We start from the raw sequence: 57,671 nt of genomic DNA, 5'->3' as shown, positions 1-57,671 counted from the left end.
CGAGCGCTGGATCATATCTGGAAAAACTTCTACTACATGTTGGTCAAAGCTAAAGTCTTTAACCGCTTGCTCAGTGGCATAAATACTGTCTTTTTGCGTCACGTGAACAGTCTCTTTAAAAAATAATACCGCTATTTTAGCATTTTTAACTGGATAGTCAGTGATAAATTCAGTAGCTTGGCTAGAATTATCAATAACAAGTACAAAAAAGAGAAGTTTAATGACAAAAAGCAAAGTTATTAGTACAGAAGATATCTTATCAACTCTGTGTCATTCAGTGACTGGAGTTCTGTCTTCAGCAAGCGGTAATAGTATTAGTTATTCTGCCATGGTACAAAAAATAACCCGCACCTGTATGCGCCCAGATATTGGCTGTTTTGTATTATTCGATGGTGGTTTTACTGGCCTTGTGGTAACAAACTTCACAGCCCAAGCAGCCATGGAAATTTACCATGACTATATGCGCAACATGGGTATGCCAGAAGACGAAATTGCACAAAGCCATTTATCAGATGATGTGGCAAACGTACTCGGCGAGCTGATGAACCAAATCGTTGGTGACTTTACGTCAAAAGTACGCGACCAGCTGCATACTTCTATTACGCAAAACCAACCAAAAATGATGGCGATTAATAAACAGGTGCAAATTTCTGTTGATACCACCATGGATAGACCACAAGCACGCCGTGTGACATTCACTACAGCGAAGCAAAATATCTTCTATCTAGAGCTTGCAATGGATAAAACTGAATTTATCAAGCTTCATGACTTTGATATTTCAGAAGCCGTTGACCCAGATGACATCATCGAAAACGAAGCCAAACAAAAAGCTGAAAAGCAAAAAGCATCATCACAAGCAGACGATGCCGATGATGATTTCATGGCAGAACTTGGTTTGTAACAGCTTACGTAGGTTGGGTAGAGCGTAGCGAAACCCAACGGCATGAGCTGTAAGGCATGAGCTTTCAGACGTCAGATAAAAATAGAGGCGCGGTTTAGACCGCGCTTTTTTTGTGCTTTAGAGCAATTGATAACATCTTTGTCTAGGAGGCCAATTAATGAAATTGCACCGTTTGCTAATACTGGTTTCATCTTGCAAGTCCCTTTACCATCTTTAAAACTATAATCTTCAAATGCATTCGCAGTTGTACACTTAGAAATTAATAAAAGTATTATCAAGACTCCATATAACATTCCATTTGTTTCTTTTAGAAAAATACTCGATGCTCGTTCACTTCATTTAAATACCTTACGGCTTAAAGCTTTAAACTCAAAGCTAGTTTTAAAGCCTACATTCATCCAATTTATGCTTTACTCATAGAGCCTTAAATGGATTTGATGATTGCATGAACTACTTAAAAAACTTTATAACTAAATTTGTTTTCATGATGCAGAAGCGGCCGGGATTGATGGCGGTGTTGGCTTTCTGCAGTGGTGTGGCAAGCTTTGTCTTTGTTGAGCGAAAAGAATCGTTTTCGCAGCTTATCTCGATTTTGTTATTAGTCACTTGGTTGTGGTTGTTAATAGATAACTGGCTAAGAGATAAAGTAGAGGAGCGTTTTGGTGTGGCGGTGTCGCCTAACGTGATGCGCTTTGCGCTGCAGGTTGTGCAGCAAGAAAGTTTGTTTTTTGCCTTACCATTTTTCTTGGCGGTGACTACTTGGGACCATGGTCAGGCCGCGTTCACCGCTTTAATTATTCTTTGTGCGTTCGTTTCTGTTGTTGACCCCCTCTATTACAAAAAGCTTGCAAGGCACAGTGTCTGGTTTAGTGTGTTTCATAGCTTTTCTTTGTTTGTCGTGTTGTCGGTTACCTTGCCTATTTTATTAAAGTTAACGACCAGCCAAAGTTTTGAAATTGCACTGATAACAGCTGTTATTTTAACAATTCCAAGTCTTGGTAATTTGATGCCGAATGCAAAATGGTGGCGTTTTCCGTTGTTGGTGTTATTGCTTTGTGTATTAGGTGTTGGGCTTTGGCAATTGCGTAGCTTTGTGCCACCTGCGGCACTGCGTTTAACCGATATGAGCATGTCGTATCAGCTTGATGCACAAGCCCGTAAACCGCTTTCGCCAATAACAGAACTCAGCGAGCAGAGCTTGCATGAAAAAGGTCTATATAGTTTTAGTGCAGTAAAAGCACCGCGAGGTTTAAATGAAAAAATCTTCCATGTTTGGGTGCATAATCGTAAAGAAGTTGACCGCATAGCCTTGGATATTTCTGGTGGTCGTAAAGAGGGTTATCGAGCGTGGAGTCATAAAACGAATTTCCCTGCAAATGCCGCAGGAAAATGGGTCGTTAAAGTGGTTACCGAGTCTGGGCAGCTGATAGGGCAAAGAAGGTTTGAGGTTACTGAAGTTTAGCAGATAGCTTTAATACGGATTTTTCCCTTCACCTACGAGCACACTGAATATTCTTAAATCCAGTTCTAGTTGATGGTATTGCGGCTCCATGTGGCAGCAAAGTTGATAGAAGGCTTTGTTGTGGTCTTTTTCCTTAAAATGAGCCAGCTCGTGTACGACGAGTGCTTTGAGTAGTGGCTCAGGTGCGCGAAGTAGGTCGCTATTAATGGCAAGATCGTGTTTTCGGGTTTTACCTTGCATACGAAAAGTATGGGTCCCTAAGGCATTTGTGACCATATCGCCTTGTTTTTTGAATGCGGCACGGCCAAAAGGCAGGGCATTTTTAAGGTAGCGCTTTTTCAGCTCAGTGGCGTAATTGTATAAAGCTTTATCGCTGGTAATGCTATGCGCATCAGGGTATTTGCCTTTAAGGTATTTTGCGGCTCTGTCACCATTAAATAGCTGTAACACTTGCTCAATGATGTGGGGCGGGTAACCTTGAAAATAACGGCTGTAATCTTTCATGTTTTCTCTGATAAATCGGGCGCTAAAATAAACTGCTTTGGCTTGCTTCGCGTTCACCTATAAACGGCGCAAGCACGGGGTGATTGTAACCTAAATCTTGGTAGAACTGTCTTGCTAAAAGTGGCGACTGGCGATTATCTGCGGTATGAAAAAACAAATAGGGTGATTTTCCTTCATCAAGCCATTGTTTTATTTTTTGTAGCCATGGCTGGTAATACGACTTGTATTCATGTTCAAGACTGGCAATCACAAAGCGCAGCATAGGCTGATTTCCTGTTGCAATGGCATGCACAGGTAAATAAGGCTTTTTCTTTTGCGCATCAATGAGTGCATCGGTATCGGCGGGTACAGCAAATAAAGCGCGGGTATCCATACTGATACGGTCTATATTATTTTCAATTAACAGCTGATTTAAACGAATCTCAGCATCATCCTTATTAAAAAAGCCGGGGTGACGTACTTCTACACCGTAACTAAGTTGTTTAGGTAGTTGTGCAATAAAATTAGCAAGAAGGGGGAGGGCATCAGGGCCAAAGGCACGGGGTAGCTGCAACATGATTTGCCCCGTTTTAGCAAAAATGGGCTCAAATAAGTTTAGCCACGCATTAAGCTCACTATCTATATTCGTCAGTTGTAATTCGTGACTAAAACGCCGGTGAAACTTAAAAGTAAATTTAAAGTCTTCGGGTACCGCATTATGCCAGCACACTAATGACTCATGACTTGGGTCAGCATAAAAACTGGTGTTGCCCTCGACTGAATTAAAGCATTGCGCATACTCACTGAGCATGTCGGCGCTTTTACAGTGACTAGAGAGCAAATTTCCTTTCCATGCGGTGCTAGACCACTGCGGACAACCTAAGTACAGCATTAAATCAACCAATAAATTTAAATTATGTCTAGTGTAACAAAAGAAATGTTTGCTCAGAAGCCGGGGCATATATTTAGCCCCCGACAGGCACTGCTGGCACTCGCATTTTGAGATGGTTTGGGTATAATGCTCTGCCTTAAATGATTACTTTGTATAGTGGCTTTTGCTCTCAAAATAGCGAACTCTTAAGAGCAGGCGGCTATAAGTCTTTAACTGACAGGAATACTATGCGCTCTATATATTGCGGACAGCTAAATAAATCTCACGTAGATCAAGAAGTTGAACTATGTGGTTGGATCAACAAACGCCGTGACCTTGGTGGCCTTATTTTCGTCGATTTACGTGACAGAGAAGGTTTAGTACAAGTTGTTTTTGATCCTGAAGTAGAAGGATTAATGGATACTGCGAATAAACTACGTCAAGAGTTTTGTGTGCAGTTAAAAGGTGTTGTTCGCGCACGCCCTGATAGCCAAGTAAATAAAGACATGGCAACAGGTGAAGTTGAAATTTTAGGCACAAGCTTAACTATCATCAACCGTTCAGAGCCATTACCACTTGATTTTAATCAGCAAAACTCTGAAGAGCGCCGCTTAAAATACCGTTACCTAGATTTACGTCGTCTTGAAATGAGCGACCGTATCAAACTTCGTGCAAAAGCGAGCAGCTTTGTGCGTCGTTTCTTAGATGACAACGGTTTCTTAGATATCGAAACACCGGTACTAACAAAAGCAACACCAGAAGGTGCGCGTGACTACTTAGTACCTAGCCGTGTTCACAAAGGTAGCTTCTATGCTTTACCTCAGTCACCACAGTTATTTAAACAATTATTAATGATGTCGGGTTTTGACCGTTACTATCAAATTGTTAAATGTTTCCGTGACGAAGACTTACGTGCTGACCGTCAGCCAGAATTCACACAAATCGATTTAGAGACGTCATTCATGAGCTCTGATGAAGTGCGTGCAATGACTGAGAAAATGATCCGCGAAATGTGGCAATCATTACTAGACGTTGACTTAGGCGACTTCCCAGTTATGCCTTACAGCGAAGCAATGCGTTTATATGGTTCTGATAAACCAGACCTTCGTAACCCAATGCAGCTTGTTGACGTTGCTGATTTAGTAAAAGACGTTGAGTTTAAAGTATTCTCTGGTCCTGCTAATGACGAAAAAGGCCGTGTTGCGGTATTAACTGTACTAGGCGGTGCTGAGCTTTCTCGTAAACAAATCGACGATTACACTAAATTCATCGGTATCTATGGCGCGAAAGGCCTAGCATGGATGAAAGTGAACGACCGTGCTGCGGGCGTTGAAGGTGTGCAATCACCAATCGCTAAGTTCTTAAACGAAGAAGTGATCAACCAATTACTTGAGCGTACTAACGCACAATCTGGCGATATCATTTTATTCGGTGCTGACAAGCGCAACGTTGTAAACGAAGCGATGGGTGCGTTACGTCTTAAGATTGGTGTTGATTTAGGCATTACTAATCTTGATAGCTGGAAACCTTTATGGGTTGTTGACTTCCCAATGTTCGAAGAAGATGACGAAGGTACATTGCATGCGGTTCACCACCCATTCACTGCACCAAAAGGTATTTCTCCTGAAGAGCTTGAAGCAAACCCAGCTGGTGCATTATCAGATGCATACGACATGGTATTAAACGGCTACGAAGTTGGTGGTGGTTCGGTACGTATTCACAATGCAGAAATGCAAGAAACAGCATTCAGAATCTTAGGCATCAATGCGCAAGAGCAACAAGACAAGTTTGGTTTCTTACTTGATGCACTTAAATACGGTACACCACCACATGCAGGTCTTGCGTTTGGTCTTGACCGTTTAGTTATGCTGTTGTGCGGTACTGATAATATTCGTGACGTTATTGCTTTTCCTAAAACAACTCAAGCATCATGTTTATTAACAGATGCACCAAGCAAAGCAAATGCAGATGCATTAACTGAGCTTGCAATTGATGTTGTAGCGAAAGACGCTGAATAATTGGTAAAAGCCTGATTTACGAAAACCCTAAGGTGTATGCCTTAGGGTTTTTTTGTGTTTAAATAAATACTTAGTATGTACTTCAAGGAAAGAGTGTGAATATCAGTGCAACTTTAATCGGGCAAATAATTTTTATTTTGATCCCTGTTTTTGCCGCGATCAGCTATTACTTAGGTAAGCGTAAAACCTCAACACCAATTGTGGTGGCAATTATTGGTGGCTTACTAGGGCTAATTCCATTGTTCGGTCTTATTTTTATTGCTGTACTTGCGCTTAAAAAAGATATTGAGACCACCGCGTGATCGCAAGCCATTCCCTCTATTTTGAACACACTTTTGAATTAAACCTAGCAGGGCAAACATTTTCACATTGTGAATTTGAGCAATGCGAATTTATCGACTGTGACTTTAGCAATAGCCAGTTTGAAAACTGCCGGTTTATAGAATGTGAGTTTAAAAACTGTAATTTAGCTGCACTTGGGCTTAGGTACACCTCACTTGAAGAAGTGAGCTTTAAAGAGTGTAAATTAACCAGTGTACGCTTTACTGATGTTGATTGGCCGCTACTCGCCAGCCGTGCCCCAGTGAGTTTTGTTGGCTGTGAACTAAGCCATAGTAGCTTTTTTGAGCTTAGTTTAAAGGCTTTAAAAATGCGCAGCTGTTTTGCCAAAGATGTTGATTTTAGACATGCGGATTTATCATCTGCTGATTTTACTGATACTGATTTTCGTGACAGCTTGTTTCAACAAACTAATCTCAGTAAAGCTAATTTTATTGGTGCTAGCCACTTTGCTATTGATATAACTGCTAACAAAGTCAGTAAAGCCAAATTTGAACGCTATGCCGCTTTGGATTTATTAGCAGGGCTCGATATAGAGCTGGTGGATTAAATATTTTTGCTAATTTGGGTTAAGGAAAGTTATGAATTTAAGTCCCATCACCTTGGAAGGTCAATTTGTAAAATTAGTGCCGTTAACGCTTGAGCATCGCGATGCTTTGGTAAGCGCAGCTTCGGATGGAAAGCTTTGGGAATTGTGGTTTACCTCGGTGCCCAATGAAGAACGTGTTGACGATTATTTAAGCATGGCGTTTGAACAACAGTCACTTGGTCGCGCATTACCATTTGCTGTTATCGATAAACACACCGATGAGGTGATAGGCTCAACTCGCTTTTGTAATATCGACAGTAAAAACCGCCGTTTAGAAATTGGCTATACCTGGTATGCCAAGCGTTTTCAGCGTACTGGGGTTAATACTGAATGTAAAAAACTGCTACTGAGTTATGCATTTGAAACGCTTAATGTGATTGCTGTTGAGTTTCGTACCCATTGGCATAATCAGGCTTCGCGCAATGCCATTGCTCGCTTAGGGGCGAAGCAAGATGGGGTGCTTCGTAATCACCAAATAATGGCCGATGGCTGCGTACGCGACACCGTGGTGTTTTCAATTATTGATGGTGAGTGGCCTATGGTTAAACGTAGCTTAGAATTCAAATTAGCGCAGTCATATCATGTTAAATACTAAAAAGGCGGCGCTAATACTCGTTTTCACTCTTAGCGGGCAAACAGCCTTTGCAAACCAAACAGAGACACTGTTTGATACACAGCGCACCCGCCATATTCCGGTGATCATTACAGCAGCCGATAGCGAATGCACGGTAAAGGAAAAGTGCCCCGTGGTATTTATTGGAGCAGGCTATGGTATGGCAAACACAGACTATCAATTTGCCCAGCAGGTCTTTCATCAGCATGGTTATTTAACGGTTGAAGTTGCTCATGAGTTAAAAGGCGATCCGAGTTTAAACCCTGAGCCACCCTACATGACCACACGCATGGAAAACTGGCACCGTGGTGTACAAACCCTCGAGTTCTTAGCTACAGAGCTTGCAAAGCGATATCCTGCGTATGACTTTAATCAGCTTACTTTATTTGGTCACTCAAATGGGGGTGATATTGCAGCATTATATGCCGCTATTTATCCCGCTAAGGTTTCTAAGTTGATCACCCTTGATCATCGTCGTATGCTGATCCCGCGAAACAAAAATATTGCTGTACTTACACTGCGTGGTAGCGATTACCCAGCAGATGACAACGTATTGCTAACGCAGCAAGAACTCTCTGTATACCCTGTAACACAAGTTCAGCTTAAAGATTCGCGTCATAACGATATGTATGATGGTGGCCCAAAAGCGCTTGTAGCACGTATGAGTAAAGAACTTAACGCGTTTTTATCTCGCTTTTGATGCTCAGCTAAAACTGAGCATTAATATCCGTGCGAAAATTAAAATAGCCCATCTCGACAAGGTTGTTATACACACCCTCAATATTCAGTGGTAGCCATTGCTGGTACATTTTTAAATGGCTGTATTGAGGCAAGCTTATTTCTTTTTGTAAGGTCGCAAGATTTTTACCTTTTAACATGCCATCGCGCACTGCAGTGTGTAAGTCTTGAATATAGTGTAAATAAGAGACAACATCACCGCGGTTGCCAGTATCTGCATGGCCACCTATAAATGCAGCAAAAGCAGGCTCATTTAACACCGCGTTGGTTGAATGCAGCATGCCATTGATATCGTAGCCAATCAGGTTTTTATATGGCATGCGGCCAAGCACAATCCAATCAACAACATAAAGTACATTGGCAGGCATAAAACGCATACTGACATTACCTCGGCCATTATTGGGCCCATAGTAATTAAGCAGCACGTAGCTATCACCTAAATCGACTTTGAGTGTATCGGTAAATGTAAGATCAGGCAGGGCAGTAGGCACTTTATTTAATTTAAGGTCCTCAGCTGCAAATTGATGAGCGACGACCTTTGTGTTGTTATCGATTAGCTCATTACCGCCCATTGCATGGTCAACATGGCTGTGGCTGTACAGCATGAATTTGATTTCGGCGTTAAAGGTTTTCTTGATATAGTTTTTTAGGTATTTTGCGGCGTCGCTATTGATAGGATCAGTCACCAAGGCAAGGTTATCAACAATCATAAAAGCGCTGTGGTAATGGCCAGCACTAAAGCGGTATACGTTGTCTTTAATATTTTCGACTTTATAGTTTGCTTGCTCTGCTGAGATAACCTGATTGGTAATGAGTATGAGTGCACTGAAAAGTAACATTTGCAGCCTTTTGAACATTAGCGATCCTTTTGCGTTGAAACGTGTCTAGTTGGTCATACCTAAGTTTAGATGATAGTACATATTATACTACTTAAATACTTAGTTGATCTGTATCAAACTTAAGGAGTTAAGCAAGGTGGGAGCGGACATAAGTCCTTATGTTTTTGCCTGTGTTTCTCTATCCTCGCGAAGCGCTATAATGAAGAAATGCTATGCTTAGCACAGACTTCTAGAACCTTATTCACTGGAAAAGACAATGCAACATTTACCTACCGTTGATTATAAAGCGAGCGATGCGGCCGCTCAATTTGTTGAGTCACTAAGAAACACTGGTTTCGGTGTATTAAAAAATCACCCAATCCCTCAGTCATTAGTTGAGTCTATTTACAAAAATTGGCAAGAATTCTTTAATTCTGAGCAAAAGCACGAGTTTTTATTTTCAAAAGAGACACAAGATGGTTATTTCCCACCATCAGTGTCAGAAGTTGCAAAAGGCTTTACCGTTAAAGATATTAAAGAGTACTACCACGTTTATCCAAAAGGCCGTGTTCCAGCACAGCTAGAAGAAGAAATTCGTGAGTACTACCGTTTAGCTAATGAGTTTGCAGCTACATTATTAAGCTGGGTTCAAGCTGAAGCACCAGAAGAAGTGCGCGCTAAGTTCTCTATCGATCTTAAAGATATGATTGCTAACTCAGAGCAAACACTCCTGCGTATTCTTCATTACCCACCAATGACAGGTGATGAAGAGCCAGGTGCAATCCGTGCGGCAGCGCATGGTGACATCAACCTATTAACTGTATTACCTGCGGCGAATGAGCCTGGTTTACAAGTACAAACAACGGATGGCGGTTGGTTAGACGTACCATGTGATTTTGGTAACCTGATCATCAATATTGGCGACATGCTTCAAGAAGCTTCAGGTGGTTACTTCCCATCTACGATTCACCGCGTGATCAACCCAACGGGTAAAGCGTCAACGAAATCACGTATTTCGTTACCATTATTCTTACACCCGCGTCCTGATGTTGTGCTATCTGAGCGCTACACCGCAGACAGCTACCTACAAGAGCGTTTACGCGAGCTTGGTGTTAAGTAAAGATTAGCTATACCCAAACCACCCTGAGGTGGTTTGGGTATATGAGACAAAGCGGCATTTGAGCCGCTTTTTTTATGCCTTAAATTAATCGACCAAGCTCATTATAAAATATGAGTTTGTAAATAATTCCATGCATTATTGACTATCCTAGGTATAATGCGCGCACTTCGCCGTATCGGCTGAATTTTTTAAAGAGAGATAGTATGAGTTTTGATGGGTTAGGTTTATCACCAGCTTTAGTAAATGCAGTTTTAGAAAAGGGCTATGAAGCACCAACGCCTATTCAATCACAAGCTATCCCTGCGATCATTGAAGGCCGCGATGTTATGGCTGCAGCGCAAACTGGCACAGGTAAAACTGCGGGTTTTACGCTGCCGTTAATTGAGCGCTTGTCAAAAGGCCCTAAAGCGGGTGGTAATAAAGTACGAGCATTGGTACTGGCACCAACCCGTGAGCTTGCTTTACAAGTAAGTGAAAATGTTGAGCAATATGCAAAACATTCAAATGTCAGCTCATTTGTTGTTTATGGTGGCGTTAAAATTAACCCACAAATGCTGCGCCTTCGCAAAGGTGTTGATATTTTAGTGGCAACACCAGGTCGCTTGTTAGACCTACATAATCAAAATGCTGTTAAGTTTGATGATTTAGAAGTGCTGATCCTTGATGAAGCCGACCGTATGCTCGATATGGGCTTTATTCATGACATCAAACGTATCATTGCTAAATTGCCTGCTAAACGTCAAAACCTGATGTTTTCAGCGACTTTCTCTGATGAAATTCGTGAACTTGCAAAAGGGCTAATTAACGACCCAGTTGAAATTTCAGTCGCAGCAAAAAACACCACAGCTAAAACGGTTTCGCAGTCTGTTTATGCGGTTGATAAAACACGCAAAACAGCACTACTTAGTCATTTGATCCGTAGCAATGATTGGCAGCAAGTATTAGTATTTTGCCGTACCAAACACGGTGCGAACCGCTTAGTTAAGCAGCTTGAACGCGATGAGATTGTGGGAGCTGCTATTCACGGCAATAAATCGCAAGGCGCTCGCGTTAAAGCGCTCGAAGGCTTTAAATCGGGTGAAGTGCGCGTACTAGTGGCAACTGATATCGTTGCCCGAGGCCTTGATATTGTTGAGCTACCTCATGTTGTTAACTACGATTTACCGAATATTTATGAAGATTACGTACACCGTATTGGCCGTACGGGCCGAGCAGGTGCATCGGGTCATGCTATTTCGTTTGTTACAGCTGATGATGCCGACGATTTATATGGTATTGAGCGCTTTATTGGTGAGCTTATTCCGCGTGCAACAGAAGCTGGCTTTGAGCCGAGTAAGCCGGTTGCTGAAAAGCCGCTAGATACGCGTCCAATCAAGCCTAAAAAGCCAAAGAAACCGAAAAAGCTAAAAGCACAAGATGGTCAAGGCGCAGCAAAACCTGCACAAAAGCCAAAACCTAAATCGCAAAAGCGACCTTCACAAGGTAAATGGCAGGGTAAAGGTAAAGAGCAGGGCCAAAACCAAAAAGGCAGTAATAACGCTAATAAATCGAATAACAACAAACCCACAGGTAATAAACCTGCGGGTAATCGTCAGCGTGTGTCTGGGCCATCTCGACCAAGACGTAAACCCGCTGCGGATAGTTGATAACAGTAAAAACAAAAAACGCGCAATTGCGCGTTTTTGTTTTTCTAAGCGATTAAAAGAGTTTAATGCAATACAAGGTGGCGACACCAATAAAGAGTGTCACGGTGACACTTAATAAAGTGCCCAGCATGACATATTCAGTGAGTTGTTTTTCGCTACTTTCTTTTAAATCACCAAAGCGAAAGATAGATTTTGCTGCCAGTAGAAAGCCCACACCGCCGTATTCACCCAGCAAGATAAAGCTCAACATTAATACCCGCTCTAGCAAGCCAATAAAATGACCCGCAGCAGGAATACTGCCTTCATTGTTGATCTGGATATTGATTTTTTCTAGCATCATGCGAATAAACACAGAGCTTGGGTTAAGCACCAATAAATAAGCTGCAATAACAAACAAGGTATCGAGGGCAATCAGCTTTTGCCATGTTAAGCTATAAAATTCATTTTTATCGGTAAGCCAAACCGTTAGCATTACAATCACAACAAGGTGGGCTAGTTGGTCGAGTATAAAGGGCACCACGCCTTTATTTGAGTACGATTTTGCCAAGTCAATGACATAGTGGCTCAGCATAATCGCCACAGTTGCTAACAATACCCGAGAGAACTCTTGCCAGCCGTAGGTGTATTCCCACAGTGTTAGCACAGCTAAAGAGGTCACGCCATGTGTTAATACGTGCAAGTAGAGTTTGCTGGCACGAAAGTGACGGTTGTTTCTATCATGCACCCAGCTCATTGGTTGCCAATAAAAGTCAGCAAGTAAGTGACCTAGTACTAACGCGGTGAGTAATAGAGCAAAACTGGTCATAACAATCCTTTGAGTGTGGTTTGGCTGTAATTTATAAAGCGCTCGATAAGTTGATAATGGGCTAGGTTGAGTAACTTAGTGACATTCTCTCGGCTAGTATTAAGCTCTTTGGCAAGCTCTGCATGGCTGTTATTTTCGACGGTTAAATAATAAAACAGCGCATTGGCCTGCTTTTGACTCATTTTTTCAAGCAGGACTTCGACAAAAGCAATATTGAGCGCAAAGGCTTCTTCAAGGGTGTTATTTTCAATATTTATCACCAAACGTTGCTGGCCGATGTTATCTAAGCCGCGACCTGATAAGGTATAAGCACTGCCTGTGGCTGTTTTTATATCGGCGCGGGGGTTGTCGAGTGAGCCAATAGCCAAACTTTGTCGTAGTTCGTAATTGGCTGCTTTCATCTGCAAATACAACAAGATGGCAGCATGACACACCAGCTCAGGCTCTGATAGCTGTACTTGCAACGCATCACCTCGGTAAATGGTGAAGCTTGCATTAAAACGCTTGGCAACAAAGCGTAAGCTTTGATCAAGCTGATACAGCATGGCATCGTATTCTTGTTGTGGAATTTTTTGTGATTTAATTAAATCACCACTGATCACCGCAATCATTATGATCCCTTAGATTAAGTAACTTAATTTAGTTACATCGCGATAAGTAACCAAATTTGGTTACTTTGTTTTATGTAACCAATTTAGGTTACTTTTTCGTAAATATCAACCTAGATATGCTACAGTGAACACAAATCACTAAAAACAGAATAATTATGTCAGCAGTTGATAAGCCAAGAGTCGGTATCTTTGTAGATGTACAAAACATTTATTACACCTGTAAAGAAAGCTACAAGAAAAACTTTGATTACAATGCCTTTTGGGCACAGATGAGCGAACGCTACCAAATTGATTGTGCTATTGCGTATGCAATATACCGAGGTGACGAAAAGCAATCGCAGTTTCAAAATATCCTGCGCGCAATTGGTTTTGAGGTAAAACTGAAACCTTTTATTCAGCGCAGAGATGGTAGTGCAAAAGGGGACTGGGATGTTGGCATTACCATTGATATGCTAGAGCATGCCAAGCAGCTTGATAGAATGGTATTACTTTCGGGTGATGGTGATTTTGCGTTATTGCTTGGTCACTTAGCGAATAATTATCAGCTACCGTGTGATGTCTATGGAGCAGAGCACCTCACTGCCGATATATTAAAGCAAGCCGCTGCTGAGTTTCACTGTATTGATGATTCACTGTTGTTATCAAGGTAGAAAAAAATATTCCATTTTAAATAAAATGTTTAACTAAAGTATTATTTGCGCTAAGCTAATATTAGATACAATACTGAGTATATAAAAGCACAGTAACATGGAGCTTTGTCGCTAATTTGCACTCAAAAAAGTAGCGAGAATAAGTTGAGAAGTGATTACTGGACGATTTTTTATTTATTACTCACGAATAATGCTCTTTAGTTTCAAAGTGTTGTAGGTAAATTTTAAACTAATGTGCATTTTTATAAAAAAAGTAATGACAACGCTGTCATTTGTTGTGTAACATTAAATCAACAAAGGTTGAGATCATTTCGCATTCTGATAAGAAAAATAATGCGATTTAAATAAAAACTAAACGAAGGCTAGGGGTCGTTAAATGATGGCGAAGAGTGTGAGTGAGGACCAATTGTTTATTGGTATTGATGGTGGCGGAACAAAATGCCGAGCTACTATCTACTCTGTTAAGCAAGGTGTATTAGGAACCGGCCTTGGTGGCCCCGCGAACCCATTACATGGTTTAGAACGCACGCTTGAATCAATAATGGTCTCAACACAGTTAGCTCTTCGAGATGCTGGATTACCACTTGAGACAGTTCATCAACTGTATGCTGGTTTGGGTCTGGCTGGTGTAAACCTACCTAGCTTGTACGACAAGATTATGGAATGGGACCATCCATTTAAACAAATGTTTCTCACTACCGATTTACATACTGCTTGTATTGGGGCACACGAAGGTAGCGATGGTGCGGTAATTATAACCGGTACGGGCTCATGTGGATTCTCTTGTGTTGCGGGTCATACCACAAACTATGGTGGTCATGGTTTTGCTCTTGGTGATAAGGGCAGTGGTGCATGGATGGGGCTTGAAGCTATAAAAAACGCATTACTTGATTTAGATGGTTTGGGTGAAAAAACAGAGTTAACAGATGTGATTTGTCAGCATTTCTCGGTGGATAATGCCATGGGGATTGTCGAGCAAATGTCAGGGCAGCCTTCGAGTAGTTTTGCCAAATTAGCACGTTATGTATTTGAAGCAGCAAAAAATAACGACCAAGTAGCGATTGAAATTGTTAAGGAAGGAGCTAATTACGTCAGTAAATTAGCACACCGATTACTTGAAAATAACCCTCCACGTTTATCTATGATCGGTGGTTTAGCTGAACCATTAAACTGTTGGCTTGATGAAGATATAGCGAAACGAGTTGAAGCGCCGATTCAACCACCCGAAATGGGCGCTGTGTATTTTGCTCAGCAATCTGTGCTTGAACAAAACCAAGAGGTAAGTTTGTAATGACGATTTATCATGCAAGTAAATTGTTTACCGGTGACGAATTTTTATCTGACGTATATTTTAGCGTCGACAATGGCGTGTTTAAGCGTGTTGAAGCACATGCTGATGCCGTTGCATTAACAGGTTTAGTCGCGCCAGGTTTTATTGATGTACAAGTGAATGGCGGTGGTGGGGCGTTTTTTAACGCTGAACAAACACCAGATTGTTTAGATAAAATAGCCAAAGCACATGGTCAGTTTGGTTCAACAGCGATTATGCCAACGCTGATTACCGACAAAGTCGAAGTCATGGCAAAAGCCGCAGATGCCACTGCACAAGCAATTGCTGAAGGGATCCCGGGCGTTATGGGCGTACACTTCGAAGGACCGCACCTTTCATTAGGGAAAAAAGGCACCCATAGCGAGCAGTTTATTCGCCCAATCACAGAGCAAGAATTTGCGATTTATGCACGCCAAGATCTAGGTATTAAAATGGTTACCTTAGCGCCTGAGAATGTTAGTGCTGAAGATATCGCGCGCCTAGTTGAGTGTGGCGTAAAGGTATCTATTGGCCACACTAATGCGGATTTTGCGACTACCAATGCTGCACTTGCAGCAGGAGCTGATGGATTCACCCATTTATTTAATGCGATGTCAGCGTTTACATCACGAGAGCCGGGTGTTGTTGGTGCTGCACTTTGGGATGATAACAGCTGGTGTGGCTTAATTGTTGATGGTCACCATGTGCACCCTTCATCAGCAAAATTAGCAATTCGCAGCAAACAGCGCGGAAAAATTATGTTAGTCACAGATGCAATGCCACCTGTGGGTACTGACGATATGGAGTTTGATTTCTTTGATGGTCGTAAAGTTATTCGTACTGGCGATCGATTAAATTCAACGACCGGTGAATTAGCAGGCAGCGTACTTGATATGGCAAGTGCGGTGCGTAACACAGTGAATACATTGGATGTTAGCCTTGCTGAGAGCTTACGAATGGCATCACTTTATCCTGCACAATATTTAGGTTTACATAAAAAAGGTCGCTTGCTGAGCGGTTTTGATGCTGATTTTGTTGTGCTAGATGATGACCAATATGTAAAAGCGACATATATAGCTGGTAAAGCTTTGTAAGAACTTCCCTGGAAAAATCCCCGCCGAAGTATCGCGGGGCTTTTTGTATTAAAGGTAAACAATGACAACACAACCAACAAGAAAACGATTGGCATCGCTCGATGCATTGCGCGGCATGGATATGTTTTGGATATTAGGTGGACAGTCACTATTTGCAGCGCTATTCGTTTTAACTGGCTGGACTGGCTGGAAAGTTTTTGAAGCGCATACAGTGCATAGTGTTTGGCATGGCTTCACATTTTACGATCTGATTTTCCCATTATTCATATTCTTATCAGGTGTGGCGATGGGGCTAGCCCCCAAACGCATTGACCATTTACCGTTTGATGAACGCAAAGTGTATTACCGCAAGGCGGGTAAGCGTCTTTTGCTATTGTGCTTATTAGGTATTTTGTATAACCATGGCTGGGGCACAGGGATGCCAATGGCGATGGATGAAATTCGTTATGTCAGTGTGCTTGGACGTATCGCTATTGCATGGTTTTTCTGTGCAATGTTGGTTTGGCACACTAGTTTGCGAACACAAATTATTACTGCAGGCGCTATTTTAGTGGCTTATTGGTTACTGCTTTGTTTTGTGCCAGTGCCGGGTGGCAGTGCTGGCGACCTTTCGGCTGCAGGCAGTTGGAATGCATGGTTTGATGCGCACTTACTACCGGGTATTAGTTATCAAAACCGTGTGGTGGACCCTGAAGGTGTATTGTCGAATATACCAGCGATTGTTAATGCTTTGATGGGCGTGTTTGCAGGGCAATTAGTTGCTCGTGCTCAGCAAATTGGCGAGTGGAAAATGACCGCATTACTGTTCGCCGCAGGGGCGGTAAGTGTATGTTTAGGTTGGTTATGGGATTTACAGTTCCCAGTCAATAAAGAACTTTGGACCAGTTCATTTGTGCTTGTAACCGTTGGCTGGAGTGCCATATTGCTCGCCATATTTTATGCACTGGTTGATATTCTGCCGGGGCAACGCGCTGCGTATCCTTTTGTGATCATAGGTGCGAACTCAATTATTATTTATTTAGCGTCAAGTCTAGTGAATTGGGGTTATGTAAGCCAAAGCGTATTTGGTGGGGTGGTTCGAGCTGTGCCAGAGGCATGGCAACCTCTGATGGCGGTGATTGCGTTATTAGCAGTACAAATGCTGGTGTTGCATTGGATGTATCGTCGTAAGATCTTTGTTAGTGTTTGATAATTATTAAACACTAACAAAAAGAGTAATTTTTTATTCACTTTTACTTTACAAAGATAAGACTAAAAGTGATAATGACAGCGTTGTCATAATGGTTTTAACTACTGTAATGTATCCTGGCAGTGGTTAGTCTAAAACCCAACTCGATTGCACGTGGGGTTGGGTTTTAGAGCCATTTTTTTCAATTTAAATAATTAGAGCTAATCGATATGCAAATAGTAATTCTTGATGATGCAGCCCAAGTTGCAGCGTATGGTGCTAACATCTTTGCTAAACAACTATTAAAAAAACCTGCATCAGTACTAGGCCTTGCAACTGGTTCAACGCCGGTTGCTTTATATCAAGAGCTGATTGCTAAAAATAAAGCTGGCGAGATTTCGTTTAGCCAAGCGACAACATTTAATTTAGATGAGTATTTAGGTTTAACTGGCGAACATCCACAAAGTTACCGCTACTTTATGAATGAACAGCTATTTAACCATGTAGATATCGACAAACAGAACACCCATGTACCGCCGGGTGATGCAGTAAATCCGCTTGTTGCTTGCACTAAATATGAACAAAAAATCACAGCAGCTGGTGGTGTTGATATACAGCTACTTGGTATTGGCCGTAATGGTCATATTGGCTTTAACGAACCTTCTTCAGGTTTGACATCACGCACCCGTGTTAAAACACTGACGAAAGAGACGATTGAAGACAATGCGCGATTTTTTGCAGAAGGCGAATATCAACCGCATTTATCAATCACTATGGGTATTGGTACTATTTTAGAAGCCAAAAAAGTAGTGCTTTTAGCAACCGGTGCAAGTAAAGCTGATGCCGTTCACGCCATGGTAGAAGGCCCGTTAATGGCCAAATGCCCAGCTTCGGCTCTGCAACTTCATAAAGATGCTGTGATCATTATTGATAAAGCAGCCGCAAGTAAATTAGAAGATTTAGAGTTCTATCAGCATATTGAAGCTGAGAACCAAAAACTACAAGCGCACCTCGCGACCTTGTAAAATTGTGAGAGAGAATAAAAAAGCCCTGTTTGGGCTTTTTTTATACGTGTAATAAATTGGGTTTATCATCAGCTTATGGTAGTTTTAGCGAGTAAACTATTTTCAAGGAACGCCATGCTGAATTACTCTCAAATGCCATTGGATCGTGCATCAAATCGCCGTAAAGATCCTAAGTGGTTAAAGGCTCAAATGAATTCTCAGAGTCGCTGGTTATTGGTCAATAACAATCAAAGTTTATTTGTTAAAGACAGTCCTGAAGTGTGTTATTTACGCTTATCTCAAGTCGATCACCTCGATTTATCAAAAGGCATTTTATTGGGGTTAGACGACGACAATGTGGCTCACTTTGCTTTAGATGTCAGCCATGAACCAGACTCACTCATTGAGCCTATGCTCAATGGCGCTGAGTTTATTGATATTCGCAAGTTAGGCCCACAAGTTGAGCTTAAACAAGGGTCTATTGCGGCACTGGCAAGGGGCTTGTGTTTTTGGCACGCAACACACCGTTTTTGTGGGCGTTGTGGTCATGAAAATAATATGGTTGAAGCAGGGCATTCGCGTTTATGTGAAAACCAAACTTGCCAGCATCAAACTTTTCCGCGTACCGATCCTGCCGTGATTATGATCGTGACTAAAACCTTTTCAGACGGAGTTGAGCGCTGCTTGCTAGGCCGTCAAGCAAGCTGGCCAGAAGGCGTTTTTTCAACACTTGCGGGCTTTGTTGACCCAGGTGAAACACTAGAGCAAGCTGTGGCTCGCGAAGTTATGGAAGAAGCTGGTGTTGCGGTGACAGATATTCAATATATCGCTTCACAGCCTTGGCCTTTTCCGTCATCAATTATGTTTGGCTTTATGGCCACAGCGGTTTCAGAAGATATTCAGGTAGATAAAGACGAGTTAGATGACGCAAGATGGTTTAGCCGCGCTGAACTTAATGAATTCGGCCAATGGCATGAACAGGGTAGTCATCTTAAACTAACCCGACAAGATTCTATTTCTCGATTTTTGGTTGAGCACTGGCGCAACCTGTAAAGTACAGCTTGGATAAATTATGACAAAGACAAATAAAAATACCCAAATCGTCTCTGCAGGGCGTAAAAAAGCGTACACACAAGGGGTTGTGAACCCTGTGGTACAACGTGCATCAACTGTGGTATTCGATTCAGTGGCTGATTTAAAAGCTGCGGCGAAGAAGCGTGGCGACAAAACGTTATTCTATGGCCGTCGTGGTACGACGACACATTTTGCTTTGCAAGAAGCAATTGCAGAACTAGAAGGCGGTGAAGGCTGTGCGCTTTACCCATCAGGTGCGGCTGCAATAAGCAATGCGCTGTTATCGTTTGTGAAAACGGGCGATCATATTTTAATGGTGGATGCTGCCTACGAACCTACCCGAGATTTTTGTGACAAAATACTGGCTGGATTAGGGATTGAAACAACCTATTACCCGCCGGGAATTGGCGCGGGTATTAGTGAGCTTATTAAAGAGAACACGCGCGTATTGTTTTTAGAATCACCGGGCTCAATCACCATGGAAGTGCAAGATGTGCCTGCGATGGTTGCTAAGGCAAATGAGCGCGGTGTTATGACTATGTTAGATAACACCTGGGGTAATGGCCTGCATTTTAGACCGCTTGAGCATGGTGTTGATATTAGTATTCAAGCTGCTACAAAATACATTGTTGGTCATTCAGATGTGATGATGGGTGTGGCGGTCGCCAATAAAAAGTATTGGCCAACCCTTCGAGAAAATTCATACCTACTTGGTCAATGTACTTCTGCGGATGATGCCTATTTAGCGCTACGTGGTCTACGTACTATGGCTGTGCGTTTAAAACAGCATGAACAAGCAGCCATTGAAGTGGCTAAATGGCTTGAAACACACCCATTGGTTGATCATATTCGCCATCCGGCCTTTGCAACGTGTCCGGGTCATGAGTTCTTTAAACGAGACTTTGATGGCAGTAATGGCTTATTTTCATTTGTAATGAAGCAAGGTAATCAACACGCGATTGATGCGTTTTTAGATAGCCTGCACCATTTTAAAATGGGCTTTTCTTGGGGCGGTTATGAGAGCTTAGTCACGGCAAACCTGAGTATGAAAGGGCTTCGCTCTGAAACAGGTTGGTCGCAAGGCCCGGTAATTAGGCTACACATTGGTCTTGAAGATGTGGCTGATTTACTAGCCGACCTTGATCAAGCACTGGCTGTGTACGAAAGCCACCTTTAGGTAAAAGGTTTATACTTTGTTACATAAGACCCGCTTGTCGGGTCTTTTTTTTCTGGTAATTCAAGCTGTTTCAACTTAGTGTAATTCTAATAATAAAATTCATTAAGGATTATGAGTGACGCAGTTACATCCTAAACGTCTTGCACAAATTGCCCAATTTGAGCTGGTACGACTATTTTTGACCAAACGTGGTTTGCTGGCGGTTGCCGCTTTTGCCATTTGTTGGCTACTTATTTTACGCTATCCCATTGCCCAATCTGTGACCTTGATTAGCTCACCTGATTTTGCTGACTTTGCAAGGCAAGCCTTTGGCGCCATTGGCATCAGTAAATTACTTGATTGGCCTGAATCTGAACTAGCTGTTTATTGGCTGATTGCTTTATTTAGTTTCCCAAGCTTTTGTTTGTTTTTATGCAGCGACCAAACTGTGGGCGACAGACAACGGGGTACGTTACGCTTTTTATCACTTAGAGCCACTCGCTCAGAAATTATCATAGGTCGCTTTTTAGGGCAGCTACTCATTTTAGCGGCACTGTTATTTGTTACCTTGATGGCAACCGTTGCAATGCTTGGCTATCGTGAGCCCAGTTTGCTGCTTTCTGGCTTAACACGAAGCTTTATGTTGTTATTTTATTTGCTTGTTGCGGTTATGCCATTTATTGCTTTGATGAGCTTTTTGAATACCTTTGCGCGTTCATCGCGTCTTGCATTTGTGTTGGCCATTTTGTTCTTTGCTGGCGGTAATATTGTGATTGGCTTACTAACATGGCAATGGCCTGCATTTGAGGTTTTAAATTACATATTTCCGGGCTATCAACTTGATTTAATGGCTGGTCAACGTGCCGGCATCACACTTGCTCTTGGTTTACCACTTCTACAAACGGCAGTGTTATTAACTGCTGGTGAACGAATTTTTGCGAGGAGCTCATTATGACCGTTTTAATTCAAGCACAAGGCTTGTCAAAAAACTATGGGGCTAAACGAGCGCTCGATAACGTCAGCTTTGAAATAAATAAAGGGGCACCAGTGGCGCTGGTTGGTCCAAATGGTGCGGGTAAAACAACCTTATTCAGCTTGTTATGTGGCTATATTTTACCAAGTTCAGGAAAGCTATCGGTAATGGGGCATAACCCAGGTAGTGCGGCGTTATTTGGTAAATTAACTGCTTTACCACAAGATGCCCAGCTTGATCCCCGTTTTAGTATTGCGCATCAACTTAACTTTTATGGTCAATTACAGGGGCTCAGTGGCGCGGTTCGTAAAAAAGAAACGGCTCGGGTTTTAGAGCTAGTTGGTTTGTCAGAAGTGGCTAAGCAGCGACCGGATGACCTTTCTCATGGTATGCGTAAGCGAGTGACTATTGCACAAGCTTTAATTGGTTCACCTGAAATAGTGATGCTTGATGAAGCAACAGCGGGTCTTGACCCAATCCATGCCCGTGAGGTTCGAGAATTGGTAAGCTCTTTAAGTAACGAGGCAACATTTATTTTAAGCTCCCATGACTTAACAGAGCTTGAGCGTTTATGCTCACAAGTTTTACACCTAGATAAAGGGGTATTAAGTGAGCATCAAGCCCGTTCTAGCACCCAAGATAACAAACACTTTATTACGCTACAGTTGAATCAACAATATGATGATGTAGAAGCAAAGCTTGCAGGCCTTGCCCATGTACATCATGTTTATATGAGCCAAGCAAAAGAATATGTGATCGAGTTTGAGAAAACAGCTGAGCCTTTTGATATCAATCTTCTACACTTTTGTTATCAACAAGGTTGGCAGTATCGTCAACTGGTGAATGGTCACACACTCGAAAACCAAATTTTTCATAAGGAGAGCTAGTTATGGGTCTATTAAGTGGATTAATGGGTAACGCAAGTGAAGTCGATAATGATGATTTAGAAGAGCTGCTTGCTAATACTCTGATTGATGGTGAAACAGTTCAAAAAGCCTATAAAGTCATTCGTGATATGTTTATCTTTACCAATAAGAGATTAATTATTATTGATAAACAAGGTGTTACTGGTTCTAAAGTTGAAATGTTGAGCATTGCTTACTCAAAAATTACTAAGTTTAGTAAAGAAAGTGCCGGGCATTTTGACTTAGATGCTGAACTAAAAATTTGGGTTGGTTCAGATCCAACGCCAATCAGTAAAGACTTTAAAGCAGGAGATAACATTAATGAGGTTTACAGAATTATTAGTGAATTCTCTTTATAAGGTACTGAAATTATAGACTTTAATTTATAAGTTGGCTTTGAATAGAATTATTCGGCCAACTTTTTCTTTACATTTACCGACACTTTATTACAATTAATCAAGTAAAAACAAACGCTTAGTTAAGTTTCCGTTCAGTTTTCTCACGTTAGCATGTGCCCAACTTAGCCATCAGGCTAGTTTTCAACAGCAATGAAACAATGTTAATAGGGAAATCTGTTTATGAAAAAGTTAGCAGTTATTATTTCGAGTATGCTTCTGTCAACTGCCGCGACTGCTGCGGATAGTTACCAATCAATCAGCCATTTAGGGTACATGGACACCGATGGCAACGACACAGTAAGTGTTGATTCAACATATTACTTCGCGCCAAAGAAAACGATGGGTCCATACGACCAGTTTGAATACATTAACAAAACAACCAATGTATTTGGTTCTTACTCTGATGACGACTTTGGTGATGTAACTAACATCGGCGGTGAGTACTTCGTACAAGATTTTGTAATCGGTGCGGGTTACAGCAACTACGATTACGGTTCAGACACTGATTTATTCAATGTGTCTGCAGGTTACTTCTTTAATCCTAACCTTCTTCTTAAAGCGACATTTATCGACGTAGAAGACGGTGATAACACAGTAATGTTTGACCTTAAATATAATCACCAGCTTAACAGCACTGATTACTTAGGTTTCACATTCACAGCTGACGATGAGTTTGATTACCGTGCTGTAAATGCAAAATACTTCATGGATCTTCAACAAGGTAACTACTTAACAATTGAAGGTACTATTGCTGATACAGATGATAGCGGTAGCTCTTGGGAACTAGGTTCTAACTACTACTTCTCTAAAGCAACATCAGTATTTGTAACGTTTAACAAAGAAGATGACTACAGCTTTGGTGCACAGCACTTCTTTAACAAAAACGTTGGCTTAAAAGCAGGTTATGCAAACAACTGGGATGACTCAGATTACGATGCATACTTCGCAAACGTAAGCTTACAGTTTTAATCATTAATTTGATGACATAAAAAAGCCCGCATTATGCGGGCTTTTGCGTTTTTATCATTACCAACCGCACTGGCGGCCTTTATTTTGCTCATCAAGGTATTTTTGTAACGGTGCAAAGTAATCTAAGATTGCTGTTGCATCCATTTCTTCTTTACCAGTGATAGTGGCAAGGGCTTCTTGCCATGGGCGGCTTGAGCCCATTTCTAACATTGCATTTAGTTTTTCACCCGCCTCAGCAGAGTTGTAAACTGAACAGCGGTGAATCGCTTCTTTATTACCGGCAATTTCACATAAACTTCTGTGGAAGTCGAATTGTAAAATGTGCGCTAAGAAATAACGTGTGTAAGGCGTGTTACCCGGTACGTGATACTTAGCACCTGGATCGAAGTCTGCTTCGCTACGTGCGATAGGCGCTTGTACACCTTGATATTTTTCGCGTAACTCCCACCACGCTTTGTTGTAGTTCTCTGGCGTTACTTCACCTGAGAAAACTTTCCAGCGCCATTGGTCTACTAATAAACCAAACGGAATAAATGCTACTTTGTCTAATGCCATTTTCATTAACAGGCCGATATCTTTAGATTCATCAGGCACTTCGTCTAATAAACCAATTTCTTTTAAATAACCTGGTGTCACAGAAAGAGCAATGGTGTCACCAATCGCTTCGTGGAAACCATCGTTCGCACTTTCTTGATAATAAATAGGTTGCGTGTTGTACGCGCGTTGGTAGAAATTATGACCTAACTCATGGTGAATAACAGAGAACTCTTCACCTGTACGTTGAATACACATTTTAATACGTAGGTCGTCTTTGCTATCTATGTTCCATGCGGATGCATGACACTGTACGTCACGATCTTGTGGTTTAGTGAATAATGAGCGCTCATAGAAGGTATCTGGCAATGGTGCAAAACCCATTGATGTAAAGAACTTCTCGGCACCACGTACCATTTTAAGTTCGTCGTAATCGTGTTCAGCTAATAGTTCTGTAACGTCATAACCAGGATCCGCATTCTCTGGTGCAACAACATCGTAAATGTTACCCCAAGTTTGTGCCCACATATTACCTAGCAGGTGTGCTGGGATAGGTTGGTCTTGAGGTACTTTATCTTCGCCATATTTTTCACCTAACTTGGCACGAACATGACAATGTAATGAATCATAAAGCGGTTTAACTTGGCCCCAAATACGGTCAAGTTCTTTTGCAAAATCATCGGCTGGCATATCGTATTTACTACGCCACATAGCGCCTGTATCTGCATAGCCTAGCTCTTTTGCACCTTCATTGGTCAGTGCAACTTGTTGCTCATAAAGCGGGCGCATAGGTTTTGAAACTTGACGCCAACCTTGCCATAAATCAAGCAATTCATTGTAATCACGACTCGTTGCCATTTTAGCTGTCATTTCGCCAAGGCTTAAACAGCTACCATCTTCTTTACAGTATTTACCTTTGCCATAAATGCCGCCTAACTCAGCCACTAATTGTGAGAGCTTTGCTGTTTTTTCAGCATCTTGTGGTGCAGGTAAAGTGAGCGCTAGTTTAAGTTTATCTAGTTTACGACGTGCATCATAATCAAGCTCTAAACTATCGAATTTTGCAGCTTCATTTGCTAGGCGGACTACGGCTTCGGTCATTTTGCGATTTACTTCAGCAGATAATTCAGCAGTATCGTGAGTGATGAAGTTGGCATAAATCCATTCAGCGCGACTTGATTCTAAATATAGTGCGCTTAATTCTTTTTCAGTATCGGCGATAAATTTATCAGCATCTTGTGCTGTTACTTGGCTTGATTTGACTTCAGCAGTTGTTGTTTTAGTGCTCGTAGCGTCGTCATTACAGCCAGTAAGCGCTAATGCACTTGCGACCATTAATGCGCTGATGCTCAGCTTATATGGAGTCTTCATTTTTATTCCCTAGAAGTTTGTTGTTTTTTATTGCTTTAGCATAATAGCAGTGTCTTACTAAACCACAAACAGTGCGTACTAAAACAACTGAAGTTACCGCTGCTTACGTTGTATTTATGGCACGATCAGTCATACTTGAGAAAACTGACTTAAATAAAAGGATTGCACAATGACGACCGTAATTATTTTGCTATTGGTTGCTGTAATTGTGATTTTTGCAGTGAAAGACATTCGCATTAATCTTGTTACGCGGCCCACGTTTAGTATGTTTAAAAAAGTGTTGCCACCTTTATCTCAAACAGAACGCGAAGCGATGGAAGCGGGCGATGTGTGGTGGGATGGTGAGTTATTTAGCGGTAACCCCGATTGGCAAAAATTACACGGTTTTCCCAAGCCTGAATTAAGTGACAAAGAGCGCGCATTTATGAGCGAGCAAGTCGAAACCTTGCTAGCCATGCTTGATGATTATCAAATCGTGCAAAAAGATAAAGACATACCAAAAGAAGTCTGGGATTACTTAAAAAAAGAAGGCTTTTTTGCTCTAATTATTCCAGAAGAGTTTGGAGGGAAAGAGTTTTCAGCAATCGCTAACTCAACGATTGTAGCGAAAATTGCCACCAAAAGTTTAACTGCAGCAGTTACGGTAATGGTGCCAAATAGTTTAGGCCCCGGTGAGCTGCTTTTACATTACGGTACTAAAGAGCAACAAGAGCGTTGGTTACCAAGCTTAGCTAAAGGTGATGATGTGCCTTGTTTTGCTTTAACAGGCCCTGAGGCCGGATCGGATGCGGGCAGTATTCCTGATACTGGTGTGGTTTGTAAGGGCATGCATAACGGTGAAGAAGTTATTGGTTTAAAACTTAACTGGTCAAAACGCTATATCACCCTTGCACCCATTGCTACAGTACTTGGTCTTGCATTTAAAATGTACGACCCCGATGGCTTATTAGGTGATAAAAAAGAGCTCGGTATTACTTGTGCGCTCATCCCTACAGACCATGAAGGTGTGCAAACTGGCGAGCGTCATTATCCGCTGAACATGGCATTTATGAATGGTACCACCTACGGTAAAGATGTATTTATACCACTTGATTGGATTATTGGTGGTGAAAAGGGGGCTGGTAGAGGTTGGCGTATGCTAGTTGAATGTTTAAGTGCAGGCCGTGGTATTTCGTTACCGGCACTTAGCACCGCAACAGGTCATTTAGCGTCAAGAATGACATCGGCTTATGCAACAGTGCGTCAGCAGTTTGGTGTTTCGATTGGTCAATTTGAAGGTGTGCAAGAGGCACTCGCACGTATTGGTGGCTTGACCTACATGCTAGAGTCAGCAAGGTTAATGACTGCTGGAGCGATTGATTTAAAACTGAGCCCTTCGGTTGTTACTGCTATAGCTAAATATCATATGACTGAAATGGGGCGTACAGTGATGAATGATGCCATGGATATTCATTCAGGCAAGGGCATTCAAGTGGGCCCTAATAACTATTTAGCCCATGGTTATATGGGGATCCCCGTGTCAATTACCGTTGAAGGTGCAAACATTTTAACTCGTAACTTGATGATATTTGGTCAAGGTGCGACTCGCTGTCATCCGTTTGTTTTAAAAGAAATGGAAGCAGCCGCAATGGAAGATCATGATGTTGCATTGAAAGAATTTGACTCGTTACTGCTTCAGCACATTCTATTTGCTGCAAGCAATGCAGGAATGGCATTTGTTCATGCTTTAACTCGCAGTTATTTTGCAAAAGCGCCGGTGTGTGGGGCAACCTCGGTGTATTACAAACAATTAAGCCGTATGAGTCGTGGCTTAGCGTTTTGTACAGATGTCGCCATGCTAGTGTTAGGGGGCGAGTTAAAACGTAAAGAGATGATCTCGGCGCGTCTAGGCGACGTGCTTAGCCATTTGTATCTTGCATCATGTGTTTTGAAGCGCTATGAAGACGAAGGGCGTCAACAAGCAGATTTACCTTTTGTAAAATACGCGGTTGAGCATTCGCTATTTTGTATTGGCCAAGCATTCGATGGTTTCTTTAAGAACTTCTCTAACCCTGTGGTCAATTTCTTATTAAAACGCATTGTGTTCCCTGTGGGAAATCATTATCACCGTCCTAGTGATGATATTGCTCAGACTATTTGTGAGCATATGAGTAAACCAGGCGTCTTCAGAGACAGACTCACGCACCTTTGTTATGTTGATGAAAATGCAGGTACCGGGGTAATGGAAAATGCGTTTATCGCGATGATTGATACCCATGAAGATTTTAAACAATTACGCAAATGGCAAAAAGAAGGCACGATTGGTCGTCACTTAGAATTGGAAGATGCGATAGCTGCTGCTGCAGATAAAAACCTCATAAACGAAACCGTAGCTACACGAATGAATGAGGCGAACTCGCTTCGCAAGCAGGCAATAGCAGTAGATAACTTTGCGCCTGGGGAATTGTAGTATAGTAGATATCAATGAAAGCCTTGCTAGTGTAAGGCTTTCATTTTCATACTCTTAGTGAAGACCATTACGTATAATGTTTTCTGCTTCACTGATCGGCATAGGACGGGCCTTGAGAAAACCTTGGCCAAACTTACACTGAGTTTGTTTTAAAATAGCAAGTTGCTCATTCGTTTCAATACCCTCGGCTACAACATCTAATTGCAGAGATTGTGCTAAGGATAAAATCGCATCTACTAATGGGTTTTGTCCTTTACTTAAGTGATCAATGAAGCTTTTATCTATTTTTAAAATGTGGATTGGTAGTTGATGCAAATACCCAAGTGCAGAATAACCAGTGCCAAAGTCATCTAGACATAATTTAACTTCTAGTGGCGATAATCCCTCAATAATTTTAGTCGCAAGCTCTAAATTTCCAATCAAGCCAGATTCTGTGATCTCAATGCAAAGCGAGCCTAAAGGTAATTGATGCTTTGCGTATAATGCGTGTATTTGCGAAACAAAGTCTAAACTTGCAAAGTGTCGTGAGGAAACATTAACAGTGACTCTACCAAATGATAGGCCTTGTTTTGTCCAATTGGCTATTTGTTGCGCAGCTAAATCTAGAAGATGTAAATCTAGATTGATTATTTGACCAGTATCTTCTGCAACAGGAATAAAGTCGGCAGGAGAGACAAAACCTTTGGTTGGATGATGCCAGCGAACAAGTGCCTCAAAACCAACAACCTGTGTATCTTGAATTGTGAATATGGGTTGGTAATAAAGCTCAAACTCATTGTGCTCAATGCCATGTTGTAAGTCATTTTCAATGTCGGCATGATTTTTTAACTTTTTGCGCATGGTATTGTTAAATAACTTAACTTGCCCACGGCCTGACGACTTGGCTTCATACATAGCTGCATCGGCATGTTGCAAAAGTTTATAAGCCTTATCATTAGTGCTTTCACAGAATGCTACGCCAATACTGGTTGATGCCTGTAATAAATGGCCATCAATATTCAGTGGTTTTGCTAAAGCTGCCTTAATACGCTCAAGAGCATCTTGAACTTGTTGTTTATCGGTAATGTTTTCCATGAAAATGGCAAATTCATCTCCACCTAATCTAGCAAATGTATCTGTATTTCGGATCGTACCTTGTATGAGCTCGCAGATTTTTACTAAAAAATGATCTCCCACTTCATGGCCGAGTGAGTCATTGATGCTCTTAAAACGATCAAAATCTAAATAGAGTAGAGCATGGTGTGTGCCTTTATTTGCGCGTGCTAAGCGCAAAATACCATGTTTTATTCGTTCGATGAGGAGTGATCTATTTGCCAGTCCGGTAAGTTCGTCATGTAATGCACGATGTTCTAGCTCCTGACGTGATAACTGCCTGTCGATTGCCATACTGATTTGGCGGCTGACATAAGTAAGTAAAGCACGGTCATGTTCATTATAGTGGTAGTGTTTACTGTAACTTTGAACTGCAATGACTCCACTTATTCGATCATTTACTTTAAATGGCACACCAAGCCAAGACTCTGCTTGTCGACCAACCATTTTAAAATGACCCGCATCAATATGTTGTTGAAACGCCTCTTTATTAAACAACAGTGATTTATCGATTTTTAAAAGGTAGTAAGAGGCCGTATCTTTTAAGAGTTCTTTAGAAATTTTAGTATGTGCATTAGAACGGACACCTTCTTCGATAATATAAACTAAATCTAAAACATCACTTTGTTTATCATATAGCCCAATGAAAAAGTTATCTGCTCTGAGTAACGAGGTGATAATGCTATGTAAAGACTCAAAAAAGCTATCGAGTTCACTTGACTGATAAGTAAGGTTGGCGATTTGCAACATGCAATTTTCCAACTTTTGAGCATCGTTCAATTGTTTTACTGTTTGCTGAAGGTTTTCTACAGTTCTGACTTGATTTAACTTTGCACTGAGTAAATGCGCGACTGTAGATAAAATTTCTAAATGGGCGTCATTAAAATATTTTTTTTGCGGGTGCTCGCAATCAATAACACCTAATACCTTTTCTTTATATACTAGAGGAACACAGAGTTCAGAAAGTGCAGGGCGGGCATCGGCAATATAGCGTTCGTCTTTTGTTACATCACCAATCATTAAAGGTTTACCGGTTGAAGCGACATACCCAGTAATACCTTGCTCAAAACTAATTTCGGTGCGCACAATATGGTATGTATCGTCTGCGAGAGTGGTTCCCATAGACGCAACTTCTCTTAATGTACGAGACTCATCATCGACTAAAAATATGACACATTCTATAAATCCAAGCCTGCTTACTACTTGCGAAGTCACATACTCTAATAATTCTTCAACAGTATCTAATTGCATTAGCGATGAAGAGAATTGATTAATAATATGGAGCTGGTCAGTTTTGACCTCAAGTGCAAACGCTGTATCTAAATTCTTAGACATAGAAAGAAAAGTAACCCAAATGTTTTATTAACTTATTACGTTAACCTACTATCAAACTATCTACAAAGTTATTTTCAAAAAAAACAGCAACTGGTGTAAACTAGGCATCTGAACACAAACTTCAAAAAATAACTTCGTTATTTGTATAAAGTTTGCGCTATCCCTCTAACTTTAGCCGTGGAAACCAGCAATGTCAGATATAAATAAGATTGAAACACTAACAATTACCCGCCCAGACGATTGGCATATTCATTTACGTGACGGTGATCAGCTAACCGATACTGTACGTGATGCAAGCCGCTATATGGGGCGTGCGATTATTATGCCAAACCTTGTTCCACCGGCCACATGCACTGACAGTGCTTTATCATATTATGAGCGAATTAAAGCCGCAGGTCCTCAGGGTGATTTTGAGCCTTTGATGGTGCTTTATTTAACGGACAAAACCTCACCAGAAGAAATCAAAAAAGCAAAAGCAACGGGTAAAATTGTTGCGGCAAAATTATACCCTGCGGGTGCAACAACTAATTCAGACTCAGGTGTCACATCAATCAAAAATATTTACCCAGTACTTGAGGCAATGCAAGAAGTAGGGATGTTGCTGCTAGTGCATGGTGAAGTGACAGATTCATCAATTGATATCTTTGACCGTGAAAAAGTTTTCCTCGATACAATTTTAGCCGATGTAGTAACTGACTTCCCTAAACTTAAAATAGTACTTGAGCATATTACGACTAAAGATGCCGTAGAGTTTGTTAATAACGCACCTGATAATGTAGCGGCGACAATCACAGCTCACCACTTACTTTATAACCGTAACCACATGCTAGCGGGCGGTATTCGTCCACATTATTATTGTTTACCAATTTTAAAACGTAATATTCATCAGCAAGCATTGATTGCTGCAGCGACAAGCGGTAGCAAAAAGTTTTTCTTAGGCACAGATTCTGCGCCTCATTATAAAGATAAAAAAGAAGCAGCGTGTGGCTGTGCAGGTGCTTACACAGCACATGCAGCGATTGAATTATATGCTGAAGCATTTGAAGAGGCGGGAGCATTAGATAAGCTGGAAGGTTTTGCGAGCCATTTTGGCCCTGACTTCTACGGTTTAGAGCGTAATAAAGACACGATCACACTGGTAAGAGAAAGCTGGACTGTTCCTGCAAGTTACAAACTAGGAGACTCTGAGGTAGTGCCGATCAAAGCTGAAGCTAACATGGATTGGCAAGTTAAGTAAGCGAGCTTACTGTTAGCTAATATTATTCAGAAGCCCAACATTACGTTGGGCTTTTTTATTATTTTTTAATTGTTTAGAAATATGCCTGTCATATTTAAAAGTTTAGCCGTTGACCTCAAAATAATTTTCGATTAATAGAGCTAAAAGCTATTTAATGTGTTAGTCTTAAATTGCTTTGAGTTTTTGCGTATAGAATTTACGGATAATGTGCGGCTTGTTCGGTTACCGGTTGGTTATTGGTTCTTCCTGTACTTTACCCCCTAGTTTTTGGGCATTCACTCAGGGAGGATAGAGCCATTATGGCTGAATTTTAATAATTGACTTACAGGAAAATTTGGTATGTCAAACACGGTTACTGGTAAAGTTAAGTTCTTCAACGAAGCAAAAGGCTTCGGTTTTATTGAACAAGAAAATGGTCCTGACGTATTTGTACACTTCAGTGCTATCACAGGTACAGGCTTCCGCACTTTAAGCGAAGGCCAACAAGTATCTTTCGGCATCAAACAAGGTCAAAAAGGCCCTGAAGCTGAGAACGTAGAAGTAGCATAATTCGTTATGCGAAACTAAGTATTTTGGTGAAACAGTTTCTGTTTCACCAAAATTCATTTATACCTCTTATCAATTTTTTCTACCTCATTCATACTACGCTTTCTCCTAAACCATTTATTACTTCTTCTATATAAATAATCCCTTTGTACCTCATACTTGGTAGTCTGTACCGAATTATTAATCCCCCAAAGGCATTGTGTCGGGTTTTTTTAGTCAGACATTAAGCTAAAAGTTCGATAACAATCCTCTAAAAGCTACTCTCCATAACTAAAGTATTATATGCTTCATAGACGGGATTTACTCAATGCAACATTGACTGTTGTATTGGCTAGTAGTTTTGATCAACAGGTTAAGTTACCTCTTTTTTATAATGTTTGAGATATTTTCAACAATCTCAAAATTACCCGCTAAACTTAAAGTATTCACAAGTGGAATAAATTCTGAGTAACTTATACTTGTTTGATGAAATATAATGAAGGTTCGCTAATCGATGAGCATAGGAAACAATATACTTTTGGTAGACGACCACCCAATGGTTGCAACAGCAATCAAGATGGTACTATCAAAGTCAACTCTGGTTAATGAAGTAAAAGCTGTTGCGAGTCAAAAGGAAGCATTACAGTTTTTAAAAAGTAATAATGTCGCGCTAGCTATTTTAGATATCGAATTAGAAGATTCAGATGGCTTTAGTTTATACAAACGCGCAGTTAGCAGTGGCTTCTCTGGTAAAGTGCTATTTTTATCAGCAAAGCAAGATAAACACATTATTCGAACAGCGGCTAAATTAGGCGCGCAAGGTTTTGTTAACAAGGCTGAAAGCTTAGAGGATATTTCATCTGCAGTAGAGATGATTTTAAGGGGTTATACCTTCTTTCCTCAAGAGCATTTAATAGCATCTGAAAAAGATATTGATGAATTACTGACAGAGCGAGAGCTTGCAGTGATGAATTACTTACTACAGGGCCTCTCAAACAAAGATATCGGTGAAAAGCTGTTTATTAGTAACAAAACAGTAAGTACGTACAAGACAAAAATCTTTGAAAAGCTTGAGGTTGATTCAATTATCTCTTTAGCAAAGCTTGTTAAAGACCGCGCCATATTTTGAGACTCTCACCCTTAGCGGTGAGAGATAAATTCTCGCTCATCCTTGTGTTTAGTAAGGCAATTGTGCATTTACTAAACATTACCTACTGATGAGTGCATAAAAATTCTGCAAATTAGATTTTTTAGATCACTAAATAGAATTTTTTTTTAAATTTTCTTATGCCTTTTCTGGTTTTATTAAATGTTACATTTATGTTTAAGGTTGAACCCAGCATGAACGTGGTGTTTGCTAGTAAAGGGCTTTAGAACCTTCCCCTTGATGGGTCTGTTATATTTTTGTTAATTGATTGTTCGAGCTATTTTCCTATCAACGACGAGTTACCAAATTTTTCGGACGAAAGCCGAACATCAAGTTGACAGACTCTGATGCATTTAGCATTATTGGAGGGTTGATATCTATTAAAAGATATCAGGGTTGTCTTCTTCGGAAGGTAATTAAATTATAAAAGTAACATTACTTAATTGGTTGGGAACTATGTCTGTTAAAATCAGAAAGAGTCTTGTAGCATCAGCGTTGGTTGGCGCTTTTGCATTTGCAAGCAGCAATGTGATTGCAGATCCTTTGAAAGATGTGCAAGATGCAGGTCAACAAATTCAAAAGGCTGCTGTTAAGTCTCAAACTAAAATTGACAATGTATATGGTCAAACTCAGGAGCTAATCGCTGAGTACCGTAGCGTTGTTGACGAAACTGAGCTAATGAAGGTGTATAATGATCACGTAGCACGTTTGGTCGCTGACCAAAACGCGTCTATCGAATCGTTTGACCGTCAAATCGCAACAATCGATAACACGAAACAAAACGTTGTGCCTTTGATGTATCGCATGATCGATACGCTTGAGCAATTCATCAAAGCGGACGTTCCGTTCAATCTTGAAAACCGCCTAGCACGTGTTGAAAGACTACGTGACATCATGGCATCAGCTTCAGTTACTACATCTGAAAAATTCCGCCAAGTTCTTGAAGCTTACACTGTTGAAACTGCATACAGCTCAGCTGTTACAGCTTCACAAGGTACGCTTGAAGTTGATGGCAAAAACATCAACGTAGACTTCGGTCGTTTAGGTCGTATCACTTACGTAGCACAGTCTTTTGACCTTAAGCACGCGTGGGTGTGGGATAACAACACTAAACAGTGGAAAGAATTAGGTGAAGAATACCTAAAACCTGTTAAAGAAGTTATCCGTATGGCGCGTAAACAAGCGACATTAGAACTTGTTAAACTACCAATCTTTGGCGCGGAGTAATCAATAATGAAGAAACTATTTAAAGGTTTTGCTGTTGCAGCAGTACTATCTGTTTCTGCAGGTACCGCGCTTAATGCACACGCAAACACTGATGCTTTAGACAAAATTCTTGAGCAAGTTAAGCAAGAACGTATTTCTGAAGGTAAATTAAACAAGCAACGTGAACAAGAGTTCCTTTCAGCTCGTGCTGACAAGCAAGCGTTACTTAACAAAGCAAAAAGCGATCTAGCTGCTGAAAAAGCACGTGGTGACCGTTTATCTAAAGAATACGCACAAAACGAAAATACTTTAGCTGAGAAAGAGCAAGCTCTTTTAAATGCTCAAGGTACGTTAGGTGAGATGTTCGGTGTTGTACGTCGTGCAGCTGCTGATGCAATCGGTTCAATCGAAGCATCACTTGTTTCTGCTGAAAAACCAGGACGTGCTGAAGTACTTCGCTCACTAGCTGCTGCGAAAGAGCTTCCAACTGTACGTGAACTTGAAGAACTTTGGATTTCTCTTCAAACTGAAATGACTGAATCAGCTAAAGTTTCAACTTTCGAAACTGAAGTTGCAGGTCTTGACGGTTCATCTTCAATGAAGAAAGTAACGCGTATTGGTAACTTCAACTTAGTTACTGACGAAGGTTACTTAATCTACTCTCCGGAAACTAAAGCGATCCAACCTCTAGGTAAGCAACCTGATAGCTACATCCTAGCTGGTATCAGCGATTTAGAAAAAACTTCTCCAGATAACTATGCTGGCGTATACATCGACCCGACTCGCGGCGCGATCTTACGTATCAACACGCAGAAGAAATCGTTAATGGAATACTACGAGCAAGGTGCTGAAGTAGGTTACATCATCACAGTATTACTTGTTGTTGGTCTACTTATCTTCATCGTTCGTTTCATTGATCTTGCGCTTACTAGCACTAAGATTAAGAGCCAGCTTAAAAACCTTTCTACTCCGAATACAAACAACCCACTGGGTCGTATTCTTAAGGTTTACGCTGACAACAAGAATCAAGACGTTGAAAACCTTGAGCTTAAACTTGACGAAGCAATTCTACGTGAAACGCCTCGCATCGAAGCTGGTATCAACATCATCAAGATCTTGGCAGCAATCGCTCCATTACTAGGTCTACTAGGTACGGTTATCGGTATGATCCTAACGTTCCAAACAATCACATTGTTCGGTACAGGTGATCCGAAGATCATGGCTGGTAACATCTCTCTAGCACTTGTTACTACTGCGCTAGGTCTAATTGCAGCTCTACCACTTATCCTACTTCACTCAATTGTTGCGGGTCGTAGTAAGTCGGTTTTACATGTCCTTGATGAGCAAAGCGCTGGTATTATCGCTGCTCACGCGGAGAAGGAGAAAGCCTAATGCTAGTCCTGATGGAGATCTGGGAATCTATCAGGGATTTTGTTGGCACAGGCGGCCAGGTTTTATACGTGGTCGCGATAGCACTCTTTCTTATGTGGGTTTTAATGATTGAGCGCTATTGGTTCCTACTAGCTGAGTTTCCTCGTATGACGAAGGATATCGTAGCTCAGTGGGATGCCCGCCAAGACACTACGTCTTGGTACGCACACAGAATCCGTGAAGCATGGATTTCTGAAGCGTCTGAAAAATTAGATCAGCGTATGTTGTTGATTAAGACATTAGTAGCTGTTTGTCCTTTAATCGGCTTACTAGGTACTGTAACGGGTATGATCGCGGTTTTCGAAACCATGGCTACTCAAGGTACTGGTAACGCACGTTTAATGGCATCAGGTATTTCAATGGCAACAATCCCAACAATGGCTGGAATGGTTGCGGCACTATCTGGAGTATTCTTTAGCTCACGCCTTGAGGCAAGAGCGAGAATGGCGAAAGCTAAACTTGTAGATAGCATGCCTCATCACTAGAGAGAGAATTAAATATGGCACGTAAACAACGTTTTCGTGAAGAAGAAGAAGCAGCGGTTGACATGACGCCAATGCTTGACATCGTATTTATCATGCTTATTTTCTTTATCGTAACTACATCGTTCGTTAAAGAGGCTGGTATCGAAGTCAATAAACCTAAAGCAGCTGCAGCTACGAAGCAAAAAAATGCAAACATTTTTGTTGCTATCCGTGCTGACGGTGCAATCTGGATTGATAAACAACAAGTAGACGTTGAGCGTGTATCAGCTAAACTTGAAAGTTTATTAGCAGAACAACCTACTGAAGTTGTAATTTTGCAAGCTGATAAAGAAGCAAAACACGGCGTAGTAGTTAAAGTTATGGACCAGATCAAAGCGACGGGTGATAACCTTAAAATTTCAATAGCTGGAGATCAGTAATGATTCGTTTTCTGTTTTCACTGATTGCAGGTGGGGCAGTTACTTTCGGCTTGTTCTACTTCATGGCGTACCTCATCTCCGGTGGAGCTGATCGTGCGACTGAACAAAAAGAACAGATTGTAGTCGAAATTATGACGAATCCGCCTGAATCTAAGGTGCAGGAGAGGAAGCGTGTTCCGCCTCCGCCTCCGCCACCGCCAAAGCAGCCGCCTAAACCGCAGCCGCCTCAGCCGGAAAACAGCAACCCAAATACTGGTGGTTTGTCATTTAATATGCCAAGCATCGATGTGGGAAGCACAGCTGGTGGCCTAAGTGGTCCTGGTGCATTTGGACGTGATGGTGATGCTACACCTATCGTTCGTATTGAACCAAAATACCCAACGCAAGCAGCGCGTGATGGTAAAGAAGGTTGGGTTCAACTTTCATTCACTATCAACGAAGTAGGTGGAGTAGAAGATATCGAAGTGATCGATGCAGATCCTAAACGTATCTTCGACCGCGAAGCTAAGCGAGCGTTATCTAAGTGGAAATACCGTCCAAAAGTTATTGATGGTAAGCCACAAAAACAATTTGGTCTTCAAGTACAACTAGACTTTAAACTTAATCAAGGCAACTAAGGAGGCGAGTAATGAGAAATTTATCTAAAGTAACTGCTCTTGCGCTTCTTATGTCACTTTCGGGTGTGGTATTTACTGCACCTGCTTTAGCGGCGCCAGACTACGCAAAAATTGAAGCGCGTAAAAAAGCAAAAACTAAAGTTATGGGTGAGCGCGTTGGTAAGAAAGTAATTAAAGCGTTTGACTTGTACAATGAAGAAAAGCTTGACGAAGCCATTGCATTGCTTAAAGAAATTGATGCATCGGATGACTTCGACAGAGCAACTGTTGACCGTTATTTAGGTCAAATGTACGCTCAAAAAGAGCAGTACCAGTTAGCTATCAAGCACGTTCAAGCAGCTGTTAAACCTGATGTTTTAAACTTTGCTGACCAAGAGCAAGGCCTAAAACTATTAGGTGACATGTACGCAGGTACAGAGCAATATGCAAAAGCAAAAGAAGCTTATGCAGCTTGGATGGACTTCACAGGTGAGGAAGACGACAAAGTTTATACACGTATTGCACAAGCAAACTACGAGTTAAAACTTTATAAAGACGTACTTCCTGCTGCAAACAAAGCAATCGAATTGGCAAAAGAGCCTGCTAAAGCCTCTTACCAATTAAAGCTTGCTGCCTATTTTGAACTTAAACAGTACAAAAATATGGTAGAAGTAGCTGAAGAGATTGTTCGTGTTTGGCCTGAAGACAAAAAAGCCTGGGTTGGTTTAGGTAAATATTACCTACAAACCGAAGACTTCAAGAAAGGTCTTGCGACCATGGAAGTTGCCTATAAAAACGGCTATTTTGAAAATGAAGTTGAATACAAAGTACTTTCTAACTTCTATTCGTTAAACGATATTCCTTATAAAGCAGCAGTTGTGCTTGAAAAGGCAATTAACGAAAATAAAGTTAAGCGTAATAAGCAAAATATCAGTGCAGTGGCATCTAACTACCACCGCTCAAAAGATATTGAGAAAGCAGCTAAATACTATGAAGAGGCGGCTAAATTTGATGACGATGCAGAGCTTTACCGCAAAGCAGGTTCATTACTTTTACAATCGCAAAACTATAGTGCAGCCGTTGTTCGTTTGAACAAGGCGTTAGAGTTAGGTTCTGATAAAAAAGGAACTATCTACTCTGACCTAGCTGAAGCTTATTACTACCAAGAGAAGTACAAGCAAGCTTATAACGCTATCACTAAAGCAATGGACGATCCGCGTACGCGTAAATTCGCGAAGAGCTGGTCAACCTTCATCAAAGATAAAGCGAACCGTAATGGCGTGAAAATCTAATTGATGTTGTTTTAAATTAAAAAGCCCCTCTGGGGCTTTTTTTATGGAATTTTATAATGCTAAGACAGATCGTATTTTTACTTGTCGCAAGTGTGATGATAACAGCTTGCTCAGAGCAACCTCCTCGTTTCAATCACTTTGATGAAGGCCAGCAAGCACTCAGTAACATAAATAACTTACTATCTAATCAATCAAGCTCAGATTCGGTAACAAGTTGGCCTTTTTCGAACGAGTATTTACAAGCTCGTCACCTCAATTATCAAGGCTTGAAAAGTATCGCGCTAGATGAATCGCAACAGGCGCAATTAAATTACCTGATCATCGCTGAGCGTTATCCAGAACGTTATTTTGTTTGGCCAGAGCAGCGCGATGTTGTTAGTCGTGCTATTAATAAAAAAGATTATTCTGCTCAAAAATTAGCTACGTGGTTGGAATTAGTACAAACACAATTAATGCAAGCAGAGGAAAGTAGTTTAAAACTAAATAAAATTGAGCTTAAGTTGTTACATTCAATGGTGCAAAACCACCTAAATAATAATGATGATGAAGTGGTACACTCAGCACTTTCAAAGCTTGAACAATATTTATCTCAATACACACCACGTAGCAAGTTAGGTTTAGTGGGGCTTGCAAATGGTAAAGATTGGTACCAGAGCAAGTTGAATTACTTTGGAGCGAAAACGCAACCTCCTCTGACGTGGCTGAGCAATATTCAGTCTCAATTAAAGCAAATAGCGATACACAATGTGGCGTTTCATTTACCGACCTCACACAGTACTCCTCTGGTGATGCAGTTTTTTAGTCAAGATGAGAATATGGCGGGTCTTGACTGGCAGCTAGAATATCGAGACCCTTTACAAAGTAAGCGCGAGTTATCAGCGGGCGAGCAGTATTTTTGGTTAGTGATGATGGAAACAGATCTTGGTATTCATTATCACACTTGGAGTGAACAGCAAGCGCGAGTAAATCTAATAAAGCGTTTGGGGGTGACGAAACAAGAAGCTGATTGGCTTATCGAAGATATTATACTTTATCCTGCAACGAGCTTTATATTTTCTTCATAATACCTTGCTGCGCTCTAAGGAGCGCAGCTTCTACAGCGTTGGCTAGCAGGGTCTGCTAATAAGCGTTCATCATCAATTTTTTCTTCGCAATCACAACAATAGCCATATTGCCCAATGTCTATTTGGCATAACGCCGCCTCTAGCTTTTCGAGTCTAGAAATTAAAATTTGATATTCAGGACCCAGCTTATTTGAGGTTAATTCTAGCCAATCTGCAGGAGGGGTTTCGCTTAACTGCGAAAGCAATTGTTGGTGATAGCCTTGATCAGAATTAGTTAGCATATCGAGTAAACGTTGTCTAACCTGCGCAAGTTCTGCAGATAACTTTGTTTGAATTTCAGTATTGTTCATCGCGTTTATTCCAAGTGGGCAATACTGACATTATCAAACAAAACAAGTTAGCTAGTTATGATTTGCATCAATACTCGGCGCTTTGGCATACTTTCTAAGTACATCTGCAACTTCATTTTTGGCTTTTAAACGCCTAATCTCATCAAAAAGTGCGTTTGCCTGTGGGTACTGGCGTTTTAGGTATCCAAGCCACTGCTTGGTTCGAGAAGCAAAATATTTCTCACACTTGCTTTCATCTTGATGCATAGAAGAGTGAATAATATGGTAAATCACATGCTCCCAAAGCATCGGAGTGTACTGCTCATTTTCGACATGTGCTTTTATTTGCTTTGCTAAATCAGGCATTGCTAGAGCACCACGACCAAGCATTAAGTCTTGGCAATGACTGCGTTTTTGACACAGCAATGCATCTTCAACTTGCCAAATTTCACCATTAGCAACCACCGCAATGTTTTTATTTTTGATTAACGGAGGGATCTTTTCCCAAAATGCCGGTGGATTATATCCATCTCTTTTCGTTCTTGCATGAATAGCAAGACTTGATGCACCCGCACTGACAACAGCATCAACAATTTCTTGGCTGTTGCTATCGTCATCAAACCCTAGTCTGATTTTTGCACTGACCTCATGACGTGGATCAACTGCATCACGTACGGCTTTGATTATTTCGTACATGTGCTCAGGATCTTTCAAAAGTACAGCACCACCTTTACTTTTATTAACAGTTTTTGCTGGGCAGCCAAAATTTAAGTCGATACCATGAGATCCTAAGCGTATTGCCTTGACTGCATTTTCAGCCAATGCATTAGGAACTTGGCCTAGTAATTGAATCCGCACTGGTGTTCCAGCACGGGTATAACCACCGGCTTTTAATTCAGGGCAATAACGATGAAATACACGCTCGGGTAGTGTGTCTTCAACGACACGAACAAACTCTGTAACGCATAAATCAAATCCACCTAAATCAGTGAGTAGCTGTCTCATTTTGAAATCGACAACTCCCTCCATTGGTGCTAAAACTAGTCGCATGATACCTGTATACTAAATAAAAATTGGACGCGTATTCTACCTGCTATTCTATATTTGATAAATCGTAATTTGCTTTATCATCGGTTTCAGAAAATAATTTAGTAATTTTGAAAGTAATTTTCAGTTCGCAGGTCTTGTTTAATAACCCTTTATAAAAAAGAGAGTCGATAATGAACACAGTTAAGAAAAATTCAATTGCATTAACATTAGGTGCGGTTGTGGTTGGTGCGTCAAGTTTTGCAGCCACTGATGCTAACGCTAACCCATTTGAATTTCAGCAAATGCAAGCTGGTTATCAGCTAGATGCCGCTGAAGGTAAATGTGGCGAAGGTAAGTGCGGTGGCGATAAAAAAGCTGAAAAAGAAGGTAAGTGCGGCGAAGGTAAATGCGGTGCAGACAAAAAAGCAGCTAAAGAAGGTAAGTGCGGCGAAGGTAAATGTGGCGCAGATAAAAAAGCAGCTAAAGAAGGTAAGTGCGGCGAAGGTAAATGTGGCGCAGATAAAAAAGCAGCTAAAGAAGGTAAATGCGGCGAAGGTAAATGCGGTGCAGATAAAAAAGCAGCTAAAGAAGGTAAGTGCGGCGAAGGTAAATGTGGCGCAGATAAAAAAGCAGCTAAAGAAGGTAAGTGCGGCGAAGGTAAATGTGGTGCAGACAAAAAAGCAGCTAAAGAAGGTAAGTGTGGCGAAGGTAAATGTGGCTCTAACCACTAAGCGCTCATTTAGCTTTTGAAAGGGCCGTAATGGCCCTTTTTAGTAGGAGGTAGTATGTTAAAAGAATCAGTAGCTGATTTTGGGCAAATTGGCTTAGGTTTACGCCGGGAAATGCTTGATGAAATGCTCATCGATGTTCCTAAACCCATTGAGTTTTTAGAAGTTGCACCAGAAAACTGGCTAAAGCTTGGAGGGCGTTTTGGTAAACAATTTAAACAGCTAACCGAGCAGCATGCCTTTGTTTGTCATGGTTTATCGTTATCAATTGGCTCACCAGCAGCGCTTGATATTGACTTTGTGAAATCACTTAAAGCTTTCTTTAAAGAGCATAATATTCGTTTGTTTAGTGAGCACTTAAGCTACTGTTCGGGCGAAGGGCACATGTACGATTTGATGCCTATTCCGTTTACTGAAGATGCAATTAAGCATGTCTCCTCGCGGATCAGACAAGTACAAGATATTCTTGAACAGCCAATTGCTATTGAAAATGTATCTTACTACGGTGCCCCTGGGCAGCAAATGACTGAACTTGAGTTTACCAATGCAGTTTTAGAGGAAGCTGATTGCCAACTATTGCTTGATGTAAACAATATCTATGTAAACTCTATTAATCATGGTTATGATGCTGAGCAATTCTTAGCAGCATTACCAACTAAACGTATCGCTTATGGGCATGTTGCGGGCCATTACACTGAGGCTGAAGATTTACTCGTTGATACCCATGGTGCGCCAGTTATCGATCCTGTTTGGCAATTGCTTGAAAAAGCCTACGCAGTACATGGAGTTTTTCCTACTTTGTTAGAGCGTGACTTTAATATTCCACCTATGGCTGAGTTATTAGCTGAGCTGAAAACTATTGAAGCCTTGCAGCACGCAGCCAATAAGCAAAACCAAGTAACGGTGAAACACAGTGCATAATCATTTTACGCAAGTACAACAAGCGTTTATGGCGCATATTCGCGACCCTGAGAATAATGCTAAGCCTAGTGATGTTGAAGAGCGTCGCATGGCGATTTACCGCGATTTATTTTTTAATAATGTGGATGGTTTTGTCAGCTCTGCATATCCAGTACTTAAAAGTTTATATTCAGAGCAAGCTTGGCACAGACTCGTTAGGCAATTTTTCAGTCAGCACAACTGTAAATCTCCTTATTTTTTAGATATAGCAGGCGAGTTTTTGGCTTTTCTTGCTAATGACTATGAAATGCAAAGTAATGATCCTGCGTTCATGTTAGAACTGGCTCATTATGAGTGGGTTGAGCTCGATGTGTCGGTTGCTAAAAAACTTGCAAATGAAGTTGGCTTATCGGCTCATCAAGTGACAAGTTCCCCATTATATTTAAGTTCACTGGCTCGTAATTTGAGTTATAGCTTCCCAGTTCATACCATCAGTGTCGATAACCAGCCGAGTGAGCCCGCAGTTGAGGCAAGCTACTTTGTGGTATATCGGGAAGGCGATGACGAAGTGCAGTTTTTATCAACAAATGCGATGACCGCATTACTACTTAATATTATTGAATCTCAGCCAGGTATAAACTTAAATGATGTATGCCAAGTAGTTGCAGAGCATGCTCCTCAATTTAGCCAAGAGCAGCTTTATCAGGGAGCGCTCAATACCTTAAGTGCCATGGTAGAGCGTGGTATCGTAGTTACTAATACATTGGTTTAAAAATCGGCTAAACCCCTTTATTGATTAGGGCAGTTCGACTATTATGTCCGCCTTATTTTGTCGTGCTTAAATAAAGGTAGTAACTATGTCGAATGATAAAGACTTTAAAGATCCGTTCAATGCAACTTATTTCATTGCGTTTTTAGCAGTATTCGGTGGCATTGGCTGTCTTAACGCTATTCTGGGTTGGATCACATCTTTATCTTAATCTGCGTAAGCAAATTTAAGACACTAGGCTGCACCATGCAGCCTTTTTTGTTGTAGTTAGGTGATTAATTTCGAAACTTGCTACCGACTTTCCACTAAGGTGATGTTATACTCTCGAGCTTTGTTAGATAAACTTTTTGAGCAGTATAATTATGACTCAAGCAACTTCAACGCTCATCAAACAGAGCATTGCAACGATCGCTGATTACCCTAAGCCGGGCATTATGTTCCGCGATGTAACAACTTTAATGGCTAACGCTGAGGCATTTAAAGCAACGATAGACAGCTTTATTGCGGCATATAAAGACCAAGGTTTTACTAAAATCATTGGTACTGAATCTCGTGGTTTTATTTTTGGTGCGCCACTTTCTTATGCTCTTGGTATTCCATTTATTCCAGTTCGTAAACCAGGCAAACTTCCTCGCGAAGTGATTTCACAAAACTACCAATTAGAATATGGTGAAGATACGCTTGAACTTCATACAGACGCTATCGTTTCTGGTGATAAAGTGTTATTAGTAGATGACTTACTTGCCACAGGTGGCACAATTGAAGCAACAGCAAAATTAGTTGCAAAACTGGGTGGTAATGCAACGGATGCCGCATTTGTTGTATCTTTACCTGAGCTTGGTGGTGAACAACGTGTTGCTGATATGGGCATCAAAATCTTAAAGTTGGTTGAATTCGAAGGCGAATAATTAATGAGTTATCAGGTTCTAGCAAGGAAATGGCGACCACAAACCTTTCACGAGTTAGTGGGGCAGTCTCATGTTAAACAGGCATTGGTTAATGCATTAACACAAAATAGACTCCATCATGCCTATCTCTTTACTGGAACTCGTGGGGTGGGTAAAACAACCATCGCACGAATATTCGCAAAAAGCCTCAACTGCGATAAGGGTATCTCTGCTGAGCCGTGTGGCCAATGTTCAAGCTGTACTGACATTGAAGCTGGTCGCTATATTGATTTGTTAGAAATCGATGCGGCATCACGAACCAAAGTAGAAGATACCCGCGAAATCCTTGATAACGTTCAATACGCGCCAACACGTGGTCGTTACAAGGTATACCTAATCGACGAAGTTCACATGCTGTCAAAGCATAGTTTCAATGCATTACTAAAAACATTGGAAGAGCCACCAGAGCATGTGAAGTTTTTATTAGCGACAACCGATCCGCAAAAACTGCCCGTGACGATTTTATCGCGTTGCTTACAGTTTAATTTAAATGCTTTGTCGCAATCAGAAATTCATGATCAGCTTGCCCATGTTCTTAATCAAGAACAGCTAAGTTTTGATGATAAATCGCTGTCAATTTTAGCGAAAGCAGCTGATGGTAGTATGCGTGACGCACTGAGTCTTACAGACCAAGCAATTGCGCAAACCAATGGCAATATTAATCATCAGGCTGTGCAAACCATGCTTGGCTTAATGGATACCCAATATAGCCAAACCATGTTAGCAGCGTTACTGTGCCAAGATGGCGATGCATTACTTCAAGAAGTAAAAGCAGTTGTTAGCCGAAACCCTAACTTTGTAGCCTTGCTCGACGATTTAATTGCCCTGACGCACCTTATTCAGCTTGTGCAACTCGTGCCTAGTGCTGCGGCACTTGATGAGACTAACCGTGAATTTATTGAGCAGGTGGCACAAACAACTGATGCACAGCAAATGCAGGTGTATTACCAGTTGCTATTAAATGGTAAAAAGGATTTGCAATGGGCACCCGATGCTAAACTTGGTTTTGAAATGATCATGTTGCGACTGCTCGCATTTCAACCAACGCAATTTGCACAAAGCCAAACACCCACGAATACCCAGCAGCAGGTTAAACCAAGTGGTGCCGGTGCACTACGTGATATTTTAAAAAAATCAACGGCGCAACGTGAGCAAGCAGCTTCAGAGCAAGCATCAGTAGCACAAAGTTCTGTGCATACAACTTCTGTGCCTTCAGAGCCTCAGCCAACACAAGCTATACCTGATGAAGCTGAGCCTATTCAAGCAGCCAAAGCAGAAACAGCACATAGCCATGAGCCTGCCCAGCAAGTTGAAGCAACAGCAGTAGAGCAGCCTAATGTTAATCAACAGCCTCAGCAATCCGCTCAGCCAGCTGAAACTGAAGTCAAACCAGCGCCACAACAGCAGAGTAGCTCAGAGCACATTCCAGCAGCTGATTATTCTTCACCAGAGTACTCTACATCTGACTATTCTTCGCAAGACTATATGGATGAGTACGATGCACAAATGGATTCATCACTTGCTGCGCAATATGATGATGTGATGAATAGCGCTTATGATCAGGGCTTTAGCGCAAATGAAGCACCTGCGCCTCAGCAACAGCAAACTGCACCCGCACAATTGCAACAACAGCAAAGTCAGGCGCAATCGGCCATTGCTCGTATTTTACAAGACCGTAATATCTCAGGTGCTGGTCGCTTAAGTGGTGCGGCAACGCAAACGAATGTTAAAGCAGAACAACAGCCTGAAGCTAAGCCAACATTAAAACCGCCAGCGCGACAAAGCACAGCCACGAGCAATATTCAGCCTCAGCAGCAAGCAATGGCTGCTGAAGTAAAAAAGCCCATCCCCCAGCAAACGGGGGAGAGCAGCAATAAAGTAAAAAAAGTCGATTTTCGAGAAAAGCATCAAACAATCACTGAAAACCTAGCGCCTGAATTGCTTGAGCAAATCAACCCGCAAAAAGCGCCAGAGCCAGTAGCTGAAGAAGCCAGTATTCCGGTTCCAGATGATTTTGAAAGCCCGATCAGCAGTATTAAATTTGCACACGAACAAGACGAGTGGGCGTATTTAATAAAGCGTATGGGACTTGGTGGCCGCATGCGCCAATTTGCGCTGCATTCGATCTTTACCAAGCAGAATAATCAGTTACATATTGAAGTTGATTCATCACAGCGCCATTTAGACAGCGCAGTGCTTAGACAAAAGCTCAATGCTGCATTAAGTGAAATTTATGGTCATAATGTAGAGCTTAGTATCGAGTTTGCTGATGGCGTAATTGATTCACCGTATTTGATTCAACAAAAAATTGATGCGGGTCGTCATCAACAAGCGATTGATGTAATAAATAGCGATGAAAATATAGTGCAATTTCAGCAGTTATTTAGCGCTATAATCGATGAAAACAGTATTCAGGCATTGTAATTAGTTGCAATAGCCCTTATCTTCATGCCAATTAAAGTAGTTTAGAAAGAGAGACAGTTATGTTTAAAGGTGGAATGGGTAACATGATGAAGCAAGCGCAGCAAATGCAAGAGCGCATGCAAAAAGCCCAAGAAGAAATCGCAAACCTTGAAGTTGTAGGTGAAGCAGGTGCAGGCCTAGTGAAAGTAACTATGCTTGGTAACCACAATGTACGTCGTGTTGAATTAGATGAAAGCCTAATGGAAGACGACAAAGACATGATCGAAGATTTACTAGCGGCAGCGTGTAACGATGCAGTACGTCGTGTTGCAGAAGAAACACAAGAGCGCATGAGTAAAGTAACTGGCGGTATGCAATTACCACCAGGTATGAAAATGCCATTCTAAGTGATCTTGTATGCAACTATCTCCTAGTTTAACACAACTAATTGAAGCGCTAAGATGCCAGCCGGGCATAGGCCCAAAGTCGGCACAGCGTATCGCTTTTCATTTGCTTGAGCGTGACCGTCAAGGTGGTAAGCAACTTGGCCATGCATTAACCAAAGCAATGGATGAAGTAGGGCATTGTCAATCTTGTCGCACTTTCACAGAGCAAGCTGTGTGCGATATTTGCTCAAGTGTTAAACGCCAAGATAGTGGTTTACTGTGTGTGGTTGAATCACCAACCGACGTACTCGCTATTGAGCAAACCGGTCAATATCAAGGACTTTACTTTGTTTTAATGGGTCACTTGTCGCCAATTGATGGTATAGGACCAAAAGAAATTGGCCTTGATATCCTTGAAAGCAAGTTGCAACAAGGCGGTATTAATGAGGTGATCCTCGCAACCAATCCAAGTGTTGAAGGTGAAACAACAGCTCACTATATTGCTGAGCTTTGTCATAAGTATCAGGTAGGCGCATCTCGTATTGCGCACGGTGTCCCTGTTGGTGGTGAGCTTGACTTACTCGATGGTATGACGCTGATGCACGCATTTAGCGGACGACGCGCCGTAAATCAAAACTAATACCTGATATGGTATTAAAAGCCTGCTTTATGCAGGCTTTTTTGTAGTTAGCCCCCGAATTTACCCGCTAATTTAATTTTTTGCCTTGAAGTTCCAAAAGCCTGCCCCATATATGAGTCATAGTGCAGATTAGACACTTTGTTAATTGGAGATTTACACAATGACTGCAGCACAAAAAGAAACATTAGGCTTTCAAACAGAAGTCAAACAACTATTAAACCTGATGATTCATTCTCTTTATTCTAATAAAGAGATATTCCTACGTGAGCTGGTATCAAACGCGTCAGATGCGGCAGATAAATTACGTTTCCTAGCGCTTTCTAATGGCGATTTATACGAAAATGATGCAGATCTAAAAGTACGTATCAGTGCCGACAAAGAAGCAAACACGGTAACCATTACTGATAACGGTATTGGTATGAGCCGTGAAGATGTGATCAATTCACTGGGTACCATTGCAAAATCAGGCACAGCAGAATTTTTCCAAAACCTAACAGGCGACCAAAGCAAAGATTCACAATTGATTGGTCAATTTGGTGTTGGTTTTTACTCTGCATTTATCGTTGCAGATAACGTAACCGTGCGTACTCGTAAAGCAGGTGAAAGCCAAGGTATCGAATGGCAATCTGCAGGTGAGGGCGAGTACACATTACAAGAGATTGACAAGCCAACACGCGGTACCGAAATCATTCTACACTTACGTGAAGATGAGAAAGAATTTGCTGATGAGTACCGTTTACGTAGCATCGTAACTAAATACTCAGACCATATTTCTATTCCAGTTGAAATGTATAAAGCAGAAGTACCTGAATCTGAAGGTCCTGATGGTGAGAAAATCCCAGCGCAGCCGGGCGAGTGGGAAGGTATTAACCGTGCAACTGCACTTTGGACTCGCGATAAGTCAGAAGTAACAGATGAAGAGTACAAAGAGTTTTATAAGCACATTGGTCATGACTGGGAAGAGCCACTAAGCTGGGCTCACAACAAGGTTGAAGGTAAAACTGAATACACAAGCTTGTTATACATCCCGAAAAAAGCACCATTCGATTTATGGAATCGTGACCGTCAAACTGGTTTAAAACTGTATGTACAACGCGTTTTCATCATGGATGACGCAGAGCAGTTTATGCCAAGTTACTTACGCTTTGTGAAAGGTCTACTTGACTCAAACGACTTACCACTTAACGTGTCGCGTGAAATTTTACAAGACAACAAAGTAACGCAAGCGATCCGTAAAGGTTGTACATCACGCGTACTTAAAATGCTTGAGCGTATGGCGAAAAACCGTGAAGAAGATTACCAAACGTTCTGGAACGAGTTTGGTCAGGTGTTAAAAGAAGGTCCAGCTGAGGATATGGCAAATAAAGAAGCCATTGCTAAGCTACTGCGTTTCTCTTCTACACATACTGACGAAAGCACGCAAAATGTATCGCTTGAACAATACATCGAACGTATGAAGCCAGAGCAGGATAAGATCTACTATGTGGTTGCTGACTCATTTGCTGCAGCGAAAAACTCACCACACTTAGAAATCTTCCGTAAGAAAGGCATTGAAGTATTGCTATTAAGCGACCGTGTTGATGAGTGGATGATGAGCTACTTAACAGAGTTCAACGAAAAATCATTCCAGTCAATTACCCGTGGTGACTTAGATTTAGGCAAAATGGATGACGAAGAAACCAAAAAAGCGCAAGAAGAGTCAGAAAAAGAAGTAGCTGGTCTAGTTGAACGTATTAAGTCAGCACTTGGCGACAGCGTGAAAGATGTGCGCTTTACGCACCGTCTAACTGATTCTCCAGCATGTGTTGTTGCCGATGAACACGATATGAGTTCACAAATGCAAAAGTTAATGGAATCTGTTGGTCAAACTGTGCCTGAGCAAAAGCCTATTTTTGAGCTTAACCCAGAGCATCAGCTTGTTAAACACTTAAACGTTGAGCAAGATGAAGACAAGTTCAGCCAGTGGTCACATGTCCTGCTTGACCAAGCATTATTAGCAGAGCGCGGTACTCTAAAAGACCCTGCTGGCTTTGTAACTCGCTTGAACAAGCTTATGCTAGATTTAAGCAAATAAGCGTTTTAGCGCAATGAGTTGGAAAAGGGAGCAGTGCTCCCTTTTTTATTGCTGCTAATATAGGCAATTGGTATAAGTTACTTGAGGTATAGCCTCAGTTGTGGAAGAATTCAGGCTCTAAGAACAAAACTCCACTGATCGACCATAATTTAAGATTAGTATCACACAGAGGACAATGATATGCGCATTATTCTTTTGGGCGCGCCGGGTGCAGGTAAAGGTACTCAAGCTCAGTTTTTGATGGACAAATACGGTATTCCACAAATTTCTACGGGCGATATGCTGCGTGCAGCAATCAAAGAAGGTACACCACTTGGTCTTGAAGCTAAAAAAGTAATGGATGCAGGTCAATTAGTATCTGATGAAATTATTATTGGTCTAGTTAAAGAGCGTATCGCTAAACCAGATTGCGAAAAGGGTTTCTTACTAGATGGTTTCCCGCGTACTATTCCTCAAGCTGATGCAATGAAAGAGAATGGTGTGGTGGTTGATCACGTTATTGAATTTGACGTTGCTGACGAAATTATCGTTGAGCGTATGGGCGGCCGTCGTGTACACCCAGGTTCTGGTCGTGTTTATCACGTAGTTTATAACCCACCTAAAGTTGATGGTAAAGATGACATCACAGGTGAAGACCTAATCATTCGTGATGACGATACTGAAGAAACAGTACGTAAACGTTTAGGTATCTACCACGACCAAACTAAGCCATTAGTTGATTACTACCAAGCTGAAGCAAAAGCAGGCAACACTCAGTACCATAAACTAGACGGTACCCAAGCTGTTGAAGCTGTTAGCCAACAACTTGGTGAGCTATTAGGTTAATTAACCTTTTAGATTCATTAATAAAAAAACCGCCTCAGGGCGGTTTTTTTGTATCTGTTTAACTGTCTTCTGATATTACAGTTTCTTCAATGCGGCAATAGCACCGTCGTAATCAGGCTCTTTTGAGAGGTTATCGACTAGTTGCTTGTAAACGATGTTATGTTCTTTATCGAGCACAAATACTGCACGAGTTAATAAGCCCATATCTTTGATAATTAAGCCGTAGTTCTTACCAAAGTCACGCCATACAGAATCAGATAAGGTGACGACTTTGTCGATATTTTCTGCTTTACAAAAACGTTTTTGTGCAAACGGTAAATCAGCACTTAATGTGAGCATAGCTATATTCGGGTACTCAGCAGCTACTTTTTCATTAAAGTGTTTGGTTTGAATGCTACATACCCCCGTATCCAAGCTTGGTACAACGCTAAGTAAAACAGCTTGACCTTGATAATTGTCTAATGTGACAGGTGTAAAGCTATCATCTACTACTTTAAAATTAGGTGCTTTTTGACCGACTTCAACCCCTTGTCCTAGTAGGGTAACTGGCTTTGACTGAGCTGATACCTTACCAGCATCAAGACTATTTTCTGGTAAGTCATTTGCGTAACTAAACGTACAAACTGCACTGAGTGCAAAAATAAGTGGGCGTAACATAATATAATTCCTTCAAATTAACGCATTTAAGCTGAGTGTATTATACTCATCTAATTGCTCCAAGGTTTACTCTAATTTAAAATTGTAAAAAACGAGCAGTTTGATTAACATGTGTCCGTGCCGCTATTTTTTATGAATTAAAATAAGAATAAAGTTAGCACTCTTAAAGATGGCTAGTAAAAAAGTGTGGGTTTAGAGAGAGTATATGTCAACATCGGTATTAGTTTGTGATGATTCAAAGTTAGCTCGTCGGCAATTAGCGCGCTCTTTACCCGATGATTGGGATATTAAAATTGAGTTTGCTGAAGACGGTGTGCACTGTATTGAGCAAATCAAAAAAATTCAGCCTGAAATACTATTTCTTGATTTAAATATGCCTGAAATGGATGGCTATGAAGTACTTCAAGCCATTCAAGACCAAGATCTTCATGTGCTTACTGTGGTTGTTTCAGGTGATATCCAACCTAATGCTCATCAACGTGTGATTGAGTTAGGCGCCATTGATTTTATTCAAAAACCTTGCTCTGCAGAAAAGCTTGCTAATATCATTGAACATCATGGTATTAAAGACAAAGCCATGCGTGAGCGTCTATCACACCGGCTGGGCGAACAAGTTGACCCCGATGTACGTGATATCTATCAAGAGCTTACAAATGTTGCAATGGGACAAGCAGGGGACTTGCTTGCACGCTTACTGAATGTGTTTGTAAAATTGCCTATCCCGAATGTTAATATCCTAGAAGTTAATGAACTAGACATGGCACTGCGTTCTATTGATGCCAATGCGACTACCTCTGGAGTTTGCCAAGGCTTTATAGGCGGCGGTGTTTCTGGTGAAGCTTTGCTGCTGTTAAATGACTCAAGCTTTAAAGAAATTGCGTCACTCATGAATTACGAAGGCGAGCTTAACAACAAGATTGAGCTTGAGTTGCTAATGGATGTAAGCAATATTCTGATCGGGGCTATTTTAAGTGGTCTTTCAAAGCAGCTTGATATGCGCTTTAGTCAAGGGCACCCTGTGGTTCTGGGTCAACATTGTGATGTGTCTGATTTGGTAAAGGCTAATAAATCTCGCTGGCAACGAACGCTGGCGATTGAGATCAGTTATGGTATCGAAAATCATAATATTAATTGTGATTTAATGCTGCTATTTACTGAGGATTCGCTCAAAACCTTAAAATACAAAGTCGCTTATTTACTAGAAGATTAAACTATGCCTGCATCTGATTTTAATATGAATGAGCTCCATTGGTTAATGGATATGTTTAATACTGTTGATGTAGGTCTTGTGGTGCTTGATAGGGACTACAAAGTCTGCATTTGGAATGGGTTTATGGAAAACCATTCAGGCTTGTTACCAAGTGCCGTGAAAGACAAAGATTTGTTTGATTTGTTTCCATCAATAGACGAGAAATGGTTCCGTAGTAAATCAGAGTCAGTGTTCATTTTAAATAATCGCTCTTTTACTATCTGGGAGCAGCAGCCTTATATTTTCCGCTTTAAAAATTACCGCCCAATTACTGGTAAAGCGGATCATATGTATCAAAATGCCACCTTTATTCCTTTAACCACGACCACTGGTGAAGTGTCTCATATCTGTATCATTATTTATGATGTGACCGATGAGGCGGTAAATAAAAAAGAGCTAGAAGAAGCCAATAGTAAGCTTGAGCAAATGAGTCGAACTGATGCCCTTACAAAATTAACGAATAGGGGATATTGGGAAGAAAAACTGCGTAAAGAGTATATGCGTATCGTACGCAGTGGCGGCTGCAGTACCTTATTAATGTTTGACATTGACCACTTTAAAAAGGTCAATGATGAACACGGTCACCGTGGCGGTGATGAAGCGCTGCGTCACATTGCTGATTTACTTAGAAAAACATTACGTGAAACTGATTTGGCAGGTCGCTATGGTGGCGAAGAGTTTGCAGTAACTTTACTGGATACTGATCTCGATGGTGCGCAGATTTTTGCTGAACGTCTGCGTTCAATGATTGAGAACTCGTCAATTTATTTTGGGGAAAAACAAATTCAATTAACCGTCAGTATTGGTTTTGCTTGTTTTGACGAAAAGTTCGATCGTTATGAAAAGTGGGTTGAAGCTGCAGATAAAGCTTTATATCACTCTAAAGAAAACGGCCGTAATAAAGTTACAGCGTATTCAGATTTATAACTTAACGGAAAAGGGCGAAACTTCGCCCTTTTTTACACTCCAATTGGTGGTAATACGAGAATATCTGTTTTTAGCAGTTTCATGACCTTCTCAGCGGTATTACCGATTAAATGCCCTTTTATGCCCGTGTTACCCACTGACCCCATAATTACTAAATCAGCATTAAGTTTTGCGGCGACACTAGGTATAACTTGTTCAACCACCCCAGCTTTAATTTTGAGTTGCTCTTTTAAATTATGAGCTTCAATTAGTGCACGTTGCGCAACCGGTAATTTTTCATAAGCATTAGTTACCTGCTCATCAGAAAAAACAATCCCTAAATCTCGCAAGAAAGGCGACACATGGACAGTATAGCAGGCAAAAAATTCGCTCTGATAATCCTTTGCGAAGGCAAGGCCGGTTTTTATAATTGCTTCATTTAAACAGTATTTTGTGGCTTTCTCGCTGCCTAAATCGAGCGCGGCGAGTACATTGGTATTGTTACGCCACTTGTTGTCAGCAGCTAGGTAAAGAGGCAGCGGGCTAAATCTAATAAGCTGCCAGTCAAGCTCGCTAAATTGCGTTTGTTCATCAATATGGCGAGTTTTAATTACCATCTCATAGTCTGAGGTGGTCACTTCGTTAGCCAGCCACTGCACGGGGCTCTCGTGCCACAGTGTTTGCAATGTGTAACTACCGACTTCTAAATAGTCATTAATTAGCGGACTTAATGAAGTACGCAGTTTCGCTAACTCTTTATCTTGAATAGCCAAAGCTTCATCTGGCGGAAGAGAAAATAAAATGCTACTGGTGTCTTCATAGCTAAAAGCAACAATATCAATATGCTTAACCCCTTTAGCTTTTTGTTTCGCGTGTAATAACGACGTTTTTGCATCGTCGACAGAATCGATGATAACCAGTAACTTTTTATTCATTCGGTTCACTCTGTAGTGTGTCGGGCATCACTTTTTGGGCATTCTCCCAGTAGTGACACTTCCCCTGTTGAAGACTCTTGTTCCAGTTTTACCTTAAAGCCCCATAACCTGTAAAGGTGTTTTAATACTTCATCTTTTGAGTTTGCTAAGGGGATATTGTTATGTGGCACATAGCGTAAGGTCAAAGAGCGGTCACCTCTAACATCAACATCGTAAACTTGAATATTGGGTTCGTGGTTACTTAAATTGTATTGCGCTGACAAACTTTCACGTACTTGGTGATAACCCATTTCATCATGAATTGCACCCACATTTAGGGTGGGTTCTTTTTCATGGTCAATAATAGTAAATAACTTAAAATCGCGGATAATTTTTGGCGATAAGAACTGGCTTATAAAGCTCTCGTCTTTAAAGTTTTGCATTGCAAAGTGCAGCGTTTCTAACCAATCACTGCCGGCATACTCCGGAAACCATCTTTTATCTTCCTCGGTCGGGTTTTCACAAATACGGCGAATATCAACCATCATGTTAAAACCAAGGGCGTAAGGATTAATCCCTGAATAATAATTACTGTTGTAAGGAGGTTGGTACACAACATTGGTGTGGCTTTGTAAGAACTCGAGCATAAAGGAATCAGTGAGCTTACCTTCATCATATAGATGGTTCAAAATGGTGTAATGCCAGAATGTTGCCCAGCCTTCATTCATTACTTGAGTTTGTTTTTGCGGATAAAAATATTGCGAAATTTTACGCACAATACGGATTACTTCACGCTGCCATGATTCAAGCAGTGGGGCATTTTTTTCGATGAAATATAAAATATTTTCTTGCGGCTCTTCAGGAAAACGGCGCTCACGTTTTTTAGACTCTTGTTGCGAGGTAGGAATAGTGCGCCACAGCTCATTCACTTGCGATTGTAAGTAATCTTCGCGCTCCTGCTGGCGTTTTTGTTCTTCATAAAGCGAAATACGCTGTGGGCGCTTATAGCGGTCCACACCGTAATTCATTAATGCATGGCATGAGTCGATAAGATTCTCGACCTCATTAATACCATATTTTTCTTCGCATTTGGCAATGTAGTTTTTTGCAAATAATAAGTAGTCGATGATCGAGCTGGCGTCGGTCCAAGTTTTAAATAAGTAATTACCTTTAAAAAATGAGTTGTGACCATAGCAGGCGTGTGCCATTACCAAGGCTTGCATTGGCAGTGTGTTTTCTTCCATTAAATAGGCAATACACGGGTCTGAGTTAATTACAATCTCATAAGCAAGACCCATTTGCCCACGTTTATAGTTTTGCTCAGTTTGAATGAATTTTTTACCATACGACCAGTGGCTGTAGCCAATTGGCATACCCACACTCGAATAGGCATCCATCATTTGTTCTGCAGTGATCACCTCAATTTGATTCGGGTAGGTATCGAGTTTATAAATTTTCGCGACCCGTTCAATCTCAGTTTGATACTCTGCTAATAAATCAAATGTCCAATCAGGACCGTCGCTAATACGTTTATCGGCCATACTTTACCTCACTCGCAAGGCTATGCGGCGCCTTGCTGCTGACGATTCTTTTTAAATAATTCACGGAAAATTGGGTAAATGTCCTCAACGCCACGAATATGTTGCATTGCAAAGTTGTCGTGGGTTTGCGCTATTGATTGATACTCTCGCCATAAGCTTTGGTGAGCACGGGCTGTGATTTCAATATACGCATAGTAGCGTACTGCTTTTAGAAGCTTGTTACGTAAAATATCTCCACAGTTTGGCGAGTCATCGGCCCAGTTGTCGCCATCAGACGCTTGCGCTGCGTATATATTCCACTCTTCAGGGTTATAGCGTTCAGCGATGATTTCGTTCATCAGTTTTAATGCGCTGGAGACGATGGTGCCACCCGTTTCTTGAGAATAGAAAAACTCTTGCTCATCGACTTCTTTCGCTTGGGTATGATGGCGAATATAAACGACTTCTATATTTTTGTAGCTACGGGTTAAAAATTGATAAAGCAAAATATAAAAGCGTTTTGCCATGTCTTTAGTCGCTTGATCCATCGAGCCGGACACATCCATTAAGCAAAACATGACAGCTTTGCTTGTGGGGTGTGGTCGTTTTTCATAATTACGAAAACGTAAATCGTAGTTATCGATAAATGGCACTGCTTTAATGCGACTTTGCAGCTCCTCAATTTGGCGTTCAAGCAAAGCGATAGCCGCTTTATCTGGCTGATCTTCGGCTTTTAAAAGCGCTAACTGACCTTCAAGTTCAGCAAGATGGCGCTTTTTGCCAGCAGTCATTGCAACTCTTCGCGCAAGTGAGCCCTGTAAAGAGCGCACAATATCAATGTTGCTTGGCATGCCATCGTTACAAAAACCGGCTCGATGGGTTTTCATTTGCACCAGTTTATCGAGCTGGTTTTGTTGCAGGTTAGGCAGTTCAAGATCTTCAAACAATAAGTCTAAGTATTCATCTTTTGAAATAGAGAATACAAAGTCGTCTTGTCCTTCACCCGAATCACTGGCTTCACCCTCGCCAGAGCCACCACCTTGACCGCCTCCTTGCGGGCGCTTAATTTTGTCGCCCGTAGAGAATTGGTCATTGCCTGGATGGATCTGTTCACGGTCACCACCACGTCCTTGATGAAAAATAGGCTCACTGATATCACGTTGCGGAATAGAAATACTCTCACCGCTGGTGGTATCGGTTACGCTACGCTTATTAATGGCATCAGACACCGCTTCTTTAATCTGTTTTTTGTAACGCCTGATGAACCGTTGACGATTCAAGGTACTTTTGTTTTTTCCGTTCAGGCGTCGGTCAATAAAATGCGCCATAACAACCCCCTTAAAACAAACGTTTTTTACTGCGATTTTCTAACGCGTAAATACCATTCAGAAAGTAAACGTACTTGTTTTTGGGTATAGCCTTTCTCAACCATACGATTGACAAAGTCTTCGTGTTTTTTCTGATCTTCAGCTGATGTTTTCGCATTGAACGAAATAAC

At 41.2% G+C, this 57,671-nt stretch carries 58 protein-coding genes (2 of these 58 running past the window's edge); 43 read left to right on the top strand and 15 right to left on the bottom strand.

Annotation, left to right across the window (positions count from 1 at the left end; all coding sequences use genetic code 11):
- Window positions 1-102, bottom strand: the 5' portion of a protein-coding gene (gene cmoA / locus ACSFVZ_RS03655; RefSeq protein ID WP_063706202.1) for a carboxy-S-adenosyl-L-methionine synthase CmoA. 624 nt of this gene lie to the left of the window's left edge; only the first 102 of its 726 coding nucleotides appear in the window; it begins with the start codon at window positions 100-102; its stop codon lies beyond the left edge, outside the window.
- 118 nt (window positions 103-220) lie between these two features.
- Here cmoA and ACSFVZ_RS03650 point away from each other — a divergent pair, with 118 nt between their 5' ends.
- Together ACSFVZ_RS03650 and ACSFVZ_RS03645 are read left to right on the top strand one after the other, a co-directional pair.
- Window positions 221-901 (top strand): DUF3334 family protein, encoded by a 681-nt coding sequence (locus ACSFVZ_RS03650; protein ID WP_054561772.1) that lies wholly within the window; start codon window positions 221-223, stop codon window positions 899-901.
- A gap of 445 nt (window positions 902-1,346) precedes the next feature.
- Window positions 1,347-2,363: a DUF5924 family protein gene (locus tag ACSFVZ_RS03645; RefSeq protein ID WP_435558129.1), complete on the top strand. Its 1,017-nt coding sequence runs from the start codon at window positions 1,347-1,349 to the stop codon at window positions 2,361-2,363.
- A 9-nt stretch (window positions 2,364-2,372) separates the two neighbouring features.
- Here the strand turns inward: ACSFVZ_RS03645 and ACSFVZ_RS03640 are convergent, their stop codons facing one another.
- On the bottom strand, window positions 2,373-2,867 hold the full coding sequence (locus ACSFVZ_RS03640) for a M48 metallopeptidase family protein (RefSeq protein WP_130167071.1): 495 nt from the start codon (window positions 2,865-2,867) through the stop codon (window positions 2,373-2,375).
- Between the two features lie 22 nt (window positions 2,868-2,889).
- Window positions 2,890-3,738 (bottom strand): DUF72 domain-containing protein, encoded by an 849-nt coding sequence (locus tag ACSFVZ_RS03635; RefSeq protein WP_435558128.1) that lies wholly within the window; start codon window positions 3,736-3,738, stop codon window positions 2,890-2,892.
- A gap of 227 nt (window positions 3,739-3,965) precedes the next feature.
- Here ACSFVZ_RS03635 and aspS point away from each other — a divergent pair, with 227 nt between their 5' ends.
- The 5 genes from aspS (at window position 3,966) to ACSFVZ_RS03610 (ending at window position 7,976) form a co-directional block, all read left to right on the top strand.
- Window positions 3,966-5,735, top strand: coding sequence for an aspartate--tRNA ligase (aspS, locus tag ACSFVZ_RS03630; RefSeq protein ID WP_435558127.1), 1,770 nt, complete (start codon window positions 3,966-3,968; stop codon window positions 5,733-5,735).
- Between the two features lie 95 nt (window positions 5,736-5,830).
- Window positions 5,831-6,037 carry a hypothetical protein gene (locus ACSFVZ_RS03625; RefSeq protein ID WP_135924189.1) on the top strand — a complete coding sequence of 69 codons (207 nt, stop codon included), beginning with the start codon at window positions 5,831-5,833 and terminating at the stop codon, window positions 6,035-6,037.
- Window positions 6,034-6,624: a pentapeptide repeat-containing protein gene (locus ACSFVZ_RS03620; RefSeq protein ID WP_435558126.1), complete on the top strand. Its 591-nt coding sequence runs from the start codon at window positions 6,034-6,036 to the stop codon at window positions 6,622-6,624. Before ACSFVZ_RS03625 ends, ACSFVZ_RS03620 begins: the two co-directional genes overlap by 4 nt.
- A 31-nt stretch (window positions 6,625-6,655) precedes the next feature.
- Entirely contained in the window at window positions 6,656-7,258 is a 603-nt protein-coding gene (locus ACSFVZ_RS03615; RefSeq protein ID WP_435558125.1) for a GNAT family N-acetyltransferase, read from the top strand.
- A complete protein-coding gene (locus tag ACSFVZ_RS03610; RefSeq protein WP_435558124.1) occupies window positions 7,245-7,976 on the top strand; it encodes an alpha/beta fold hydrolase in 732 nt (243 codons plus the stop codon). The genes ACSFVZ_RS03615 and ACSFVZ_RS03610 overlap by 14 nt, the downstream gene beginning before the upstream one ends.
- A 7-nt stretch (window positions 7,977-7,983) precedes the next feature.
- Here ACSFVZ_RS03610 and ACSFVZ_RS03605 read toward each other — a convergent pair whose 3' ends face one another.
- Window positions 7,984-8,871, bottom strand: coding sequence for an MBL fold metallo-hydrolase (locus ACSFVZ_RS03605; protein WP_435558123.1), 888 nt, complete (start codon window positions 8,869-8,871; stop codon window positions 7,984-7,986).
- Window positions 8,872-9,109: 238 nt separating this feature from the next.
- On the opposite strand from ACSFVZ_RS03605, the gene ACSFVZ_RS03600 reads away from it, so the two are divergent.
- Window positions 9,110-9,952, top strand: coding sequence for an isopenicillin N synthase family dioxygenase (locus ACSFVZ_RS03600; RefSeq protein ID WP_135924192.1), 843 nt, complete (start codon window positions 9,110-9,112; stop codon window positions 9,950-9,952).
- A 203-nt stretch (window positions 9,953-10,155) separates the two neighbouring features.
- A complete protein-coding gene (locus ACSFVZ_RS03595) occupies window positions 10,156-11,598 on the top strand; it encodes a DEAD/DEAH box helicase (RefSeq protein ID WP_435558122.1) in 1,443 nt (480 codons plus the stop codon).
- 52 nt (window positions 11,599-11,650) lie between these two features.
- Here the strand turns inward: ACSFVZ_RS03595 and ACSFVZ_RS03590 are convergent, their stop codons facing one another.
- Together ACSFVZ_RS03590 and ACSFVZ_RS03585 are read right to left on the bottom strand one after the other, a co-directional pair.
- Entirely contained in the window at window positions 11,651-12,403 is a 753-nt protein-coding gene (locus ACSFVZ_RS03590) for a DUF3307 domain-containing protein (RefSeq protein WP_135924194.1), read from the bottom strand.
- On the bottom strand, window positions 12,400-13,014 hold the full coding sequence (locus ACSFVZ_RS03585; protein WP_135924195.1) for a hypothetical protein: 615 nt from the start codon (window positions 13,012-13,014) through the stop codon (window positions 12,400-12,402). The genes ACSFVZ_RS03590 and ACSFVZ_RS03585 overlap by 4 nt, the downstream gene beginning before the upstream one ends.
- A gap of 155 nt (window positions 13,015-13,169) precedes the next feature.
- Here ACSFVZ_RS03585 and ACSFVZ_RS03580 point away from each other — a divergent pair, with 155 nt between their 5' ends.
- From ACSFVZ_RS03580 to ACSFVZ_RS03530, 11 genes are all read left to right on the top strand, one after another.
- Window positions 13,170-13,664 carry a LabA-like NYN domain-containing protein gene (locus ACSFVZ_RS03580; RefSeq protein WP_135924196.1) on the top strand — a complete coding sequence of 165 codons (495 nt, stop codon included), beginning with the start codon at window positions 13,170-13,172 and terminating at the stop codon, window positions 13,662-13,664.
- A gap of 376 nt (window positions 13,665-14,040) precedes the next feature.
- Complete coding sequence (nagK, locus tag ACSFVZ_RS03575) at window positions 14,041-14,955, top strand: N-acetylglucosamine kinase (protein ID WP_135924197.1); 915 nt, start codon at window positions 14,041-14,043, stop codon at window positions 14,953-14,955.
- On the top strand, window positions 14,955-16,067 hold the full coding sequence (nagA, locus tag ACSFVZ_RS03570) for an N-acetylglucosamine-6-phosphate deacetylase (RefSeq protein ID WP_435558121.1): 1,113 nt from the start codon (window positions 14,955-14,957) through the stop codon (window positions 16,065-16,067). The genes nagK and nagA overlap by 1 nt, the downstream gene beginning before the upstream one ends.
- Window positions 16,068-16,128: 61 nt before the next feature.
- A complete protein-coding gene (gene nagX, locus ACSFVZ_RS03565) occupies window positions 16,129-17,256 on the top strand; it encodes a transmembrane glucosamine N-acetyltransferase NagX (RefSeq protein ID WP_435558120.1) in 1,128 nt (375 codons plus the stop codon).
- Window positions 17,257-17,465: 209 nt separating this feature from the next.
- Window positions 17,466-18,260, top strand: coding sequence for a glucosamine-6-phosphate deaminase (gene nagB / locus ACSFVZ_RS03560; protein ID WP_435558119.1), 795 nt, complete (start codon window positions 17,466-17,468; stop codon window positions 18,258-18,260).
- Window positions 18,261-18,374: 114 nt separating this feature from the next.
- The gene (nudC, locus tag ACSFVZ_RS03555) at window positions 18,375-19,292 is read left to right on the top strand and encodes an NAD(+) diphosphatase (RefSeq protein WP_435558118.1); all 918 of its coding nucleotides are present in this window, start codon (window positions 18,375-18,377) and stop codon (window positions 19,290-19,292) included.
- Between the two features lie 19 nt (window positions 19,293-19,311).
- Window positions 19,312-20,490, top strand: a complete 1,179-nt coding sequence (locus tag ACSFVZ_RS03550) for a cystathionine beta-lyase (RefSeq protein ID WP_435558117.1) — start codon at window positions 19,312-19,314, stop codon at window positions 20,488-20,490.
- Between the two features lie 115 nt (window positions 20,491-20,605).
- Window positions 20,606-21,424 carry an ABC transporter permease gene (locus ACSFVZ_RS03545; RefSeq protein ID WP_235383183.1) on the top strand — a complete coding sequence of 273 codons (819 nt, stop codon included), beginning with the start codon at window positions 20,606-20,608 and terminating at the stop codon, window positions 21,422-21,424.
- Window positions 21,421-22,329, top strand: coding sequence for an ABC transporter ATP-binding protein (locus tag ACSFVZ_RS03540; protein ID WP_435558116.1), 909 nt, complete (start codon window positions 21,421-21,423; stop codon window positions 22,327-22,329). The genes ACSFVZ_RS03545 and ACSFVZ_RS03540 overlap by 4 nt, the downstream gene beginning before the upstream one ends.
- 2 nt (window positions 22,330-22,331) lie before the next feature.
- Entirely contained in the window at window positions 22,332-22,706 is a 375-nt protein-coding gene (locus ACSFVZ_RS03535) for a PH domain-containing protein (protein ID WP_135924205.1), read from the top strand.
- Window positions 22,707-22,925: 219 nt separating this feature from the next.
- Entirely contained in the window at window positions 22,926-23,714 is a 789-nt protein-coding gene (locus tag ACSFVZ_RS03530; protein WP_135924206.1) for a putative porin, read from the top strand.
- Window positions 23,715-23,771: 57 nt separating this feature from the next.
- On the opposite strand, the gene ACSFVZ_RS03525 is transcribed toward ACSFVZ_RS03530, so the two are convergent.
- Entirely contained in the window at window positions 23,772-25,619 is a 1,848-nt protein-coding gene (locus ACSFVZ_RS03525) for a M2 family metallopeptidase (protein WP_135924207.1), read from the bottom strand.
- Window positions 25,620-25,788: 169 nt separating this feature from the next.
- On the opposite strand from ACSFVZ_RS03525, the gene ACSFVZ_RS03520 reads away from it, so the two are divergent.
- A complete protein-coding gene (locus ACSFVZ_RS03520) occupies window positions 25,789-28,068 on the top strand; it encodes an acyl-CoA dehydrogenase (RefSeq protein ID WP_435558115.1) in 2,280 nt (759 codons plus the stop codon).
- Window positions 28,069-28,122: 54 nt separating this feature from the next.
- Here ACSFVZ_RS03520 and ACSFVZ_RS03515 read toward each other — a convergent pair whose 3' ends face one another.
- Window positions 28,123-30,495, bottom strand: a complete 2,373-nt coding sequence (locus ACSFVZ_RS03515; RefSeq protein WP_435558114.1) for a bifunctional diguanylate cyclase/phosphodiesterase — start codon at window positions 30,493-30,495, stop codon at window positions 28,123-28,125.
- 190 nt (window positions 30,496-30,685) lie between these two features.
- Here ACSFVZ_RS03515 and pyrC point away from each other — a divergent pair, with 190 nt between their 5' ends.
- The 10 genes from pyrC to ACSFVZ_RS03465 all read left to right on the top strand — a co-directional run bounded on the left by pyrC (window position 30,686) and on the right by ACSFVZ_RS03465 (window position 39,897).
- Window positions 30,686-31,732 carry a dihydroorotase gene (pyrC, locus tag ACSFVZ_RS03510; RefSeq protein WP_135924210.1) on the top strand — a complete coding sequence of 349 codons (1,047 nt, stop codon included), beginning with the start codon at window positions 30,686-30,688 and terminating at the stop codon, window positions 31,730-31,732.
- Window positions 31,733-32,071: 339 nt separating this feature from the next.
- Window positions 32,072-32,281, top strand: coding sequence for a cold-shock protein (locus tag ACSFVZ_RS03505; RefSeq protein WP_036967526.1), 210 nt, complete (start codon window positions 32,072-32,074; stop codon window positions 32,279-32,281).
- 490 nt (window positions 32,282-32,771) lie between these two features.
- The gene (locus ACSFVZ_RS03500; RefSeq protein ID WP_135924211.1) at window positions 32,772-33,386 is read left to right on the top strand and encodes a response regulator transcription factor; all 615 of its coding nucleotides are present in this window, start codon (window positions 32,772-32,774) and stop codon (window positions 33,384-33,386) included.
- 474 nt (window positions 33,387-33,860) lie between these two features.
- Window positions 33,861-34,631 carry a DUF3450 domain-containing protein gene (locus ACSFVZ_RS03495; protein ID WP_135924212.1) on the top strand — a complete coding sequence of 257 codons (771 nt, stop codon included), beginning with the start codon at window positions 33,861-33,863 and terminating at the stop codon, window positions 34,629-34,631.
- 6 nt (window positions 34,632-34,637) lie between these two features.
- A complete protein-coding gene (locus ACSFVZ_RS03490; RefSeq protein ID WP_435558113.1) occupies window positions 34,638-36,002 on the top strand; it encodes a MotA/TolQ/ExbB proton channel family protein in 1,365 nt (454 codons plus the stop codon).
- Window positions 36,002-36,526: a MotA/TolQ/ExbB proton channel family protein gene (locus ACSFVZ_RS03485; RefSeq protein WP_135924214.1), complete on the top strand. Its 525-nt coding sequence runs from the start codon at window positions 36,002-36,004 to the stop codon at window positions 36,524-36,526. The genes ACSFVZ_RS03490 and ACSFVZ_RS03485 overlap by 1 nt, the downstream gene beginning before the upstream one ends.
- A 14-nt stretch (window positions 36,527-36,540) precedes the next feature.
- Window positions 36,541-36,945, top strand: coding sequence for an ExbD/TolR family protein (locus ACSFVZ_RS03480; RefSeq protein WP_054551557.1), 405 nt, complete (start codon window positions 36,541-36,543; stop codon window positions 36,943-36,945).
- Entirely contained in the window at window positions 36,945-37,562 is a 618-nt protein-coding gene (locus ACSFVZ_RS03475; protein WP_135924215.1) for an energy transducer TonB, read from the top strand. Before ACSFVZ_RS03480 ends, ACSFVZ_RS03475 begins: the two co-directional genes overlap by 1 nt.
- 11 nt (window positions 37,563-37,573) lie before the next feature.
- Window positions 37,574-38,833 (top strand): hypothetical protein, encoded by a 1,260-nt coding sequence (locus ACSFVZ_RS03470; protein ID WP_435558112.1) that lies wholly within the window; start codon window positions 37,574-37,576, stop codon window positions 38,831-38,833.
- A 56-nt stretch (window positions 38,834-38,889) separates the two neighbouring features.
- Window positions 38,890-39,897 carry a hypothetical protein gene (locus ACSFVZ_RS03465; RefSeq protein WP_435558111.1) on the top strand — a complete coding sequence of 336 codons (1,008 nt, stop codon included), beginning with the start codon at window positions 38,890-38,892 and terminating at the stop codon, window positions 39,895-39,897.
- A 14-nt stretch (window positions 39,898-39,911) separates the two neighbouring features.
- Here the strand turns inward: ACSFVZ_RS03465 and ACSFVZ_RS03460 are convergent, their stop codons facing one another.
- Window positions 39,912-40,247 carry a TraR/DksA family transcriptional regulator gene (locus tag ACSFVZ_RS03460; protein WP_135924218.1) on the bottom strand — a complete coding sequence of 112 codons (336 nt, stop codon included), beginning with the start codon at window positions 40,245-40,247 and terminating at the stop codon, window positions 39,912-39,914.
- 51 nt (window positions 40,248-40,298) lie between these two features.
- Window positions 40,299-41,276 carry a tRNA-dihydrouridine synthase gene (locus ACSFVZ_RS03455; protein ID WP_435558110.1) on the bottom strand — a complete coding sequence of 326 codons (978 nt, stop codon included), beginning with the start codon at window positions 41,274-41,276 and terminating at the stop codon, window positions 40,299-40,301.
- A gap of 170 nt (window positions 41,277-41,446) precedes the next feature.
- Here ACSFVZ_RS03455 and ACSFVZ_RS03450 point away from each other — a divergent pair, with 170 nt between their 5' ends.
- The 10 genes from ACSFVZ_RS03450 to adk all read left to right on the top strand — a co-directional run bounded on the left by ACSFVZ_RS03450 (window position 41,447) and on the right by adk (window position 50,927).
- Complete coding sequence (locus ACSFVZ_RS03450) at window positions 41,447-41,986, top strand: HvfA family oxazolone/thioamide-modified RiPP metallophore (RefSeq protein WP_135924220.1); 540 nt, start codon at window positions 41,447-41,449, stop codon at window positions 41,984-41,986.
- Between the two features lie 54 nt (window positions 41,987-42,040).
- On the top strand, window positions 42,041-42,904 hold the full coding sequence (locus tag ACSFVZ_RS03445; RefSeq protein ID WP_135924221.1) for an HvfB family MNIO-type RiPP peptide maturase: 864 nt from the start codon (window positions 42,041-42,043) through the stop codon (window positions 42,902-42,904).
- The gene (locus ACSFVZ_RS03440; RefSeq protein ID WP_435558109.1) at window positions 42,897-43,655 is read left to right on the top strand and encodes an HvfC family RiPP maturation protein; all 759 of its coding nucleotides are present in this window, start codon (window positions 42,897-42,899) and stop codon (window positions 43,653-43,655) included. The genes ACSFVZ_RS03445 and ACSFVZ_RS03440 overlap by 8 nt, the downstream gene beginning before the upstream one ends.
- Window positions 43,656-43,740: 85 nt before the next feature.
- Window positions 43,741-43,863 (top strand): hypothetical protein, encoded by a 123-nt coding sequence (locus ACSFVZ_RS03435; RefSeq protein WP_254907726.1) that lies wholly within the window; start codon window positions 43,741-43,743, stop codon window positions 43,861-43,863.
- Window positions 43,864-44,014: 151 nt separating this feature from the next.
- Complete coding sequence (gene apt / locus ACSFVZ_RS03430) at window positions 44,015-44,560, top strand: adenine phosphoribosyltransferase (RefSeq protein WP_135924222.1); 546 nt, start codon at window positions 44,015-44,017, stop codon at window positions 44,558-44,560.
- 3 nt (window positions 44,561-44,563) lie between these two features.
- Window positions 44,564-47,023: a DNA polymerase III subunit gamma/tau gene (gene dnaX, locus ACSFVZ_RS03425; protein WP_435558108.1), complete on the top strand. Its 2,460-nt coding sequence runs from the start codon at window positions 44,564-44,566 to the stop codon at window positions 47,021-47,023.
- A gap of 59 nt (window positions 47,024-47,082) precedes the next feature.
- The gene (locus ACSFVZ_RS03420) at window positions 47,083-47,409 is read left to right on the top strand and encodes a YbaB/EbfC family nucleoid-associated protein (protein ID WP_036967566.1); all 327 of its coding nucleotides are present in this window, start codon (window positions 47,083-47,085) and stop codon (window positions 47,407-47,409) included.
- A 10-nt stretch (window positions 47,410-47,419) separates the two neighbouring features.
- A complete protein-coding gene (gene recR / locus ACSFVZ_RS03415; protein ID WP_054551546.1) occupies window positions 47,420-48,028 on the top strand; it encodes a recombination mediator RecR in 609 nt (202 codons plus the stop codon).
- 160 nt (window positions 48,029-48,188) lie between these two features.
- Complete coding sequence (gene htpG / locus ACSFVZ_RS03410; RefSeq protein WP_435558107.1) at window positions 48,189-50,102, top strand: molecular chaperone HtpG; 1,914 nt, start codon at window positions 48,189-48,191, stop codon at window positions 50,100-50,102.
- 180 nt (window positions 50,103-50,282) lie between these two features.
- Window positions 50,283-50,927 (top strand): adenylate kinase, encoded by a 645-nt coding sequence (adk, locus tag ACSFVZ_RS03405; protein WP_036967590.1) that lies wholly within the window; start codon window positions 50,283-50,285, stop codon window positions 50,925-50,927.
- 75 nt (window positions 50,928-51,002) lie between these two features.
- On the opposite strand, the gene tpx is transcribed toward adk, so the two are convergent.
- Complete coding sequence (gene tpx, locus ACSFVZ_RS03400; protein WP_135924225.1) at window positions 51,003-51,584, bottom strand: thiol peroxidase; 582 nt, start codon at window positions 51,582-51,584, stop codon at window positions 51,003-51,005.
- A gap of 205 nt (window positions 51,585-51,789) precedes the next feature.
- On the opposite strand from tpx, the gene ACSFVZ_RS03395 reads away from it, so the two are divergent.
- Together ACSFVZ_RS03395 and ACSFVZ_RS03390 are read left to right on the top strand one after the other, a co-directional pair.
- A complete protein-coding gene (locus ACSFVZ_RS03395) occupies window positions 51,790-52,794 on the top strand; it encodes a response regulator (RefSeq protein ID WP_435558106.1) in 1,005 nt (334 codons plus the stop codon).
- A gap of 3 nt (window positions 52,795-52,797) precedes the next feature.
- Complete coding sequence (locus tag ACSFVZ_RS03390) at window positions 52,798-53,760, top strand: sensor domain-containing diguanylate cyclase (RefSeq protein ID WP_435558105.1); 963 nt, start codon at window positions 52,798-52,800, stop codon at window positions 53,758-53,760.
- A 32-nt stretch (window positions 53,761-53,792) separates the two neighbouring features.
- On the opposite strand, the gene ACSFVZ_RS03385 is transcribed toward ACSFVZ_RS03390, so the two are convergent.
- The 4 genes in view from ACSFVZ_RS03385 to ACSFVZ_RS03370 are tightly spaced (at most 26 nt apart) and all read right to left on the bottom strand, a layout consistent with a single transcriptional unit that may run on beyond the window.
- Complete coding sequence (locus ACSFVZ_RS03385) at window positions 53,793-54,674, bottom strand: universal stress protein (protein ID WP_135924228.1); 882 nt, start codon at window positions 54,672-54,674, stop codon at window positions 53,793-53,795.
- Window positions 54,675-54,679: 5 nt separating this feature from the next.
- On the bottom strand, window positions 54,680-56,194 hold the full coding sequence (locus ACSFVZ_RS03380; RefSeq protein ID WP_199525742.1) for a SpoVR family protein: 1,515 nt from the start codon (window positions 56,192-56,194) through the stop codon (window positions 54,680-54,682).
- Between the two features lie 20 nt (window positions 56,195-56,214).
- Window positions 56,215-57,501, bottom strand: coding sequence for a YeaH/YhbH family protein (locus tag ACSFVZ_RS03375; RefSeq protein ID WP_435558104.1), 1,287 nt, complete (start codon window positions 57,499-57,501; stop codon window positions 56,215-56,217).
- Window positions 57,502-57,527: 26 nt separating this feature from the next.
- A protein-coding gene (locus ACSFVZ_RS03370) for a PrkA family serine protein kinase (protein ID WP_135924231.1) crosses the window boundary here: on the bottom strand, window positions 57,528-57,671 show its end. The gene runs 1,779 nt beyond the window's last position; only the last 144 of its 1,923 coding nucleotides appear in the window; its start codon lies beyond the right edge, outside the window — the gene reads right to left on this strand; the stop codon is at window positions 57,528-57,530.

Source organism: Pseudoalteromonas nanhaiensis, assembly GCF_051235485.1.
Classification (GTDB): Bacteria; Pseudomonadota; Gammaproteobacteria; order Enterobacterales; family Alteromonadaceae; genus Pseudoalteromonas; species Pseudoalteromonas lipolytica_C.
This window is presented reverse-complemented; position numbering and strand designations above follow the sequence as displayed.

Coding starts and splice junctions, on each gene's coding strand:
- recR (WP_054551546.1), top strand. CDS start 47,420: ATGCAACTATCTCCTAGTTTAACACAACTAATTGAAGCGCTAAGATGC.
- ACSFVZ_RS03500 (WP_135924211.1), top strand. CDS start 32,772: ATGAGCATAGGAAACAATATACTTTTGGTAGACGACCACCCAATGGTT.
- ACSFVZ_RS03455 (WP_435558110.1), bottom strand. CDS start 41,276: ATGCGACTAGTTTTAGCACCAATGGAGGGAGTTGTCGATTTCAAAATG.
- adk (WP_036967590.1), top strand. CDS start 50,283: ATGCGCATTATTCTTTTGGGCGCGCCGGGTGCAGGTAAAGGTACTCAA.
- ACSFVZ_RS03515 (WP_435558114.1), bottom strand. CDS start 30,495: ATGTCTAAGAATTTAGATACAGCGTTTGCACTTGAGGTCAAAACTGAC.
- ACSFVZ_RS03550 (WP_435558117.1), top strand. CDS start 19,312: ATGACAAAGACAAATAAAAATACCCAAATCGTCTCTGCAGGGCGTAAA.
- ACSFVZ_RS03600 (WP_135924192.1), top strand. CDS start 9,110: ATGCAACATTTACCTACCGTTGATTATAAAGCGAGCGATGCGGCCGCT.
- ACSFVZ_RS03585 (WP_135924195.1), bottom strand. CDS start 13,014: ATGATTGCGGTGATCAGTGGTGATTTAATTAAATCACAAAAAATTCCA.
- ACSFVZ_RS03640 (WP_130167071.1), bottom strand. CDS start 2,867: ATGAAAGATTACAGCCGTTATTTTCAAGGTTACCCGCCCCACATCATT.
- dnaX (WP_435558108.1), top strand. CDS start 44,564: ATGAGTTATCAGGTTCTAGCAAGGAAATGGCGACCACAAACCTTTCAC.
- ACSFVZ_RS03495 (WP_135924212.1), top strand. CDS start 33,861: ATGTCTGTTAAAATCAGAAAGAGTCTTGTAGCATCAGCGTTGGTTGGC.
- ACSFVZ_RS03530 (WP_135924206.1), top strand. CDS start 22,926: ATGAAAAAGTTAGCAGTTATTATTTCGAGTATGCTTCTGTCAACTGCC.
- nagB (WP_435558119.1), top strand. CDS start 17,466: ATGCAAATAGTAATTCTTGATGATGCAGCCCAAGTTGCAGCGTATGGT.
- ACSFVZ_RS03470 (WP_435558112.1), top strand. CDS start 37,574: ATGAGAAATTTATCTAAAGTAACTGCTCTTGCGCTTCTTATGTCACTT.
- htpG (WP_435558107.1), top strand. CDS start 48,189: ATGACTGCAGCACAAAAAGAAACATTAGGCTTTCAAACAGAAGTCAAA.
- apt (WP_135924222.1), top strand. CDS start 44,015: ATGACTCAAGCAACTTCAACGCTCATCAAACAGAGCATTGCAACGATC.
- nagA (WP_435558121.1), top strand. CDS start 14,955: ATGACGATTTATCATGCAAGTAAATTGTTTACCGGTGACGAATTTTTA.
- nagK (WP_135924197.1), top strand. CDS start 14,041: ATGATGGCGAAGAGTGTGAGTGAGGACCAATTGTTTATTGGTATTGAT.
- ACSFVZ_RS03395 (WP_435558106.1), top strand. CDS start 51,790: ATGTCAACATCGGTATTAGTTTGTGATGATTCAAAGTTAGCTCGTCGG.
- ACSFVZ_RS03450 (WP_135924220.1), top strand. CDS start 41,447: ATGAACACAGTTAAGAAAAATTCAATTGCATTAACATTAGGTGCGGTT.
- ACSFVZ_RS03505 (WP_036967526.1), top strand. CDS start 32,072: ATGTCAAACACGGTTACTGGTAAAGTTAAGTTCTTCAACGAAGCAAAA.
- ACSFVZ_RS03590 (WP_135924194.1), bottom strand. CDS start 12,403: ATGACCAGTTTTGCTCTATTACTCACCGCGTTAGTACTAGGTCACTTA.
- ACSFVZ_RS03595 (WP_435558122.1), top strand. CDS start 10,156: ATGAGTTTTGATGGGTTAGGTTTATCACCAGCTTTAGTAAATGCAGTT.
- ACSFVZ_RS03580 (WP_135924196.1), top strand. CDS start 13,170: ATGTCAGCAGTTGATAAGCCAAGAGTCGGTATCTTTGTAGATGTACAA.
- ACSFVZ_RS03615 (WP_435558125.1), top strand. CDS start 6,656: ATGAATTTAAGTCCCATCACCTTGGAAGGTCAATTTGTAAAATTAGTG.
- ACSFVZ_RS03525 (WP_135924207.1), bottom strand. CDS start 25,619: ATGAAGACTCCATATAAGCTGAGCATCAGCGCATTAATGGTCGCAAGT.
- ACSFVZ_RS03635 (WP_435558128.1), bottom strand. CDS start 3,738: ATGCTGTACTTAGGTTGTCCGCAGTGGTCTAGCACCGCATGGAAAGGA.
- tpx (WP_135924225.1), bottom strand. CDS start 51,584: ATGTTACGCCCACTTATTTTTGCACTCAGTGCAGTTTGTACGTTTAGT.
- ACSFVZ_RS03390 (WP_435558105.1), top strand. CDS start 52,798: ATGCCTGCATCTGATTTTAATATGAATGAGCTCCATTGGTTAATGGAT.
- ACSFVZ_RS03605 (WP_435558123.1), bottom strand. CDS start 8,871: ATGTTCAAAAGGCTGCAAATGTTACTTTTCAGTGCACTCATACTCATT.
- aspS (WP_435558127.1), top strand. CDS start 3,966: ATGCGCTCTATATATTGCGGACAGCTAAATAAATCTCACGTAGATCAA.
- ACSFVZ_RS03375 (WP_435558104.1), bottom strand. CDS start 57,501: ATGGCGCATTTTATTGACCGACGCCTGAACGGAAAAAACAAAAGTACC.
- ACSFVZ_RS03535 (WP_135924205.1), top strand. CDS start 22,332: ATGGGTCTATTAAGTGGATTAATGGGTAACGCAAGTGAAGTCGATAAT.
- ACSFVZ_RS03435 (WP_254907726.1), top strand. CDS start 43,741: ATGTCGAATGATAAAGACTTTAAAGATCCGTTCAATGCAACTTATTTC.
- ACSFVZ_RS03480 (WP_054551557.1), top strand. CDS start 36,541: ATGGCACGTAAACAACGTTTTCGTGAAGAAGAAGAAGCAGCGGTTGAC.
- ACSFVZ_RS03460 (WP_135924218.1), bottom strand. CDS start 40,247: ATGAACAATACTGAAATTCAAACAAAGTTATCTGCAGAACTTGCGCAG.
- ACSFVZ_RS03490 (WP_435558113.1), top strand. CDS start 34,638: ATGAAGAAACTATTTAAAGGTTTTGCTGTTGCAGCAGTACTATCTGTT.
- ACSFVZ_RS03645 (WP_435558129.1), top strand. CDS start 1,347: ATGAACTACTTAAAAAACTTTATAACTAAATTTGTTTTCATGATGCAG.
- nagX (WP_435558120.1), top strand. CDS start 16,129: ATGACAACACAACCAACAAGAAAACGATTGGCATCGCTCGATGCATTG.
- ACSFVZ_RS03445 (WP_135924221.1), top strand. CDS start 42,041: ATGTTAAAAGAATCAGTAGCTGATTTTGGGCAAATTGGCTTAGGTTTA.
- ACSFVZ_RS03380 (WP_199525742.1), bottom strand. CDS start 56,194: ATGGCCGATAAACGTATTAGCGACGGTCCTGATTGGACATTTGATTTA.
- ACSFVZ_RS03650 (WP_054561772.1), top strand. CDS start 221: ATGACAAAAAGCAAAGTTATTAGTACAGAAGATATCTTATCAACTCTG.
- ACSFVZ_RS03610 (WP_435558124.1), top strand. CDS start 7,245: ATGTTAAATACTAAAAAGGCGGCGCTAATACTCGTTTTCACTCTTAGC.
- ACSFVZ_RS03540 (WP_435558116.1), top strand. CDS start 21,421: ATGACCGTTTTAATTCAAGCACAAGGCTTGTCAAAAAACTATGGGGCT.
- pyrC (WP_135924210.1), top strand. CDS start 30,686: ATGTCAGATATAAATAAGATTGAAACACTAACAATTACCCGCCCAGAC.
- ACSFVZ_RS03385 (WP_135924228.1), bottom strand. CDS start 54,674: ATGAATAAAAAGTTACTGGTTATCATCGATTCTGTCGACGATGCAAAA.
- ACSFVZ_RS03420 (WP_036967566.1), top strand. CDS start 47,083: ATGTTTAAAGGTGGAATGGGTAACATGATGAAGCAAGCGCAGCAAATG.
- ACSFVZ_RS03475 (WP_135924215.1), top strand. CDS start 36,945: ATGATTCGTTTTCTGTTTTCACTGATTGCAGGTGGGGCAGTTACTTTC.
- nudC (WP_435558118.1), top strand. CDS start 18,375: ATGCTGAATTACTCTCAAATGCCATTGGATCGTGCATCAAATCGCCGT.
- ACSFVZ_RS03520 (WP_435558115.1), top strand. CDS start 25,789: ATGACGACCGTAATTATTTTGCTATTGGTTGCTGTAATTGTGATTTTT.
- ACSFVZ_RS03465 (WP_435558111.1), top strand. CDS start 38,890: ATGCTAAGACAGATCGTATTTTTACTTGTCGCAAGTGTGATGATAACA.
- ACSFVZ_RS03485 (WP_135924214.1), top strand. CDS start 36,002: ATGCTAGTCCTGATGGAGATCTGGGAATCTATCAGGGATTTTGTTGGC.